The organism is Streptomyces sp. NPDC104096, assembly GCF_055584385.1.
The window spans coordinates 54143-108298 of sequence record NZ_JBVJMD010000021.1; the positions used below are offsets into that span (position 1 = coordinate 54143).

57 protein-coding genes and 1 tRNA gene (2 of these 58 only partly in view) are annotated in these 54156 nt (G+C 71.5%); 30 read left to right on the forward strand and 28 right to left on the reverse strand.

What is annotated here, in order from left to right:
- Positions 1-836, reverse strand: the 5' portion of a protein-coding gene (locus ACZ60B_RS22055; protein WP_469389439.1) for a C40 family peptidase. The gene continues 265 nt to the left of window position 1, outside the view; 836 of the gene's 1101 nt are visible here — the first part of the coding sequence; its start codon is at positions 834-836; its stop codon lies beyond the left edge, outside the window.
- 201 nt (positions 837-1037) lie between these two features.
- Positions 1038-1850 (reverse strand): class I SAM-dependent methyltransferase, encoded by an 813-nt coding sequence (locus tag ACZ60B_RS22060; protein ID WP_469389441.1) that lies wholly within the window; start codon positions 1848-1850, stop codon positions 1038-1040.
- A 192-nt stretch (positions 1851-2042) separates the two neighbouring features.
- Between ACZ60B_RS22060 and mshA the strand changes: the two genes are divergently transcribed.
- Both mshA and ACZ60B_RS22070 read left to right on the forward strand, forming a co-directional pair.
- A complete protein-coding gene (gene mshA, locus ACZ60B_RS22065) occupies positions 2043-3383 on the forward strand; it encodes a D-inositol-3-phosphate glycosyltransferase (protein ID WP_469389443.1) in 1341 nt (446 codons plus the stop codon).
- Positions 3376-3903, forward strand: a complete 528-nt coding sequence (locus ACZ60B_RS22070; RefSeq protein WP_469389445.1) for a type III secretion system chaperone family protein — start codon at positions 3376-3378, stop codon at positions 3901-3903. The genes mshA and ACZ60B_RS22070 overlap by 8 nt, the downstream gene beginning before the upstream one ends.
- Positions 3904-3948: 45 nt before the next feature.
- Here ACZ60B_RS22070 and ACZ60B_RS22075 read toward each other — a convergent pair whose 3' ends face one another.
- Positions 3949-4779, reverse strand: coding sequence for a helix-turn-helix transcriptional regulator (locus ACZ60B_RS22075; protein WP_469389447.1), 831 nt, complete (start codon positions 4777-4779; stop codon positions 3949-3951).
- A gap of 49 nt (positions 4780-4828) precedes the next feature.
- On the opposite strand from ACZ60B_RS22075, the gene ACZ60B_RS22080 reads away from it, so the two are divergent.
- Positions 4829-5251 (forward strand): DUF2000 family protein, encoded by a 423-nt coding sequence (locus ACZ60B_RS22080; RefSeq protein WP_469389449.1) that lies wholly within the window; start codon positions 4829-4831, stop codon positions 5249-5251.
- 82 nt (positions 5252-5333) lie between these two features.
- Here ACZ60B_RS22080 and ACZ60B_RS22085 read toward each other — a convergent pair whose 3' ends face one another.
- Positions 5334-6629 carry an MDR family MFS transporter gene (locus ACZ60B_RS22085; protein ID WP_469389451.1) on the reverse strand — a complete coding sequence of 432 codons (1296 nt, stop codon included), beginning with the start codon at positions 6627-6629 and terminating at the stop codon, positions 5334-5336.
- A gap of 219 nt (positions 6630-6848) precedes the next feature.
- Here ACZ60B_RS22085 and ACZ60B_RS22090 point away from each other — a divergent pair, with 219 nt between their 5' ends.
- The 3 genes from ACZ60B_RS22090 to ACZ60B_RS22100 all read left to right on the forward strand — a co-directional run bounded on the left by ACZ60B_RS22090 (position 6849) and on the right by ACZ60B_RS22100 (position 9403).
- On the forward strand, positions 6849-7610 hold the full coding sequence (locus ACZ60B_RS22090; RefSeq protein WP_469389453.1) for a phosphoglyceromutase: 762 nt from the start codon (positions 6849-6851) through the stop codon (positions 7608-7610).
- A gap of 1059 nt (positions 7611-8669) precedes the next feature.
- Complete coding sequence (locus ACZ60B_RS22095; protein WP_469389455.1) at positions 8670-8891, forward strand: hypothetical protein; 222 nt, start codon at positions 8670-8672, stop codon at positions 8889-8891.
- 170 nt (positions 8892-9061) lie between these two features.
- Positions 9062-9403: a hypothetical protein gene (locus tag ACZ60B_RS22100; RefSeq protein WP_469389457.1), complete on the forward strand. Its 342-nt coding sequence runs from the start codon at positions 9062-9064 to the stop codon at positions 9401-9403.
- A gap of 47 nt (positions 9404-9450) precedes the next feature.
- On the opposite strand, the gene ACZ60B_RS22105 is transcribed toward ACZ60B_RS22100, so the two are convergent.
- The 3 genes from ACZ60B_RS22105 to ACZ60B_RS22115 form a co-directional block, all read right to left on the reverse strand.
- Positions 9451-10056 (reverse strand): hypothetical protein, encoded by a 606-nt coding sequence (locus tag ACZ60B_RS22105; RefSeq protein WP_469389459.1) that lies wholly within the window; start codon positions 10054-10056, stop codon positions 9451-9453.
- Positions 10053-10979 carry an IS5 family transposase gene (locus tag ACZ60B_RS22110; protein WP_469389461.1) on the reverse strand — a complete coding sequence of 309 codons (927 nt, stop codon included), beginning with the start codon at positions 10977-10979 and terminating at the stop codon, positions 10053-10055. The genes ACZ60B_RS22105 and ACZ60B_RS22110 overlap by 4 nt, the downstream gene beginning before the upstream one ends.
- Before the next feature lie 367 nt (positions 10980-11346).
- On the reverse strand, positions 11347-12327 hold the full coding sequence (locus tag ACZ60B_RS22115; protein WP_469389463.1) for a GlxA family transcriptional regulator: 981 nt from the start codon (positions 12325-12327) through the stop codon (positions 11347-11349).
- Positions 12328-12455: 128 nt separating this feature from the next.
- On the opposite strand from ACZ60B_RS22115, the gene ACZ60B_RS22120 reads away from it, so the two are divergent.
- Positions 12456-13421 (forward strand): NADP-dependent oxidoreductase, encoded by a 966-nt coding sequence (locus tag ACZ60B_RS22120; protein WP_469389465.1) that lies wholly within the window; start codon positions 12456-12458, stop codon positions 13419-13421.
- A gap of 44 nt (positions 13422-13465) precedes the next feature.
- Here the strand turns inward: ACZ60B_RS22120 and ACZ60B_RS22125 are convergent, their stop codons facing one another.
- A complete protein-coding gene (locus ACZ60B_RS22125) occupies positions 13466-14233 on the reverse strand; it encodes an SDR family oxidoreductase (protein ID WP_469389467.1) in 768 nt (255 codons plus the stop codon).
- 189 nt (positions 14234-14422) lie between these two features.
- Here ACZ60B_RS22125 and ACZ60B_RS22130 point away from each other — a divergent pair, with 189 nt between their 5' ends.
- Positions 14423-15295 carry a helix-turn-helix transcriptional regulator gene (locus tag ACZ60B_RS22130; RefSeq protein ID WP_469389469.1) on the forward strand — a complete coding sequence of 291 codons (873 nt, stop codon included), beginning with the start codon at positions 14423-14425 and terminating at the stop codon, positions 15293-15295.
- Positions 15296-15316: 21 nt separating this feature from the next.
- On the opposite strand, the gene ACZ60B_RS22135 is transcribed toward ACZ60B_RS22130, so the two are convergent.
- Positions 15317-15721, reverse strand: a complete 405-nt coding sequence (locus ACZ60B_RS22135; protein ID WP_454400721.1) for a winged helix-turn-helix transcriptional regulator — start codon at positions 15719-15721, stop codon at positions 15317-15319.
- A 144-nt stretch (positions 15722-15865) separates the two neighbouring features.
- Between ACZ60B_RS22135 and ACZ60B_RS22140 the strand changes: the two genes are divergently transcribed.
- Positions 15866-16735: an SDR family oxidoreductase gene (locus ACZ60B_RS22140; RefSeq protein WP_469389472.1), complete on the forward strand. Its 870-nt coding sequence runs from the start codon at positions 15866-15868 to the stop codon at positions 16733-16735.
- Positions 16736-17336: 601 nt separating this feature from the next.
- Here the strand turns inward: ACZ60B_RS22140 and ACZ60B_RS22145 are convergent.
- Both ACZ60B_RS22145 and ACZ60B_RS22150 read right to left on the reverse strand, forming a co-directional pair.
- Positions 17337-17975 carry a ParB/Srx family N-terminal domain-containing protein gene (locus ACZ60B_RS22145; protein ID WP_469389474.1) on the reverse strand — a complete coding sequence of 213 codons (639 nt, stop codon included), beginning with the start codon at positions 17973-17975 and terminating at the stop codon, positions 17337-17339.
- The gene (locus ACZ60B_RS22150) at positions 17972-18409 is read right to left on the reverse strand and encodes a hypothetical protein (protein ID WP_469389476.1); all 438 of its coding nucleotides are present in this window, start codon (positions 18407-18409) and stop codon (positions 17972-17974) included. Before ACZ60B_RS22150 ends, ACZ60B_RS22145 begins: the two co-directional genes overlap by 4 nt.
- A gap of 274 nt (positions 18410-18683) precedes the next feature.
- Between ACZ60B_RS22150 and ACZ60B_RS22155 the strand changes: the two genes are divergently transcribed.
- The 3 genes from ACZ60B_RS22155 to ACZ60B_RS22165 all read left to right on the forward strand — a co-directional run bounded on the left by ACZ60B_RS22155 (position 18684) and on the right by ACZ60B_RS22165 (position 20544).
- Positions 18684-19778 carry a PP2C family protein-serine/threonine phosphatase gene (locus ACZ60B_RS22155; protein WP_469389478.1) on the forward strand — a complete coding sequence of 365 codons (1095 nt, stop codon included), beginning with the start codon at positions 18684-18686 and terminating at the stop codon, positions 19776-19778.
- A 181-nt stretch (positions 19779-19959) separates the two neighbouring features.
- Positions 19960-20337 (forward strand): hypothetical protein, encoded by a 378-nt coding sequence (locus tag ACZ60B_RS22160; protein WP_469389480.1) that lies wholly within the window; start codon positions 19960-19962, stop codon positions 20335-20337.
- Positions 20338-20349: 12 nt separating this feature from the next.
- Entirely contained in the window at positions 20350-20544 is a 195-nt protein-coding gene (locus ACZ60B_RS22165) for a hypothetical protein (protein ID WP_469389482.1), read from the forward strand.
- A gap of 33 nt (positions 20545-20577) precedes the next feature.
- Here the strand turns inward: ACZ60B_RS22165 and ACZ60B_RS22170 are convergent, their stop codons facing one another.
- The 3 genes from ACZ60B_RS22170 to phoU all read right to left on the reverse strand — a co-directional run bounded on the left by ACZ60B_RS22170 (position 20578) and on the right by phoU (position 21961).
- Positions 20578-20826, reverse strand: coding sequence for an SCO4226 family nickel-binding protein (locus ACZ60B_RS22170; protein WP_469389484.1), 249 nt, complete (start codon positions 20824-20826; stop codon positions 20578-20580).
- A 148-nt stretch (positions 20827-20974) separates the two neighbouring features.
- Positions 20975-21130, reverse strand: a complete 156-nt coding sequence (locus tag ACZ60B_RS22175; protein WP_469389486.1) for a hypothetical protein — start codon at positions 21128-21130, stop codon at positions 20975-20977.
- Positions 21131-21262: 132 nt separating this feature from the next.
- Entirely contained in the window at positions 21263-21961 is a 699-nt protein-coding gene (phoU, locus tag ACZ60B_RS22180) for a phosphate signaling complex protein PhoU (protein ID WP_469389488.1), read from the reverse strand.
- Positions 21962-22219: 258 nt separating this feature from the next.
- On the opposite strand from phoU, the gene phoR reads away from it, so the two are divergent.
- Positions 22220-23614 carry a two-component system sensor histidine kinase PhoR gene (gene phoR, locus ACZ60B_RS22185; RefSeq protein ID WP_469389490.1) on the forward strand — a complete coding sequence of 465 codons (1395 nt, stop codon included), beginning with the start codon at positions 22220-22222 and terminating at the stop codon, positions 23612-23614.
- Positions 23615-23619: 5 nt separating this feature from the next.
- Positions 23620-24291 (forward strand): two-component system response regulator PhoP, encoded by a 672-nt coding sequence (gene phoP / locus ACZ60B_RS22190; protein WP_004000192.1) that lies wholly within the window; start codon positions 23620-23622, stop codon positions 24289-24291.
- A 171-nt stretch (positions 24292-24462) separates the two neighbouring features.
- Here phoP and ACZ60B_RS22195 read toward each other — a convergent pair whose 3' ends face one another.
- Positions 24463-25104: a copper chaperone PCu(A)C domain-containing protein gene (locus tag ACZ60B_RS22195; protein ID WP_469389492.1), complete on the reverse strand. Its 642-nt coding sequence runs from the start codon at positions 25102-25104 to the stop codon at positions 24463-24465.
- A 662-nt stretch (positions 25105-25766) separates the two neighbouring features.
- Between ACZ60B_RS22195 and ACZ60B_RS22200 the strand changes: the two genes are divergently transcribed.
- The 6 genes from ACZ60B_RS22200 to ACZ60B_RS22225 all read left to right on the forward strand — a co-directional run bounded on the left by ACZ60B_RS22200 (position 25767) and on the right by ACZ60B_RS22225 (position 32561).
- The gene (locus ACZ60B_RS22200; protein WP_003953493.1) at positions 25767-26249 is read left to right on the forward strand and encodes a CarD family transcriptional regulator; all 483 of its coding nucleotides are present in this window, start codon (positions 25767-25769) and stop codon (positions 26247-26249) included.
- A gap of 279 nt (positions 26250-26528) precedes the next feature.
- Complete coding sequence (gene ispD, locus ACZ60B_RS22205; RefSeq protein WP_469389495.1) at positions 26529-27308, forward strand: 2-C-methyl-D-erythritol 4-phosphate cytidylyltransferase; 780 nt, start codon at positions 26529-26531, stop codon at positions 27306-27308.
- Positions 27298-27834, forward strand: coding sequence for a 2-C-methyl-D-erythritol 2,4-cyclodiphosphate synthase (gene ispF, locus ACZ60B_RS22210; RefSeq protein ID WP_469389497.1), 537 nt, complete (start codon positions 27298-27300; stop codon positions 27832-27834). Before ispD ends, ispF begins: the two co-directional genes overlap by 11 nt.
- 192 nt (positions 27835-28026) lie before the next feature.
- The gene (cysS, locus tag ACZ60B_RS22215; protein ID WP_469389499.1) at positions 28027-29427 is read left to right on the forward strand and encodes a cysteine--tRNA ligase; all 1401 of its coding nucleotides are present in this window, start codon (positions 28027-28029) and stop codon (positions 29425-29427) included.
- A 121-nt stretch (positions 29428-29548) separates the two neighbouring features.
- On the forward strand, positions 29549-30490 hold the full coding sequence (rlmB, locus tag ACZ60B_RS22220; RefSeq protein WP_351620569.1) for a 23S rRNA (guanosine(2251)-2'-O)-methyltransferase RlmB: 942 nt from the start codon (positions 29549-29551) through the stop codon (positions 30488-30490).
- Between the two features lie 229 nt (positions 30491-30719).
- On the forward strand, positions 30720-32561 hold the full coding sequence (locus ACZ60B_RS22225; protein ID WP_469389501.1) for a DoxX family membrane protein: 1842 nt from the start codon (positions 30720-30722) through the stop codon (positions 32559-32561).
- A 183-nt stretch (positions 32562-32744) separates the two neighbouring features.
- Here the strand turns inward: ACZ60B_RS22225 and ACZ60B_RS22230 are convergent, their stop codons facing one another.
- The 3 genes from ACZ60B_RS22230 to ACZ60B_RS22240 form a co-directional block, all read right to left on the reverse strand.
- The gene (locus ACZ60B_RS22230; protein WP_152893137.1) at positions 32745-33476 is read right to left on the reverse strand and encodes a nucleotidyltransferase family protein; all 732 of its coding nucleotides are present in this window, start codon (positions 33474-33476) and stop codon (positions 32745-32747) included.
- Between the two features lie 107 nt (positions 33477-33583).
- A complete protein-coding gene (locus ACZ60B_RS22235) occupies positions 33584-34042 on the reverse strand; it encodes a hypothetical protein (protein ID WP_469389503.1) in 459 nt (152 codons plus the stop codon).
- A 223-nt stretch (positions 34043-34265) separates the two neighbouring features.
- The gene (locus tag ACZ60B_RS22240) at positions 34266-35402 is read right to left on the reverse strand and encodes an ABC transporter ATP-binding protein (RefSeq protein WP_469389505.1); all 1137 of its coding nucleotides are present in this window, start codon (positions 35400-35402) and stop codon (positions 34266-34268) included.
- Between the two features lie 218 nt (positions 35403-35620).
- Here ACZ60B_RS22240 and ACZ60B_RS22245 point away from each other — a divergent pair.
- Positions 35621-35694 (forward strand) — tRNA-Thr (locus ACZ60B_RS22245).
- 59 nt (positions 35695-35753) lie between these two features.
- On the opposite strand, the gene ACZ60B_RS22250 is transcribed toward ACZ60B_RS22245, so the two are convergent.
- Positions 35754-36233 (reverse strand): GNAT family N-acetyltransferase, encoded by a 480-nt coding sequence (locus ACZ60B_RS22250; protein ID WP_469389507.1) that lies wholly within the window; start codon positions 36231-36233, stop codon positions 35754-35756.
- A gap of 297 nt (positions 36234-36530) precedes the next feature.
- Here ACZ60B_RS22250 and ACZ60B_RS22255 point away from each other — a divergent pair, with 297 nt between their 5' ends.
- Positions 36531-37205, forward strand: coding sequence for a rhomboid-like protein (locus tag ACZ60B_RS22255; protein ID WP_469389510.1), 675 nt, complete (start codon positions 36531-36533; stop codon positions 37203-37205).
- On the forward strand, positions 37202-38608 hold the full coding sequence (locus ACZ60B_RS22260) for an NAD(P)/FAD-dependent oxidoreductase (protein WP_469389512.1): 1407 nt from the start codon (positions 37202-37204) through the stop codon (positions 38606-38608). The genes ACZ60B_RS22255 and ACZ60B_RS22260 overlap by 4 nt, the downstream gene beginning before the upstream one ends.
- 109 nt (positions 38609-38717) lie before the next feature.
- On the opposite strand, the gene ACZ60B_RS22265 is transcribed toward ACZ60B_RS22260, so the two are convergent.
- Together ACZ60B_RS22265 and ACZ60B_RS22270 are read right to left on the reverse strand one after the other, a co-directional pair.
- Positions 38718-40220 (reverse strand): MFS transporter, encoded by a 1503-nt coding sequence (locus ACZ60B_RS22265; RefSeq protein WP_469389514.1) that lies wholly within the window; start codon positions 40218-40220, stop codon positions 38718-38720.
- 56 nt (positions 40221-40276) lie between these two features.
- Positions 40277-41257 carry a zinc-binding dehydrogenase gene (locus tag ACZ60B_RS22270; protein ID WP_469389516.1) on the reverse strand — a complete coding sequence of 327 codons (981 nt, stop codon included), beginning with the start codon at positions 41255-41257 and terminating at the stop codon, positions 40277-40279.
- 223 nt (positions 41258-41480) lie between these two features.
- Here ACZ60B_RS22270 and ACZ60B_RS22275 point away from each other — a divergent pair, with 223 nt between their 5' ends.
- Positions 41481-42203 carry a pentapeptide repeat-containing protein gene (locus ACZ60B_RS22275; protein WP_469389518.1) on the forward strand — a complete coding sequence of 241 codons (723 nt, stop codon included), beginning with the start codon at positions 41481-41483 and terminating at the stop codon, positions 42201-42203.
- A 63-nt stretch (positions 42204-42266) separates the two neighbouring features.
- Here ACZ60B_RS22275 and ACZ60B_RS22280 read toward each other — a convergent pair whose 3' ends face one another.
- Complete coding sequence (locus ACZ60B_RS22280) at positions 42267-42767, reverse strand: hypothetical protein (RefSeq protein WP_469389520.1); 501 nt, start codon at positions 42765-42767, stop codon at positions 42267-42269.
- Positions 42768-42804: 37 nt separating this feature from the next.
- Here ACZ60B_RS22280 and ACZ60B_RS22285 point away from each other — a divergent pair, with 37 nt between their 5' ends.
- Entirely contained in the window at positions 42805-44208 is a 1404-nt protein-coding gene (locus ACZ60B_RS22285; protein WP_469389522.1) for a M1 family metallopeptidase, read from the forward strand.
- Positions 44209-44271: 63 nt separating this feature from the next.
- Here ACZ60B_RS22285 and ACZ60B_RS22290 read toward each other — a convergent pair whose 3' ends face one another.
- Together ACZ60B_RS22290 and ACZ60B_RS22295 are read right to left on the reverse strand one after the other, a co-directional pair.
- Positions 44272-44790: a GNAT family N-acetyltransferase gene (locus ACZ60B_RS22290; RefSeq protein WP_469389524.1), complete on the reverse strand. Its 519-nt coding sequence runs from the start codon at positions 44788-44790 to the stop codon at positions 44272-44274.
- Positions 44791-44885: 95 nt separating this feature from the next.
- Positions 44886-45461, reverse strand: a complete 576-nt coding sequence (locus ACZ60B_RS22295) for a TerD family protein (protein WP_469389526.1) — start codon at positions 45459-45461, stop codon at positions 44886-44888.
- Between the two features lie 170 nt (positions 45462-45631).
- Between ACZ60B_RS22295 and arfB the strand changes: the two genes are divergently transcribed.
- Positions 45632-46069: an alternative ribosome rescue aminoacyl-tRNA hydrolase ArfB gene (arfB, locus tag ACZ60B_RS22300; protein WP_152895549.1), complete on the forward strand. Its 438-nt coding sequence runs from the start codon at positions 45632-45634 to the stop codon at positions 46067-46069.
- A 20-nt stretch (positions 46070-46089) separates the two neighbouring features.
- Here the strand turns inward: arfB and ACZ60B_RS22305 are convergent, their stop codons facing one another.
- The gene (locus ACZ60B_RS22305; RefSeq protein ID WP_469389528.1) at positions 46090-46683 is read right to left on the reverse strand and encodes a flavin reductase family protein; all 594 of its coding nucleotides are present in this window, start codon (positions 46681-46683) and stop codon (positions 46090-46092) included.
- A gap of 459 nt (positions 46684-47142) precedes the next feature.
- On the opposite strand from ACZ60B_RS22305, the gene cdgB reads away from it, so the two are divergent.
- Positions 47143-48801, forward strand: a complete 1659-nt coding sequence (gene cdgB / locus ACZ60B_RS22310) for a diguanylate cyclase CdgB (protein ID WP_469389531.1) — start codon at positions 47143-47145, stop codon at positions 48799-48801.
- Positions 48802-48932: 131 nt separating this feature from the next.
- Positions 48933-49871: a carbohydrate-binding protein gene (locus ACZ60B_RS22315; protein ID WP_469389533.1), complete on the forward strand. Its 939-nt coding sequence runs from the start codon at positions 48933-48935 to the stop codon at positions 49869-49871.
- 90 nt (positions 49872-49961) lie between these two features.
- Here the strand turns inward: ACZ60B_RS22315 and ACZ60B_RS22320 are convergent, their stop codons facing one another.
- The 3 genes from ACZ60B_RS22320 to ACZ60B_RS22330 all read right to left on the reverse strand — a co-directional run bounded on the left by ACZ60B_RS22320 (position 49962) and on the right by ACZ60B_RS22330 (position 53143).
- Positions 49962-50891, reverse strand: coding sequence for a 1-phosphofructokinase family hexose kinase (locus ACZ60B_RS22320; RefSeq protein ID WP_469389535.1), 930 nt, complete (start codon positions 50889-50891; stop codon positions 49962-49964).
- A 132-nt stretch (positions 50892-51023) separates the two neighbouring features.
- On the reverse strand, positions 51024-52166 hold the full coding sequence (gene nagA, locus ACZ60B_RS22325) for an N-acetylglucosamine-6-phosphate deacetylase (RefSeq protein ID WP_469389538.1): 1143 nt from the start codon (positions 52164-52166) through the stop codon (positions 51024-51026).
- Positions 52166-53143, reverse strand: coding sequence for an ROK family protein (locus ACZ60B_RS22330; RefSeq protein WP_469389540.1), 978 nt, complete (start codon positions 53141-53143; stop codon positions 52166-52168). The genes nagA and ACZ60B_RS22330 overlap by 1 nt, the downstream gene beginning before the upstream one ends.
- Positions 53144-53372: 229 nt before the next feature.
- Between ACZ60B_RS22330 and ACZ60B_RS22335 the strand changes: the two genes are divergently transcribed.
- Together ACZ60B_RS22335 and otsB are read left to right on the forward strand one after the other, a co-directional pair.
- The gene (locus ACZ60B_RS22335; protein WP_450662496.1) at positions 53373-53621 is read left to right on the forward strand and encodes a DUF3263 domain-containing protein; all 249 of its coding nucleotides are present in this window, start codon (positions 53373-53375) and stop codon (positions 53619-53621) included.
- Positions 53622-53695: 74 nt separating this feature from the next.
- Positions 53696-54156: the 5' portion of a trehalose-phosphatase gene (gene otsB, locus ACZ60B_RS22340; protein ID WP_469389543.1), read on the forward strand. The gene runs 406 nt beyond the window's last position; only the first 461 of its 867 coding nucleotides appear in the window; its start codon is at positions 53696-53698; the stop codon falls past the right edge of the window.

The following is a 54156-nucleotide window of genomic DNA, read 5'->3' on the forward strand; positions in this document are numbered from 1 at the left end:
TCGTACGAATCGGGCCCCTCGGCGCCCCACACGTACGGCTTTCCGATCTGGGCCGTCGCGAACGCCACGGCCTTCTTGCCCTGGGCGGAGGCCTTGCCGTCGATCTCGTCGAGGATGCCGGAGTCCAGCCAGGCGGTCTGCGCCCGGTGCGCGGCCTCCTCCTCCAGCTTGGCGAGGCGCTCCTTCTGCCTCTTCTCCAGCCGGGACTCCAGGGTCTTGGCCGCGGTGATCTGCCGCTCGATGCTCTTCTGGGCGGCCGCCTTGGCCCGGCGGTTCGCCTCCAGCTTCCGCCACTGGGCGGAGGCGTCCTCGGCGTACTGCTCCAAGTCCTGCTGGGTGCGGGTCATTTCCCCGAGCAGGCCCTTGGTCGCCCGCTGACCCTGGATCACCCGGCCCGCCCCGTCGAGGAACTGCTGCGGGTTGTCGCTCAGCATCAGCCGGGCCCCGTCCGGCAGGCCGCCGCCGCGGTACTGGGCGCGGGCCGCGGCGCCGGCACGGTCCTTGAGGTCGGTGAGCCGCTGCTGCCCCTCGACGATCTTCCGGGCCAGCTGGACGATCTCCGCGGACTGCTGCTGCGACTTCTCCTCGGCGGCGTTGTACGCGTCGGTGGCCACGGAGGCCGCGTGGTAGAGCTCGTCGAGCTGCTCGCGGACGGCCTCGAGGTCCTTGTCGGGCGGGGGCGTCACGGTGCCGGTCGCGGCGGCGGACGGCGTGGTGGCCGTGGGAGTCGGCGTGGGGCCGGGTGCCGCGAACGCCGTGCACGGCACCGCCAGGACGGTGACCGCGCAGACCACGGTGACGGCCGCCGCGAACAGCGTGCGCTTGCCCGTACCCATACCTCGTCCCCCAAGTTGATTAACCGTCAGTAACTTACGGTGTCCGGGGGATCGTGCCACGGCGACGCGCAAAACGACAGAGCAACTGCTCCCCCCTCACTCCCCCTCGTCCCGGCCCGGTAAGACGATCTCCCCGCCTGTGTGACGAACGACTCACAGGGATCGTTCCGCGCGGTTCGAAGCGGATCGGGTGGTCCCGGATCAGCCTCGTGGGGCCAATGCCTCCCAGGTCACCGTGACTTCACCCTGTCGCCACCTCACGGGCCCGTCCGTCACCGGCCAGTCCGCCGTCAGGTCCCGGACCGCCCGGATCCAGCGCTGCCGGGCGCCGTAGGAGGCGTAGGGGGCGGCGGCGGCCCAGGCGCGGTCGAAGTCGCGCAGGAAGGCGTGCACGGGCTCGCCCGGGACATTGCGGTGGATCAGCGCCTTGGGCAGCCGCTCTGCCAGGTCCGACGGGCGTTCCAGGGAGCCCAGCCGGGTCGCGAAGGTGACCGTGCGCGGCCCCTCCGGGCCGAGCGCGACCCAGACGTGCCGGCGGCCGATCTCGTCGCAGGTCCCCTCGACGAGCAGTCCGCCGGGCGAGTCGGCCGTCGCGGGGGCGAGGCGGGAGCAGAGCCGCCGCCAGACCGCGGCGACCTCGCTCTCGTCGTACTGGCGCAGGACGTTGGCGGCCCGCACCAGGTGCGGACGCTGGGGGAGGGGTATCTCGAAACCGCCGTGCCGGAAGGCCAGCCCCTCGCGCTCGTACGGCCGGGCCGCGGCCACCCGGGCCGGGTCGATCTCGACGCCCACCACGCGTGCGCGGGGCACGGCCGAGCGCAGGCGCTCCAGCAGTTCGACGGCGGTCCAGGGAGCGGCCCCGTACCCGAGGTCGACCGCCACCGGGTCGGCGGCGCGGCGCAGCCGGTCGCCGTACGCGGCCACGATCCAGCGGTCCATGCGGCGCAGTCGGTTGGGGTTGGTGGTCCCGCGGGTGACCGTGCCCACGGGGCGGGCGGAGGCGCGGGATGTCATGCCTATGAGGGTATGCGCCCGCGTCCGCCTGTCGGTGCACGCATCCTGCTCTCGAACGGTTGAGCGACATTCGGTAATGGCTGGGCAAAAACCGTCCCGCATGGAATTGGAATGCCTTGCTCCGGTGTTTCACCCCCTTGGAGGGCGCGCTGCGTCCCCGCACGGCATGCCCGAAGCGAGGAGGAACGCCACGTGAGCCAGTACGTCGGCAGGCTCGGGCGGCGCTCGGGGGCGGCGCCGTCACGGCTCAGGCTGCCGCACCGCAGGCCGCGCAGGGTCGCCATGCTCTCCGTGCACACCTCGCCGCTGCACCAGCCCGGCACCGGCGACGCCGGCGGCATGAACGTCTACATCGTGGAGCTCGCGCAGCGCCTCGCCGCCATCAACATCGAGGTCGAGATCTTCACCCGCGCCACCACCGGCGCCCTCCCGCCGACCGTCGAACTGGCCCCCGGCGTCCTCGTCCGGCACGTCGACGCGGGCCCGTACGAGGGCCTCGCCAAGGAGGAGCTGCCCGCCCAGCTCTGCGCCTTCACCCACGGCGTGATGCAGGCCTGGGCCGGCCACCGCCCCGGCTACTACGACCTGGTCCACTCGCACTACTGGCTCTCCGGGCACGTCGGCTGGCTCGCCGCCCAGCGCTGGGGCGCCCCCCTGGTGCACGCCATGCACACCATGGCCAAGGTCAAGAACGCCAGCCTGGCCGAGGGCGACACGCCCGAGCCCGCCGCCCGGGTGATCGGCGAGACGCAGATCGTCAGCGCCGCCGACCGCCTCATCGCCAACACCACCGAAGAGGCCGCCGAGCTGGTACGGCACTACACCGCCGACCCCGGCAAGGTCGCCGTCGTCCACCCCGGGGTGAACCTCGACCGCTTCCGCCCCGCGGACGGCCGCGCCGTCGCCCGCGCCCGCCTGGGCCTCCCGCAGGACGCCCTGATCCCCCTGTTCGCGGGCCGCATACAGCCCCTGAAGGCCCCCGACGTCCTGCTGCGCGCCGTCGCCGTACTCCTCGACGAACGCCCCGACCTGCGCAGGAACCTCGTCGTGCCGATCGTGGGCGGCCCCAGCGGCAGCGGTCTGGCCAAGCCGGAGGGCCTGCAGAAACTGGCCGCGCGCCTGGGCGTCACCGACGTCGTACGGTTCCGCCCGCCGGTCGGCCAGGACCAGCTCGCCGACTGGTTCCGGGCCGCGTCCGTGCTCGTCGTCCCCTCCTACAGCGAGTCCTTCGGCCTGGTCGCGATCGAGGCGCAGGCCACCGGCACCCCGGTGCTCGCCGCCGCGGTCGGCGGCCTGCCGGTGGCCGTGCGCGACGGCGAGACCGGCGTGCTGGTCCGGGGCCACGACCCGGCCGCCTACGCGCGCGTGCTGGCCGACTTCGCCGACCGCCCCGAACTGCTGTCCCGGATGGGGCCCGCCGCCGCCCGGCACGCGCGGTCCTTCGGCTGGGACACCGCGGCCGCGGCCACCGCGGACGTCTACACGGCCGCGGTGCAGGCGCACCGGCGTCGCGTACGCTCCCACCATGGCTGACAAGGCTGACATCGCTCACCGGACCGAAGCGGAGCGGGCCGTCCGGGCCGTCGAGAGCTTCCTGACGGACGCTGCCCTGGAGTGGGAGAGCCCCGCACCCGGCACCTTCGTCGTGCAGCTCCCCGGCACCCGGAAACTGAAGACGACCGTCTCGCTCGTCGTCGGCCGCCACTCCCTCTCCCTCAACGCCTTCGTCATCCGCCACCCCGACGAGAACGAGGCGGGCGTCCACCGCTGGCTGCTGGAACGCAACCTCAAGCTGTACGGCGTGAGTTACGCCGTCGACCCGCTCGGCGACGTCTACGTCACGGCCCGCCTCCCGCTCGCCACGGTCACCGCCGACGAGACCGACCGCATCCTCGGCCAGGTCCTGGAGGCCGCCGACGGCGCCTTCAACACCCTGCTGGAACTGGGCTTCGCCTCGGCGATCCGCAAGGAGTACGCCTGGCGCGTCTCCCGCGGCGAGCCGACCGGCAACCTGGACGCGTTCGCCCACCTGACGCGCCGTCAGGCCGACTGACCGGCCGACCGGCCGGGCGGGTGGCGGCCGGGCGGGTGCGCGGGTTCAGGAAGCGCCGTGCCGGGACGGGGACGCCCCGGTCCGGTAGCGCCCCGGCGTCACCCCCACCAGCCGCTTGAAGTGCCTGGTCAGATGGGCCTGGTCGTAGAAGCCGGCCGCCGCCGCCACCTCGCCCGGCGGCTGCCCGTCCAGGAGCAGACGGCGGGCCAGGTCGACCCGGCGGGACATCAGGTACTGGTGCGGGGCGATGCCGTACGCGCCGCTGAACGCCCGCACCAGATGGGCGGGATGGGCGGCGAGGAGCCCGCCGGCCCGGTCCAGGGTGAGGCCCTCGGCCACCCGCTCGTCGAGCAGTTCGCGCAGCCGGCGGGCGACCACGGGGTCCCGGCGCGGGGCCCGCACGGCGTCCCGGGGCCGCAGCAGCGTCCGCAGCCGCTCGCCGAGGAGCGTCAGCCGGCTCTCGGCCTCCAACTCGTCGCCGGGGCGCGCCAGCGCGGTGTGCAACTGTCCGACCCGCAGCCGCAGCACCGGATCACGCAGGTCGGGCCCGTCGACCGCCGCCCCGATCAGATGCTCGCCCAGCCGTGAACTGTCCAGGTACAGGACCCGTTTGCGGAAGCCGTCCGGGGTGGCGGGGGAGCCGTTGTGCGGGACGTGCGGCGGCAGCAGCGAGACGGTGTCGTGCGGGGTGCCGTGCCGGTGCCGGTCGAGGTCGTACCGTACGGCCCCGTCGTCGACGATGAGCACCGTCCACGCCTGGTGCACGTGCATCGGATAGGCGTACCCGGTGAAGTGCGCGTGGAGGACCTCCACGACACCGGGCACGCGCGGGCGCCAGGCGGAGACGTGGTTGCCGCCGGCGCGCGAGGTGGCCATGCAAAGAACGTACAAGACCGCGTCGGACGGCGTTCGGCAGTCTCGAGGGATGAGCGAGCAACCCCGATTCGACACCAAGATCGCCGTCCTGCTGCGGGAGGACCTGGAGACCTGGCAGCGCCTGAACGTCACCGCGTTCCTCACCAGCGGCCTCGGCACGGTCGTCCCCGAGGTGATCGGCGACCCGTACGAGGACGCGGACGGCGTCCGGCACCTGCCGATGTTCCGTCAGCCGGTACTGGTCCTCGAAGGCACGAAGGAGACGCTGACGGCGGCCCACACCAGGGCGCTGTCCCGCGCCCTGCCCCGCGCGCTCTTCACCTCCGACCTCTTCGCCACCGGCAACGACCACGACAACCGGGCGGCCGTACGCGCGGTGCCGACGGCGGCGCTGGACCTGGTGGGACTCGCCGTGTACGGCCCGCGGAACGCGGTGGACAAGGTGCTCAAGGGCGCCCGTATGCACCCTTGAGCCCGGCACGTCCGGCGACGGCGGAACCGACGCCGGACATACCGGGCTCAGAAGACAGGGCTCAGAACTCGGGGTTCAAGGCTCACGGCTTGGCGGCGGCCTCGGGGGAGGCCTCGGGGAAGGCCTTGGACGAGGTGCTGGAGGAGACCTTGGCCTGCTCTCCCGCCGTCCGTTCGTCCGCGGCGAGCGACCGCATCAGCGCCCCGTACCCGACCGCGGCCCCCGTCCCGACGACCGCGCACAGTCCCCACAGCCACTCCGCGCCGAACCGGTCGATGACGAAACCGGACATCAGCGGGGCCACCAGGGCCGCCACCGACCACGACATGGTGTACATGCCCTGGTAGCGCCCGCGTCCGTGGACCGGGGAGAGCCGGACGACGAGGCCGGTCTGCGTCGGCGCGTTGACGATCTCGGCGAGCGTCCACACGCACACCGTGAGGGCGAAGACGCCGACGGATCCGGCGAAGGCGGTGAGCCCGAAGCCGTACCCCGCGAGCATCGAGGAGACGACGAGCAGCCGCCGCGGGTCCTGGTGCTCGATGAGCCGGGTGACGGGGATCTGGAGAGCGACGATGAGGAAGCCGTTGACGGCGACCGCCAGGCCGTAGTCGGCCGGGGTGAACCCGGCCTCGCCCATGGCGACCGGCAGTCCGACCGACCCCTGCTGGAAGATCACCGCGACCAGGAAGGACAGCCCGACCACGCTCATGAAACGCCGGTCGCGCAACACGGTCCCGAGCCCGACCTCGTCCGCGGCCTTCTTCTCCGCCGCCGTGTGCTGCGGCCGGGACTCCGGGACCTTCAGGAAGACGACGACCGCGCAGGCCAGGGTCATGCCCGCCTCGATCAGGAACCCGGCGAGGTAGCTGAACTCGGCGATGAAGCCGGCCGCCATGGAGGAGACGGCGAAACCGAGGTTGATGGCCCAGTAGTTGAGCGAGAAGGCCCGCACCCGGTCCTCGGGCCGCACGATGTCGGCCATCATCGCCTGCACGGCCGGCCGGGAGGCGTTGCTGGCCATCCCGACCAGGAAGGCGACGCCGGCGATGGCGACGGGATCGTGCACGAACCCGAGCAGTGCCACCGAAAGGGCGGTGGACACCTGGGCGATCAGCATCGTGGGCCGCCGCCCGAGCCGGTCGGTCATCACGCCTCCGCCCAGGGAGGAGATGACACCGCCGAGCCCGTGCAGCGAGGCGACGAGACCCGCGTACGAGGCGGAGTAGCCGCGGTCGAGCGTCAGGTACAGCGCCATGAAGGTGGCGACGAACGCCCCGAGCCGGTTGACGAGAGTGCTGGTCCACAGCCACCAGAACTCGCGGGGCAGCCCGGAGAGGGTCTCGCGGGTGGTGCGCCTCAGAGCGGTGACGGACATGGAGGGACTCCCACGGTGGTAAGCGGCTCAGGCGGTGCGCACAACTTACGATCGCGGGCCTCGGGCGGACCACTCAATTAACAGATCCAGTCAACTGTCGGCGCCCCCGTACCCGCCCCGGCCCACCCCTCCCCGTTCGCCGTACGTCCGTCCGCTGTCCGGAGTCCGTTCCGTGGGCAGGAACGCCCCGCCCCAAAGCCTTCGATTAGGCTCATACGCATGGCCGACGCACCGTACAAGCTGATCCTCCTCCGTCACGGCGAGAGCGAGTGGAACGCGAAGAACCTGTTCACCGGCTGGGTGGACGTCAACCTCAACGAGAAGGGCGAGAAGGAGGCGGTCCGCGGCGGTGAGCTGCTGAAGGACGCCGGCCTGCTGCCCGACGTGGTCCACACGTCCCTCCAGAAGCGCGCCATCCGCACCGCGCAGCTGGCCCTCGAGTCCGCCGACCGGCACTGGATCCCGGTCCACCGTTCGTGGCGCCTGAACGAGCGCCACTACGGCGCCCTCCAGGGCAAGGACAAGGCGCAGACCCTCGCGGAGTTCGGCGAGGAGCAGTTCATGCTCTGGCGCCGCTCGTACGACACCCCGCCCCCGGCGCTCGACCGCGACGCCGAGTACTCCCAGTTCGACGACGCGCGCTACGCGACGCTGCCGCCGGAGCTGCGCCCGCAGACGGAGTGCCTCAAGGACGTCGTCGTCCGCATGCTCCCGTACTGGTTCGACGGCATCGTGCCCGACCTCCTGACCGGCCGCACGGTCCTGGTCGCCGCCCACGGCAACAGCCTGCGCGCCCTGGTCAAGCACCTGGACGGCATCTCCGACGCCGACATCGCGGGCCTGAACATCCCCACGGGCATCCCGCTGTACTACGAGCTCGACGCCGACTTCAAGCCGGTCACCCCGGGCGGAAAGTACCTCGACCCGGAAGCGGCCGCGGCAGCCATCGAAGCGGTCAAGAACCAGGGCAAGAAGAAGTAAGCCGGACTGATCAAGCCCCCTACCTGCGGGTTCTCCGCCGGTAGGGGGCTCGTTGCTGTGCCTGGGCCGTCTCTGGGCCGTCAGGGGCGACGGCGCCAGCGGCGGATGCGGATGTCGAAGACGATCAGCAGCGCTACAGCCCCGAACGACTGAGTGAGTTACAACTTTCTTTACTGGTTCAAGGCACCCGGCGTCGCTCACGCTCCGCCGGGCGCGCGGCCGACGTCCGGCCGCGCCCACGCTCCTGCCTCCGTCCCGCTCGGCACGGCCGTCCGCCGCCGCGTGCCACAAGGTAGGCCCGGGGCATGAGGTCAGAACCGCGGTGGCTGGGGCGGGCGCCAGCACGATCTTTAGCCACCTCCCCGGTCCGGGACCCGACGTCGAGCAAGACCAGGGGGCCGATCGGGCTTGTCGCGGGCAGGCAGGAGCCAGCCCGATTCGCGGCCAGCGTATGGCCCCCTGCCCATGCTCGACCCCAGCCCGGGCAGGCCACCGGCCAAAGATCGCGCCAACGCCCCGCGGTGCCGCGCCCCAGGCCGCTCGGAAAGGGAGGGGGTGCATTCCGCGATCCGCGCGAGGTCGGAAAGTGCGCAGCGGGTGCATGTCGTGCCGATGGATGAGCCTTTGATGATTGCCGCAGGCACCAACTCTCGGATTTCCGCTGGTCATCGCCGTGTCCTCACGGCAGTTGAGGCATCAATCGCGCCACACTAGGCCATAAGTGGACACAGCACATATCACTCGCTACGGTCGAAGTGCAGGCGCCAAGTACGGGAGTAACCAAGTCCGTACGTAGGGAATTTGGCGTCGCAAGCCGGAATCCACCGGCCCTCACGGTGCCCAGCGCATCGCGGTGTAGATACCGCTCCCCAGACCGCCACCGCATACGGGATGCGTCCTGGCCAAGTCGAGGCACTTCCCAGGACATGACGTGGTGCGCCAGGCCGGGGTCAATTGAGACATGGGTTCACGCAGAGTGGGTGACCCACGGGGAACGCCTGCGCGGGACCGTTTGACGGATTTCTATCCCCGCAATTTCTCACCGAAGGGGAATTCCCTATGACTCGCACATCTCGTACACGGCGTCTGGTCATCCTCACCGCTTCCGCTGCACTGGCCGCGGGAGGCGCGCTGATCCCCGCCACCGCGTTCGCCGCTCCGGCGTCGGCACAGGCCGGCACTGTGGTCATCCAGGCATCCCAGCAGCAGGTCGGCACCGCTAGCGACTGGGACTGCTTCAAGATCGGCGAGAATTACTACTACGACTACTATTACTGCTAGTGACTACGGGAGTGAACTGACCGTCGTGGGATCTGGCCCATGAGCTTTGGCCGGGCGGCAAGAGCCATCCGGCCAAACGCCGTCCGCCGCCGCCGGGACGTCGGGTGAACGTCCGGAGTGCAGGGCAGGGAGTGAGTGGTTGAAGGCCGCGGTGGGTCGATCATGGCTACATGGTGTCAAGCATCGTCGTCCGGTCCACCGATCTCCTGCTGACCAGTACCTACGACCTCTGGATCCGGTTGCGGGAGCTCCTGAGGAGCCAGGGGCTCGATCCAGATCGAACGGTTGTCGTCGACCTCTTGCAGGAAGGTCCCGATCACGAGGATGGCCAGGTCATCTCTGATGACGGCAGGGTCTACAGATTCACCCTCTTCTACGACCAGGAAGCGGAGCACGGCGCGCGCAACGCCTCGCTCCACAACTGGACCGACGTCACCGACTCTCGGCGGATCGGCTCTCTGGCTACTCGGACAGCAGACGCCTTCGCCTGGAAGTCCCGTCCTGACAATTGAGTTGACCGTCTCAGGCCGTGTTTGAGATCTGCTGGCAGGAAGCCCGACTACCTCAAGAAGTCCTTCCAGAAGGGGACGGTCGCCTTCGGGTTCCAGTTCTCCCAGTCTGGTTCGTGATCTTCGTTGAACTCGTGGTCGATGTAATCGGCCAGGTCGCTGCCGTAGTAGATGATGTCGGTGCCGTCCCAGATCGACAGGACGGGGTGTCCGTAGGTTCGGCGGTCTGCCGGAAGGAATCGGTGCGCGTATACCGGGGCCAGTTGAGGGACTGCTGCCAGATGCCGTTCGGCGACGGCCCGGGCATCCTGCGGCTCTGCGGGCCGCCGACCCCATCCCCGGTACCAGTAACCATGCTCCACCTCGAGCAATATGCCCTCGGTCGGCCGTGCGAGATGGGATCGCAGCTCGGCGGGATCGCCGTTGCGCCAATCGGGCCAGGGCTTGTCCCAGGTCGCGCCTTCCTGGGGCGGTTCGCTGACCGGCAGGCCGGCAGCGAGAAAGGCACGGTGATCGTCTGAGAATTGGAAGCCGTATTCCGCCTGTATGCGCTCGAACTCGTCGTCAGTGAGCCCTGGCTCGATCTCGCAGCAGTCCGCCTGCTTCAAGCGACGGGCGGCTTCGGCCCCGAGTCGGGCCGCGTTGATGTCGATCACGATGGAACAGTAGTGCCCATACTGGCCCGAGGTTCAACGGGTTTACCTGGGCCCCGACGAGCAAGAGGGCGCGGACCGACGCGGGTCGCGGCTCGTCCTCGGGTAAGGCGACGGACCATAACGCCGATCATGGCCCAGCGAATCATGGTTTCGGCGTGGGCGGGACTGGTTTCGTAGTCGCGGGCCAGACGCCGGTTGGTGGTGAGCCAGGCGAAAGTGCGCTCGATCGCCCACCGCTTGGGTTGGACCTGGAAGCCCCGCTGCCCGGGGTCCTTGCGGACGATTTCCAGTTCCTGGCCGAGGATCTGGGCGGTCCAGTCGACCAGGCGGCCGGCGAAGCCCTGGTCCGCCCACACCTTTCGCACGCTCGGGTGGTCCAAACGGGCCCACAGCAGCGCCCGCTTGGCGCCGTCGCGGTCCTGGATGCTTGCGGCCATGACGTGGACGGTCAGCAGCAGGCCGAGAGTGTCGGTGACCAGGAACCGCTTACGGCCTTTGACCTTCTTGCCGGCGTCGAAGCCTCGCGTCGTGGTGGGGACGGTGTCGGCTGTCCGGATCGACTGCGAGTCGATCAGCCCGGCCGTGGGCTCTGCGTTGCGGCCGTCGGCTTCGCGAACCCGGTCGCGCAGCACATCGTGGATCTTCTCGACGGTGCCCTTGTCGTGCCACCGGGTGAAGTACCAATACACCGTCGGCCAGGGCGGGAAGTCGTGCGGCAACTGCCGCCAGGCACAGCCGGTCCGCACCACGTAGAGGATCGCATCCACGATGCAGCGTCGCGGATGCTTCTCCCGCCGACCGCCCTTCGGCCCCGTCCGTGGCGGCGGAAGCAGCGGGTTCACCACCGCCCACTGCTCGTCGGACAGGTCCGACGGATACCCCCCAGCACCAGTCACGGCACACTCGACGACCGCTTCCGCCACACGACACGGCAGATCTCAAACACGGTCTCAGACAAGTCACTTCGGGGCGAAAAGCCGTCGTGCCACATCCGTGCCAGAACGGACGGGGACTCACGGGGAGTCAAGGTATACAGAGGCGCGTGTCGCCGACCCCACTCACGCTAGGGGAACCGCAGGTCACGCCTACGATCGCCCCGCCTCGCTCCTAAAGCGGGTGTCGCAGGTTCGAATCCTGCCGGGGGCACCAGGCCAGAGGGGGCGCACCCACGGATGTTCGTCGGTGCGGCCCCTCTGACGTCCACGGCTGAGATCAACGAGTGCGGTCATCGGGGACGCGGGTGAAGGAGCGTCAGGCGTTGCGCGGAGCAGGCGGCGCCCGGCCGGGTGGTCACTGTGCCGTCATGGGCTCCGGTGCGTTGTGGGCGCGACGGTAGGCCAGTGGTGACAGGCCCAGGTGCGTGTGGAAGTGCTTGCGCAGGGCGACGGGGTCGCCGAAGCCGCAGACGGTGGCGATCCGCGCGACGGTCAGGTCGGTGGACTCCAGCAGCAGGCGCGCGTGGGCCAGCCGCCGCTGCGCCAGCCACTTCAGCGGGCTGCTGCCCACCTCGCCGCGGAACCGCCGGGTGAAGGTGCGCACGCTCATGTGCGCGTGCCGGGCCATGTCCTCCAGGGTGACCGGCTCGGCCAGCCGGTCCAGCGCCCACTGCCGGGTCGCCGAGGTGGAACGGTCGGTGTCCTGCGGAACCGGGTGCTCGATGAACTGCGCCTGGCCGCCCTCGCGCCACGGCGCCACCACGCAGCGGCGCGCGGCGGCCGAGGCCACCGCCGCCCCGTGGTCCAGACGGACCAGGTGCAGGCACAGGTCGATGCCGGCCGCTCCGCCGGCGGACGTCAGGATGCGTCCGTTGTCGACGAACAGCACGTCCGGATCGACCTCGACGTCGGGGAACAGCCGCGCCAGCGCGTCACACAGCGCCCAGTGCGTGGTGGCCCGCCGACCGTCCAGCAGACCGGCCGCCGCGAGCAGGAAGGCCGAGGTGCACAGGCTGACGATGCGGGTCCGGGGCCCGATCCGGTCCAGCGCCGCGGCGAGTTCCTCGGAGAGCGCGCCGGTCGCGAGCAGGCGCTCGCCGGGCTCCTGCGTGGCCAGAACGACGGTGTCCGCGCTCTCCAGCACCGACTCGTCGTGGTCGACGACGATCCGGTAGTCCTCGTGCGTGCGTACCGGCCGGCCGCCGAGGGAGCAGGTGACGACGGAGTACAGACGGGTCCCGTCCGGTTCGCAGGCCTCGTTGAACACCCGCGCCGGGATGCCCAGGTCCAGCGGCAGGACTTTGTCGAGGGCGAGAACGACAACACGATGCGGCATGGCCGGAATGGTACGACAGGTGACCCTCCGGCCACTCACTCACCTCCGCGGGCACACGCCACTGTTTCTTCTGCCGGGACCGCGCTCCCGGCGGAAGAAACAGCGATACGGACACGAGCGAGGACGACATGAGTGAGCACACCATGCGGGCTGTCACCGTCACGGAGTTCGGCGGACCGCAGGTACTGACCGCCGAGGAGGTCGCGCGCCCCGAGCCGCTGCCGACCGAGGTGCTGGTGCGCGTGCACGCGGCCGGCGTCAACCCGGTGGACTGGAAGACCCGCGAGGGCCAGGGCATGGCGGGACTGCAGACGTTCCCGCTGATCCTGGGCTGGGACGTCTCCGGTGTCGTGGAGGAGGTCGGCTTCGGCGTCACCACGCTCGCGCCCGGCGACGAGGTGTACGGCATGCCGTGGTTCCCGCGCGCGGCCGGCGGCTACGCCGAGTACGTGAGCGCCCCGGCCCGCCAGTGGGCCCGCAAGCCGGCCACCCTGGACCACGTGCACGCGGCCGCCGTGCCGCTGGCGGCGCTGACCGCCTGGCAGACCGTGGTCGACACCGCCCACGTGCGGGCCGGCCAGCGCGTCCTGATCACGGCCGCCGCCGGAGGGGTGGGCCACTTCGCGGTCCAGTTCGCCCGGCACCTGGGCGCCCACGTGATCGCCACCGCCAGCGCCGCACGCCACCCCTGGCTCAAGGAGCTCGGCGCCGACGAGAGCGTCGACTACACCACCACCCGCTTCGAGGACGCCACCGAGAACATCGACGTCGTCATCGACCTGGTGGGCGACGCCCACGACCGGACCAGCACCCGCTCGCTGAAGGTCCTGCGCCCGGGCGGCCTGCTGGTGGCCGTCCCGGCCGGTGTCTCCCCGGAACTGGCCGCGGCCGCCGAGGCGGCCGGGGTGCGGGTCACCCCGTACCTGGTCGAGCCCGACGGCGCGGCGCTGACCACGATCGCGGGCCTGATCGACGCCGGCGAGGTCGCCGTCGAGGTGGCGGAGACCTTCCCGCTGGAGCAGGCCGGCGCGGCCCACTCCCGCGTCGAGGCCGGCCGTACCCGCGGCAAGGTCGTCCTCACCGTCGCCGACTGACCACCCCGGCCTCACCCCTGCGGTGACCGGTGCGATCCCGCCGTTCAGCGCCGTCCCTGCCGGCTCGGGAGCATCGAGAGGGCCTGCGAGCGCTGGGCCACCAGTTCGTCGTAGGTGCCGTCGCGCTCGGCCCAGCGGTGTACCCGGACGCGGTCGACGAGGATCTCGCGCGGAGTGGGCTCGGTCCCCAGCAGGTCCATCACCTCGGTGGCGAAGTCGTCGAGCGGCAGCGCGTGCGGGTTCACCTTTTCCTGTCCTGCCGTGGCGACGGCCGGGGGGACGAGCTCGACGACGCCGACACCGGTGCCGTCGAGCTGCGCGCGCAGTGCCTCGGCGTAGGCGTGCACCGCGGCCTTCGAGGCGGCGTAGCTGGGCATGGGCGGGAAGGGCAGGAAGGCGATGCCGGAGGTGACGGTGATGAAGGTGCCGGCGCCCCGCCGGACGAGGTGCGGGGTGAAGGCGTCGATGACCCGGATGGTGCCGAGCAGGTTGGTGTCGATCGTCGTTGCTGCCGCCTCGAAGTGCGCGGGGTCGCGCAGGTCCTCCAGGAGCATGACGCCCGACATCGTCACCACGGTGTCCAGCTCGGGATACCGGGCGAGCACGGCGTCACGGGCAGACGCGACGGAGGCGCTGTCGGTGACGTCGATACCGAACGTGCCGAAACCTTCTTCGGCGAGTTCCGAGAGTGCCTTCGGGCTGCGGCCGGCAACGGCCACGGTGCTGCCCGCCGCGGCGAACCGGCGGGCCAGCTCTCGCCCGATGCCCGAGGTTCCGCCGACGACGAGAACGGTGCGGTTGGAGAGATCCACGGGATCTTCCCTTCGGTCCAGGGCGCCGACGGAGTTCAAGCCCGCGGCGCAGACAGTGATGTTCCCTGTCTCTTTCGAAACGGTGTCATCGCAGTCTTGGCGGCGTTCGCCGGATGTGGCAGTGCCCCCGTCTTCCCTGGTCCTGCCAGGGCCCCCTCTGAGACACGCGCACCGCATTACGGTGTCGGTATGAAGGATGAGGAATCCGGCAACCGGCTCGGCAGCTATCTGCGTGCCCGGCGTGAGCTGGTCTCCCCGGAGCAGGCGGGGCTCCCGCCCGGCGGCAACCGTCGCGTGCCGGGCCTGCGCCGTGAGGAAGTCGCCCTGCTCGCCGGGATCAGTCCCGACTACTACCTGCGCCTGGAACGCGGCCGTGACAAGAACCCCTCACCACAGGTCCTCGAATCACTCGCGCGCGTCCTGGGGCTCGACGACGTCGAACGGACGTATCTGCTCGGCCTCGCGGCGGCACGTCCCAGGGCGCCACGCCGCAAGCGGCCCGAGCACGTACCGGCGCGGGTGCACGAGCTGCTCGCCCACCTTCAGATCCCCGCGTTCGTCGAAGGGCGCGCGTTCGACGTCCTGGCCTCCAACCCCATGGCCGTCGCACTCTCCCCCCGCCTGCGGCCCGGCCAGAACCGGCTGCGCTCTCTCCTCCTCGACCCCGAGGAACAGGCGTTCCACCAGGACTGGACGAAGGCCACCGCGGATTTCGTCGCCGCCCTTCGCGCCACCATCGGGGACGACACCGACAACCCCCGGTTCGTCGAACTCGTCGGGGAACTCGCACTGTCCAGCCAGCGGTTCCGCACCCTGTGGGCCCGCCACGACGTCCGCAGTCTCGACGGAGGCACGACCACGGTCCACCACCCCGTCGTCGGTGAACTACGCCTCCACCGCGACAAACTCCCCATCGACGACGTCATCCTCGTCGTCTACTACCCCGACAAGGACAGCGACAGCGACGAGAAACTGCGGCTCCTCGCCGCACTCTCACTCACCGGGTCCGCCGGCACAGCACACGGCAGTCCGGCGGACGACCCGCTCCCGAAGACACCCTGACGAACGGCCACCGGCCGCCGCCTACCGGGTGCGCTCGGTGCGGTCGTCGTACTCCCCGCGGGCGGTGATGACTTCCTCGATGTGCCGCACCGACCACTCCGTGAGCGCTTTCAGTGGTTCCCGCAGCGTCTGGCCGAGGGCGGTCAGTTCATACTCCACGTGCGGCGGCACCTCCGGGTAGACGGTCCGGCTGACCAGCCCGTCGCGTTCGAGGGTGCGCAGCGTCTGGGTGAGCATCTTCTCGCTCACGCCCGCCAGTGCCTGCCGGAGCCGGCTGAACCGGGAGACCCCGTTCCGGCCGAGTTCGCCCAGCACGAGGACCGCCCACTTGCTGCCGATCTGGTCGAGCAGGTCCCTCGACGGGCAGCCGCGCTCGTACGGATCAAATGACGGCATGGGTCCGGTCACGTTCTCGACAGCCGCCATACGTCTCACCTCAACACTTTCGCCTAGGTAAGTACCCTACCAAGAAGTTGCTACTTCCCAATGGAGAGTGTGCAGGCCACCCTGAATTCCATCCCGCCGTGGACGAACCGCGACAGTCGCGCCAGGCACGCGCGGAAGGAAGGAATGACCATCATGTCGATCGTCGTCACCGGAGCCACCGGCCAGCTGGGCAGGCTCACCGTCGAGGCGCTGCTGCGGCGGGGGATCCCGGCCGCGGACATCATCGCGACCGGCCGGGACATCGCCGGGATCAAGGACCTGGCCGACAGGGGCGTCACGGTGCGCCGCGCCGACTTCGCGGACACCGACAGCCTGGCCGAGGCCTTCGCGGGGGCGGACAGACTGCTGCTGGTCTCGGCCTCGGTCCCCGTGCACGAACGGGTCGCCAACCACCGCCGCGTGATAGACGCCGCGGTGGCCGCGGGCGTATCGCTGGTGGCGTACACCAGCACGACGCACGCGGACACGGCCACCACCGTCATCGGCGCCACGCACGGCGAGACCGAGGAGTACCTGCGGGACCGCGAGATCCCCAGCGTGCTGCTGCGCAACGGCTGGTACCTGGAGAACTACACCAGCCAACTGCCGCAGATCCTGCAGAACGGCGCCGTCGTCGGCGCCGCGGGCGAGGGGCGGATCAGCGCCGCGTCCCGCGCCGACTACGCCGAGGCCGCGGCGGTCGTCCTCACCACCGAAGGCCACACCGGCGCCGTGTACGAGCTCGGCGGCGACGAATCCTTCACGCTGACCGAGCTCGCCGCCGCGATCTCCGCCGCGACCGGGGAACAGGTCGGCTGTGCCGACCTCCCGGTGACCGAGTTCGCCCGGGTACTGGCCGCCGCAGGCCTGCCCGCCGAGCTGGCGGAGGTCCTCGCCGACGCCGACCTCGGCATGAGCCGCGGCGAGATGTACACCGACTCCGGCGACTTGCGCCGCCTGATCGGCCGCCGGCCCGTGACCCTGGACGAGGCACTCGCGGTCGCGTCGCATTAATCCGGGGCCAGGGACTTTGCGAGGTGGCGGAAGTGCTGCCGCAGCGTGGCGCCCTCATCGAGCTCCCGGTAGTACGCCACCGTCTCTGCCCTGATGTGCTCCAGGTCAACCACGGGACCATCGCGTCGGCGAACGCACACGGTTGCCCCGTTCTGACATCCACGAGTGACATCAACGGCGCCGGACGCCAGCACCCCGAGACGGTCTGGCACGGCCACCGTGGCCCGGGGACCTCCCGGCAGTGTCGAGTGGCGATCGAACTCCTGAAGCGGTGGTCAGCACGGTTGCTGCACCAGCGAGGCATCGCAACCATCGCGACCGGACTCGACCGCCGGCAGTCCCGCATGCCGGGACCTGTCTGGGACCTCCGAGGTCAACCAGCGACGACAGATGACGACCGCTGACGACCGTCCCACCGCAGGTCAGTTGAGGCGGCCACCTTGCTGATCAGCACCGGAAAACGGGCGGTCGAAACCAGGGCAAGAAGAAGTAACCCGACACCAGCAAGCCCCCGACCTGCGAGTTTCTCGCGGGGCGGGGGCTTTTTGGCGGGGCTGGGCGGTCAGGCGCCGGCCGGTCCCACGGGGCATCACCGGTTCGGTCAGCTCAAGCCGTGCAGACGCTTGTATTCGAGCGCGTAAGCCAGCTTGCCGGGCTTGGCGTCGGAGTACGGCTTGGTCAGCTCGGCGAACTCGCCCTTGTCGGCGGCCTTGCCCGCCTTCCACTGCGCCAGGGCGCCGAGGTCGGCGGCGGTGAAGCCGTTGTCGACGGTCGTGTCCTCGGGCAGTGCGGTCATCGCCTCGGTCATGCCCTTGACGGTGGCCAGGTAGCTGCCGAGGTCGTCGCGGTCCCAGCCGGCCAGGTCGACGGGCTCGGCGTCGCGGACCCGGCTGCCCCAGTAGAACTCCTGGAAGGGCAGACCGTTCTGCTCGTAGCCGATGTCGCGCCCGAAGTAGAGCACGCTGCGGTACTGGTCGTTGCCGAAGCCGGCCAGTCCCACGCTGGTCGGCAGCTTGTTCACCTTGACCGGGTTGCCCTCGGGGTCGCTCAGGTACACCCACTTGTGCGCCTTCATCCGGGCCCAGAAGTCCTGGCGGGTGAGGTTGCTGTAGTTGGCCAGCACCCGCAGCCGGAGGTGCAGGTCGGCGCCGCCGTCGGGGGTCTCGTAGAAGGCCGTGAGCGTGTGGTGCCCATCGGTGAGGAACGGTTCGCCGCCCGGACCGATGACGACCGTCTTCATCGGCTCGACGCTGTCCGCCGTCTCTCCGCCGACCGGCAGTTCGCAGGTGAACGAGGACGGACGGTCCAGGCGCGCGCCGGACGACACCGTCGCCGCGGCTGTGCGGCTGTGCGGCCGTCGGCCTCGCACCAGTCGTCGAACTTCTTGTTGACCGCGTCCTTGCCGGGCGTGTAGCGACCGAGCTCGCAATACACCTCGCCATAACCCAGCGAGGGCTGGGTCGGGTGCACGTCGCCGATGCGGACATCGAGCAGGTCATCGGCCCTGGCGCACAGGTACGACGCGAAGGGCGTGCTGCGGTTGTCGTGGCCGCAGAACACCGGCCGGGTACCCGGCGCGCCGGGGGCGGCGACCGCGGCGGGGGCCGAGGCGGCGGCGATGGCCAGCGCCGCTCCGGCCGCCGAGACCCGGGCGGACGGAAGTCCGAGTCGCATGAACACTCCTCGCGGGCAGTGCAGATGTGATCGGCGAGGGTGTCAGCGATCGGCCAACACCCGACATCACGCCCATGACATGCAGGGGAACCTGCGTGAACGATGCCGACTCTGCGCCCGGCCGCGTGCCGGTGGGCGGGTTTCTGCGGGGCATATGCCATTCGGGTTGCAGTCGACGGGCTGCGGGCGAGCCGGGGGAAGTGCGGCGGCGGGGCGTGCGGGGCGGGCCTTAGCCTGGGCCGGCAGGGAGAGCCGTCGGCATCGGGAGCTGCGCGTGGCGAGGCCGGGAGTGTGGCAGTGGCTGGAGAAGCGCAGGCGCCTGATGCCGGCCGCCCTGCTCACCGGAGCAGGTCTGATCGACTTTCTCACGCCGTCCACGGTCAGTGCCGCGGCCTTCTACGCGGCCGCGATCCTGATGGCCGCGCCTCTGCTGACCCTGCGCGGCACCGTCCTCACCGGGGCGTGCGCGTTTTTTCTCGACCTGGCCTCGTACATGTACTTCGGCTACCACCGAAGTGGGCCCGAGGTCAGCGAGCTGGCCATGGTGGCGACGGTGACCGTGATCGCGATCTTCCTCAACCGCCTCCTGGATCACCTCCAGACCCAGCTGCGTTCCGTGCGCGACATCGCCGCCGCCGTCCAGTACGCCGTGCTGCCGGGGCCGCCGAAGGCGAGCGGTCCGCTGCGTTTCGCCGCGCGCTACGAGGCGGCACAGGCGGACGCACAGATCGGCGGGGACCTCTACGCCGTGGTCGACACCCCGTACGGCGTGCGCTGCGTGGTCGGTGACGTGCGCGGCAAGGGACTGGACGCGGTCAGGGCGGTCGCGGCCAGCGTCTTCACCTTTCGCGAGGCGGCCCTCCAGGAGCCCAGCCTGACCAAGCTCGTGGAGCGGCTGGAGCGGGCCGCCGTCCTGGAGACCCAGCAGTCGGGCAGCGAGACCGAGCTCGAGGGGTTCATCACGGGCGTGGTGGCGGAGTTTCCCCGGCACGAGAGGGCGGTCCGCCTCGTCAACCGCGGCCACCCCGCACCCGTGCTGCTCCTGCCCGGCGACGTGAAGTACGTCGAGCCCAGCCGACCGGCCGTGCCCCTGGGCATGGCCGCCCTGGCCGACGACCCGGCCCCCGTCGACCTGGTGGCCTTCCCGGAGGGGGCGACTCTGCTGCTCTACACGGACGGGCTGACGGAGGCCCGCGACGAGAAGGGCGTCTTCTACGACCCCGTGGGGGGAGCCGCCGTATTCCCGGATGCCCGACCGGACGCCCTCCTCGACGCCCTGCTGGCCGATGTGCACCGGCACACCGGTGGCCGGAGAACCGACGACATGGCATTGCTGGCCATCGCCTGCGCACCGGAGCGGACGCAGTGAAAAGCGGTTCGAATTCCGCGTGCGCGTAAGGAAGTTGACCGGCAGTCGCTGATTTCGCCAACCCGGGGAGACGCCGGGGTCAAGTCATGGGCCGGGCGGCAATGGCACAACTCCCCGGTGATTCCCTCTGTCTGACGCGGGTGAAGTCATCACCCCGTCGATGAAAGCGGGAGACCGCATCATGCGTCCACGCGCCACTGTCACCGCCACCGCCGCCCTCGCCGCCGCCCTGGTCGTCACCGCTCCGGCCGGCCCGGCCGCCGGGGCCGCGCAGGCCGACTCGCCCACGAGATTCAGCGACATCGTGGTCAACCAGAGGTTCGACTGCACGGTCGTCGTCGGGGCCAGGGCGAAGGTCGTCTTCCAGGTCTTCGCGACGGTCGACGACCCGTCCGGCGTCCGGAGCGTGACGTACGGGCTGTGGCACGGGGACATCCGGGCGCAGGCCGACGGCCGGCCGGCCCAGGTCGGGTCCGGCCGCTGCGTGAAGCAGAGCGGGACCACGTCCAAGGGCAAGGCCGTCACGGTCAGGGCCCGGACGACCGTCGCGAGCTGGTAACAGCACGAGGACGTGCCGCTCATCGGGCACCAGGTGCTGCTCCGGTTCCGCAAGGGCAGGAGCGGCGCCTTCGGCACGCCGCAGAAGGTCAGGACCGACCGGAACGGCTGGGCCAAGGCCTCCGTGAAGGCGACGGTGGACGGCGAGTACCGCTACTGCTTCGCGGGCACCGGCCTCACCCCGGCCTCGCCGACTTCGTCGACGTGAAGTGAGCCGGGACCGCCGGGGCGGGCGGCGTCATCAGACGGACAGGGGGACCGCGTGGATCTCGTCCGCCTTGTGGCCGGCGCGTTCGTGCACGCGCTGGACCGCCTCGGCGGAGGGAGCCTCGGAGAGGCAGTAGACGGTTCCGGTGGCCGGGTCCGCCCAGGCCCGTTCGAAGTGCACCTGCTCGTCGCCCTCGATCGCGAGGTCCGCCTTGTGGGCCGCGGCCAGCTGGTCGGCCGTGATGCCCTGCATACCGTGGTGGATGTCCATGAACTGGGGCATGGTCCCGCACCTCCTGTCCCTGCGGATCACCTTCCATGCTGCGCCCGTACGGCCGAGGCGGCGACCGGCGGGGTGCAAGGAGAGGCGGGACGCGCGACGGCGTACGACGATCTTCGTCGTCGTACGCCGTCGCGTGTCGTGGGCTTCGTCAGCCGCACTGGCAGGGGTTGCCCGACTGGCACCCGCACCCGCAGCCCGAGCCGCAGCCGCACGCGCCGATCAGCGTCAGGTTCCTGATGTCGGCGGGCTGCTCGGTGGGGCGTTCCTGCGCGGGGTCGGGTGTCGTGCTGGGGGATTCGGCCATGTCTCTGGGTCCCTCCACTCGAGGCGGTGCCTGTGCCCATTCCATGCCCGCTCCACCGGGCGCATCAACGGCGCACAGTGGCTTCGGGCACGCCCCGGCCGATCCCCTTCGCGCCTGTTCGGATACGGAGGGTCAGACGCCCTTGGGGCCGGAGGCCTGGATCTCCGGCTGGATGTCGGGCTGGAGCTCGTCCGCGTGCTCACCCGTCACCAGGAACACCACGCGCTTGGCGACCGCCACCGCGTGGTCGGCGAACCGCTCGTAGTAACGGCCCAGCAGCGTCACGTCGACCGCGGTCTCGATGCCGTGCTTCCAGCGGTCGTCCATCAGGTGCTGGAACAGGGTGCGGTGCAGCAGGTCCATGGCGTCGTCGTCGGTCTCCAGCTGCATCGCCAGATCGACGTCCTTGGTGATGATCACCTCGGCCGCCTTCGCCATCAGACGCTGCGCGAGCTGACCCATCTCCAGGATCGTGGCGTGCAGGTCGTGCGGTATGGCGTGCTCCGGGAAGCGCAGGCGCGCGAGCTTCGCCACGTGCTGGGCGAGGTCGCCGGAGCGCTCCAGGTCGGCCGACATCCGCAGTGACGTGACGACGATCCGCAGGTCGGTGGCGACCGGCTGCTGCCGGGCCAGCAGGGCTATCGCGCGGGCTTCCAGGTCGTGCTGGAGCTCGTCGACCTTCTTGTCCGCCTCGATGACGCTCTCGGCCAGCTTCAGGTCGGAGTCGAGGATGGCGGTCGTGGCGCGCCCGATCGCCGACCCGACCAGCCGGGCCATCTCCACCAGTCCGTCGCCGATCGAGTCCAGTTCCTCGTGGTACGCGTCCCGCATCAGGTTCCCTCTCGTACGTGTTCCATAGGGGTTTGGGGGGCCGGTCCTCCGGACATGTGAGTCCTCGAACGTCTGAGTCCTCGAACGTTTCGAACCGGCGGTACGAACCCCACGCTCCCACGTTCAGGCCTGTACGCGTCGGTTTCCGTCACCCAAAATGAACCACTGCTAGCTCCAAGGTGAACTCTGGGCGACGAGTGTTCGAGGTCGCACTTCGATGGCTGTAGCCATCCGGGACGGCATGCCTAACCTGGGGGCATGGACGTGAACGCGGCGGTCGCCGCAGCGGCAGCGATCGCCGGGGTGCTCACCGGCGCCATCGCCATGCTGGCGTTCCGCTGGAGCGAACGCGACCAGCAGCGACCCACCAGAACCTCTCTGCACACCGACCTCGTGCTCCCGCCGGGGGTGGACACGGTCCTGTCCGTGCTCCGCTCCTCCGCCGTCGTGCTCGACGAGGCGGACGCCGTGGTCAAGGCGAGCTCCGCCGCGTACGCCCTCGGGCTGGTGCGCGGGGGGAAGCTCGCCGTCGAACCCATGCTCCAGATGGCCCGGGACACCCGGCGGGACGGCGAGATACGCCAGGTCGAACTGGATCTGCCCAGGCGGGGGACCGGGCGGGGCGAGGCCCTCGCCGTGTCCGCGCGGGTCGCCCCCCTCGGCTCCCGGCTCGTCCTGCTCCTCGTCGAGGACCTCACCGAGGCCCGGCGCATCGAGGCGGTACGGCGCGACTTCGTCGCGAACGTCAGCCATGAGCTCAAGACCCCGGTCGGCGCGCTCTCCCTGCTCTCCGAGGCCGTCATGGACGCCTCGGACGATCCGGAGGCGGTGGAGCGCTTCGCCGGGCGGATGCAGATCGAGGCCACCCGGCTGACGAACCTGGTCCAGGAGCTCATCGACCTCTCCCGGGTCCAGAACGACGACCCCCTGGAGGACGCCGAGCCCGTCCGGGTCGGCGAACTGGTCGCCGAGGCCATCGACCGGTGCCGTCACCAGGCCGGCACCAAGCAGATCACCATGGCCGCGGGTGGCACCGCCGACCTGCGGATCTGGGGGAACAGGGGGCAGCTCGCCGCCGCACTGGGCAATCTCGTCGAGAACGCCGTCAATTATTCGCCGGCCCGCACCCGCGTCGGCATAGCCGCCCGCCGGGTCAGCGTGCCCAGCGGGGATCTCATCGAGATCGCCGTGACCGACCAGGGCATCGGCATCTCGGACAAGGACAAGGAGCGCATCTTCGAGCGCTTCTACCGGGTCGACCCCGCCCGCTCCCGTGCCACGGGTGGTACGGGCCTCGGGCTGGCGATCGTCAAGCACGTGGCCGCCTCGCACGGCGGGGAGGTCACGGTGTGGAGCTCCGAGGGACAGGGCTCCACGTTCACTCTGCGGCTGCCGGAGGCGGGTGCGGCCCGCGACCGCGCCCAGCAGCATCCCGATCTCGACCACGTGGACGACACCTACGACGATCACGTGAACGACGAATACGACGACTACGACGAGGACATCCCCGAGAACGTCATCGACAACGCCGTCGAGGACGCCGTCGGGAACGTCGAGACCGGCCGGGCCGCACCTTCGGCCCACCCCTCGCGCACCACATCCCCCGACTCAACCGCGTACGAAACGCTTTCCGCCCCGGAGGTCCTTCCGTGACCCGTGTGCTTGTCGTCGAGGACGAGGAGTCCTTCTCCGACGCCCTGTCGTACATGCTCCGCAAGGAGGGCTTCGAGGTCGCAGTCGCGACCACGGGCCCTGACGGGCTCGACGAGTTCGAGCGCAACGGCGCCGATCTCGTCCTGCTCGATCTGATGCTGCCGGGGCTGCCCGGCACCGAGGTGTGCCGTCAGCTGCGCGGCCGCTCGAACGTCCCGGTGATCATGGTCACCGCCAAGGACAGCGAGATCGACAAGGTGGTCGGTCTGGAAATAGGAGCCGACGACTACGTCACCAAGCCGTTCTCCTCGCGCGAACTGGTCGCCCGTATCCGGGCGGTCCTGCGCCGCCGGGGCGAACCCGAGGAGGTCACTCCGGCCGCGCTGGAGGCCGGCCCGGTCCGGATGGACGTCGACCGCCACGTGGTCACCGTCTCCGGCTCGAAGGTCGACCTCCCGCTCAAGGAGTTCGACCTGCTGGAGATGCTGCTGCGCAACGCGGGCCGCGTCCTCACCCGTATGCAGCTGATCGACCGGGTCTGGGGCGCCGACTACGTCGGTGACACCAAGACCCTCGACGTCCACGTCAAGCGCCTGCGCGCGAAGATCGAGCCGGACCCCGGTGCGCCGAGGTACCTGGTGACGGTGCGCGGCCTCGGCTACAAGTTCGAGCCGTAGACAGCCGTCGGGAGTCGGGGCGGGCCGGAGGAATCCGGTACGCACGGAGAAGGGCGGCACCCCGGAGAGGGTGCCGCCCTTCTCGCACGTGCACGGGCCGGACCCGCGGCGCACCGCTCACGGGTCGCGCCCGGAGACGGACCCGCGGGCCGGCCCGCGGGCCGGGCCTGCCTACTGGCCGGCCGCCGACTCGGTGGCGGTCGCGTTCGGGGACGCCGACTCGTTCGGGGAGGCGGACTCGTTCGGGGACGCCGACTCGCCCGGCGACGCCTCCTCGGTGGCGGACGGCGTGACGCTCGGGATGTCGCTCGGGCCCCAGGAGGAGAAGTAGCTCTCGGCCGGGACGACGAAGGCGCTGATGTTCACGGCGCCGGTCGAGCTGAAGGTGAAGGTGATCTTCTGGACGTTGCCGTTCTGGACGGCCTCGGCGGCGTCGGAGAGCACCGCGGAGGCGTTGTCCTTGCCGCCGAGGACCAGGGAGCCGCCCGCCGGGATGCTCAGCTTGTCGCTGCCCTTGGCGGGGGAGAGCTTGGCGCTGCCGCCGCCCTCGACGCTGATGGAGTCCAGGGTCTGGGCGCTGGTGCCGCTGTTGAAGACGGTCGCGGAGATCACCGAGGGACCCGAGGTGTCCGTGCCGGGCTGGGTGATGACGAGAGCGTTCTGGATCTTGATGTCGCCGACGCTCGTCGCCGCGTTGTCGGGCTGGACCTCCAGCGTCTGGGAACTGTTGCCCGCGCCGCACGCGGCGAGCGAGGCGATCGAGAACGCGATGGCGGAGGCGGCGAGGGCGCCGCGTCGAAGGCTGCTGCTCACGGCGGCGGCTTCTCCTTGAACGCAGGGGCAGCTGTACCTAAAGCCGCCCTAAGTGTCTGTCAGCGGCCTTAGGTTACCGAGCCGTTCCGGAGCCGCCGCACCCGACCCTCCCCCGGGGCGCCCGGCTTCGCTCAGCAGGCGGTACCCGGACGGCTTTCCGGAGCCGGAAGCGACCGGGAACGTATTGGTCCCACCGTCGTACGAGATTCACTTAGACGGGCTTGCGGATTTTCCGTGGCGGAATACCTGGTGGTGGCAGGCCCCTAAGCGGCGGAATTGATCACCGATGTGGTCGGTCGGCCGTTCCTCCGGACTTGTGATCTCCCCTTGCGATCTTCCCTCGTGATCACCCCGTGATCAATTCCGGAATCGTGTCGCGGTCGACACCGGCAACCGAACGGAGTAGCGGAAGTCGATCGTATGGAACCAGACATTTAGGGACGTTCGGCCGCTTGGGGCGGCCTCCGGATGTGTGTAACGTGTGCGTTTCCCTTCCCCTGGACAGCCGCTCCGACCTGCGAATACCCGCTTCCGATCGGCCCGCGATGCACGTTCCTGTTGCTGTTGTCAAGCCCCGAGATATGCCCTGACCTGCGAAAACGCCATTCAGAACCCGTCGTTTCCGTGTTACTCTGGATAGCCACGGAAGGGGTACCTGTCACATGACGTTCAAGGTTGGCGACACCGTGGTCTATCCCCATCACGGGGCCGCGCTGATCGAGGCTATCGAAACTCGTCAGATCAAAGGCGTGGACAAGACCTACTTGGTGCTGAAGGTCGCCCAGGGCGACCTGACGGTACGTGTGCCAGCGGACAATGCGGAGTTCGTCGGCGTGCGTGATGTGGTCGGTCAGGACGGGCTGGACCGGGTCTTCGAGGTGCTGCGCGCTCCGTACGCCGAGGAGCCCACGAACTGGTCACGCCGCTACAAGGCAAATCTGGAGAAGCTCGCCTCCGGCGATGTCATCAAGGTCGCGGAAGTCGTGCGTGACCTGTGGCGTCGTGAGCGCGAGCGCGGACTCTCCGCCGGTGAGAAGCGCATGCTCGCCAAGGCCCGCCAGATCCTGGTGAGCGAGCTGGCTCTCGCGGAGAACACGAACGAGGACAAGGCGGAGGCCCTGCTCGACGAGGTCCTCGCGTCCTGACGCGCGGCGGCACCGTCCGCCCTGCTCAGCACGCCGCTCACTCTGCACAGTGAAATGCCGCGGTGCCCGATGACGTATCTTCTGTCGCCGGGCGCTGCGGCATTTCTTCGTACGCCGTACTCGGATGCCGTACGCCACGAGGAATTCCCCCGATACTGGTGTGCCGGGCCCGGGCAGCTGGCTCGACCGGTGTCACGGAAGGGTTCCGGTCGAGGCGTCGCGCCCGGCACGCTGTGGCCATACCCACGTAGGCCGAGCACACAAACCTGACAGGAACCGATGTCTGACGTTTCGCGCCCTTCGACCGCGGATGCCGTTCCGGAAGTCCCGGCTGTGACCACCCGTACCGCCGTCGTGATCCCGGCCGCCGGCCGGGGTGTGCGCCTCGGTCCGGGCGCACCCAAGGCGCTCCGCGCGCTGAACGGCACCCCCATGCTCATCCACGCCGCGCGCGCCATGGCCGCGTCCCGCGCCGTCTCCCTGGTCGTCGTCGTGGCGCCGCCCGACGGCGCGGGCGAGGTCAAGTCGCTGCTCGACGCGCACGCGCTGCCGGAGCGGACCGACTTCCTCGTCGTCCCCGGCGGCGAGACCCGCCAGGAGTCGGTGAAGCTCGGCCTCGACGCGCTGCCGCCGGACTGCGGCATCGTGCTCGTGCACGACGCCGCCCGGCCCCTGGTGCCGGTCGACACGGTCGACGCCGTGATCGAGGCCGTACGGGAGGGCGCGGCCGCGGTCGTGCCCGCGCTGCCGCTCGCGGACACGGTCAAGGAGGTCGAGCCGGCGACCGTGGCGGGCGAGCCGGAGCCGGTGCTCGGCACGCCCGAACGGAAGCGGCTGCGGGCCGTCCAGACTCCTCAGGGCTTCGACCGGGCCACGCTGCTGCGCGCCCACGAGACCGTGACCGACGACGTCACCGACGACGCGAGCATGGTGGAGCGGCTCGGCCTGCCGGTCGTGGTGGTCCCCGGGCACGAGGAGGCCTTCAAGGTCACCCGGCCGCTGGACCTGGTGCTGGCGGAGGCGGTCCTGGCGCGCCGGAGGCTGAACGATGGCTTCTGAGCTCTCCGGGACGTCCGGTGCCGACCGGGGCGCCGGGGCGTACGTGCCCGTGCTGCCGCAGGTGGGGATCGGTACGGACATCCACGCCTTCGAGGAAGGGCGCGAGCTGTGGTGCGCCGGTCTGAAGTGGGAGGGCGAGGGTCCGGGCCTGGCCGGGCACTCCGACGCGGACGTCGTCGCCCACGCCGCGTGCAACGCGCTGTTCTCCGCGGCCGGGCTCGGTGATCTGGGGCAGCACTTCGGCACCGGGCGGCCCGAGTGGGCCGGGGCGTCCGGGGTGACGCTGCTGACCGAGGCCGCGCGGCTGGTGCGCGAGGCCGGGTTCGTCATCGGCAACGTCGCCGTCCAGGTCGTCGGGCCCCGCCCGAAGATCGGCAAGCGGCGCGACGAGGCGCAGAAGGTCCTGTCCGAGGCGGTCGGCGCGACGGTCTCGGTGTCCGGGGCCACGACGGACGGGCTCGGCTTCCCCGGGCGCGGCGAAGGCCTGATGGCGGTGGCGACGGCGCTGGTGGTCCGCGCGGGCTGAGCCCGCCCGGACGGCGCCGGTGGTCCGTACGGGCCGAGACCGCCCTCCCCTCCACGCACCCGGCCCGGCCGGGACGCAGGGCCGGGAGGGGGCTCCGCCCCGCGCGTCCGCGGGTTCGCGTGCTCCCGTCGTCCGGGAGAATTAAGGCGGAAGGGTCGCGGGGCACTGCCTCACGACCACTACCCTGGAGTGGTGACTATTCGCCTGTACGACACCAGCGCCCGGCAGATCCGTGACTTCGCCCCGCTCAAGCCGGGTTGTGTCTCGATCTACCTGTGTGGTGCCACCGTTCAGGCGGCCCCCCACATCGGACACATCCGGTCGGGGCTGAACTTCGACATCATGCGCCGCTGGTTCGCCTACCGCGGTTACGACGTCACGTTCATCCGCAACGTCACCGACATCGACGACAAGATCATCAAGAAGTCGCACGAGCAGGACCGCCCCTGGTGGTCCATCGGCTACGACAACGAGCGCGCGTTCAACGACGGCTACCAGGCCCTCGGTTGCCTGCCGCCCACGTACGAGCCGCGGGCGACCGGGCACGTGCCCGAGATGATCGAGATGATGCGCGGGCTCATCGAGCGCGGACACGCCTACGAGGCAGACGGCAACGTCTACTTCGACGTGCGCTCCTTCCCGGGGTATCTCCAGCTCTCCAACCAGGAGTTGGACAACCTCCGCCAGCCCTCGGGCGAGGGCGAGACGGGCAAGCGGGACCACCGCGACTTCGCCATGTGGAAGTCGGTCAGGCCCGGCGAGCCGAGCTGGGAGACGCCGTGGGGGCGCGGGCGCCCGGGCTGGCACCTGGAGTGCTCCGCCATGGCGCACAAGTACCTCGGTTCCGCCTTCGACATCCACGGCGGCGGGCTCGACCTGATCTTCCCGCACCATGAGAACGAGATCGCCCAGGCCAAGGCGTTCGGCGACGAGTTCGCCCGGTACTGGGTGCACAACGCCTGGGTCACCAAGGCCGGCGAGAAGATGTCCAAGTCGCTCGGGAACTCGGTCCTCGTCTCCAAGATGGTCAAGGACTGGCGCCCGATCGTGCTGCGCTACTACCTCGGCACCCCGCACTACCGCTCCATGATCGAGTACAGCGAGGAGGCCCTGCGCGACGCCGAGTCGGCGTTCGCGCGCATCGAGGGCTTCGTGCAGCGGGTCGTGGAGAAGGCGGGCGGGGTCGTCGAACCCGCCGCCGAGGTGCCGCCCGCCTTCGCCGAGGCGATGGACGACGACCTGGGCGTGCCGCAGGCGCTCGCCGTCGTGCACACCGCCGTCCGGCAGGGCAACTCCGCGCTCGCCGCCGACGACAAGGAAGCGGCGGTCGCCCGTCTCGCCGAGGTGCGCGCCATGCTGGGCGTCCTCGGGCTCGACCCGCTCGACCCGCACTGGGCCGAGGAGACGGACCGGGGCGACGATCTGCACGGCGTCGTCGACAGCCTCGTACGACTGGTCCTCGACCAGCGCGAGGCGGCCCGGACCCGCAAGGACTGGGCCACCGCGGACGCCATCCGCGACCAGCTCAACCAGTCCGGACTCGTCATCGAGGACGGTCCGCAGGGGCCGCGCTGGAGCCTCGGCCCGCGCTGACCCCACCCGATCGCCCACGTGATCGATTGTGCCGTCCGGGCCTCCGGGCGGCACACTTCATAGACGTACACGCTTCGACGCGGGCGCACGCGCCGCGTCGCCCCGCACAGACAGGTAGGTCATGGCCGCTAACAACCGCCGCATGTCCGGCAAGAAGGGCGCGCAGGTCGGCAGTGGCGGCCAGCGACGCAAGGGCCTGGAGGGCAAGGGCCCGACCCCGCCCGCCGAGATGCGCAAGAAGCACAAGAAGAACCGCATCGCCACCGCGAAGGCGAAGCAGGTCGCCCGCCGTCCCGTGGTGCGCGGCCGCGGCGGCAAGGGCACGTCCGAGATGGTCGTCGGGCGCAACCCCGTGGTCGAGGCGCTGCGTGAGGGCGTGCCCGCCTCCACGCTCTACGTCCAGCAGTTCATCGACAACGACGAGCGGGTGCGCGAGGCGCTCCAGCTCGCGGCCGAGCGCGGCGGGATCAACCTCATGGAGGCCCCCCGTCCCGAGCTCGACCGGATGACGAACGGGCTCAACCACCAGGGCCTGGTCCTCCAGGTCCCGCCGTACGAGTACGCCCACCCCGAGGACCTGGTGGCCGCCGCCTACGACGAGGGCGCCGATCCGCTCATCGTCGCCCTCGACGGCGTCACCGACCCGCGCAACCTCGGTGCCGTCGTACGGTCCGTCTCCGCCTTCGGCGGCCACGGCGTCGTGGTGCCCGAGCGGCGCGCCGCCGGTATGACCGCCGGTGCGTGGAAGACGTCGGCCGGTACGGCCGCGCGTACCCCGGTGGCCCGCGCCACCAACCTCACGCGCGCCCTGGAGGCGTACAAGAAGTCCGGTCTCACCGTGGTCGGCCTGGCCGCCGACGGCGAGGCCGAGGTGGGCGACCTGGAGGCGCTGGGCGGCCCGGTCGTCATCGTCGTCGGCAGCGAGGGCAAGGGACTGTCCCGGCTGGTCGGCGAGACCTGCGACTTCCGGGTGCGGATCCCGATGCCCGGTGGCGCGGAGTCGCTGAACGCGGGTGTCGCGGCGGGTGTCGTGCTGTACGAGGCGGCCCGGCGCCGCGCCTGAGATCGACCGGACGCAGGTCCGGGGCAGGACCGGCGCGGGCCCGGTGCGGGGCGGAGACAGGTCCGGGGCGCGTCCGACGCGTGCCTCGGGCCGGGCCGGAACGCCGTCCGAACGGACGTCCGCCCCTGTCACTCACTCGGGGCAATCCGGGCGACGAGGACAACCTTGACGGGGTCCGGACAGATCCGCCCGGTCAAAGCAGTGTCCTAACTCCACGTCACTCGGTTAGATGAGTGTGGACACCAGAACACCCCGCACACCCACGGGGGACCGCTCGTCGGGATACGACGACGCTCCCGCGCTGAGCATGGTGAAGGTGCCGAGCGATCCGGCGCAGGTCATCGTCAATCACGCGAGCTTCCGCGTCCAGCTGGGCACGTCGGCGAGACGCGCCCAATCACCGCGGATCGCACGGCACTTGAGCGTCGGCGTGGGCACCGCCCAGGCGCCCGCGGCGGGCGGCGCCGGAACCCGTCGCCGCGCGGTCGTCTGGAGCGGCAGGTCCGCCCCCGACGACACCGGCGCCCACCGCCTCCTCCAGGCCGTGCGGGCCGGCAGCGTCCGGCACGGCGAGCAGCCCTCCGCCGACGCCGGGGCCACCCAGGTCATCCCGCGCGTCGACCCGACGACGGCGGCCCCGGGCCGACCCGGTGGCGGCTACGGCGGCTACGGCGGTTACGGCGGCGGGTACGACGAGCTGGACCAGACCCTGGAGACCCCCGTCGTCGGCGCCCAGCGCACCTCGGGCGACGGTATGCCCGCCGGGGCCCGCCTCCTGCCTCACATGCGCACGGTCGGCAGCGCCTACGACGAACCCGCCTACGGACGGCCCGCGCACGCCGGCCCCGGTCACGGCGCACCCGCCTACGGCGGTCCCGGGCACCGCGAACCCGCCTACGACGACGGGCGGTTCGAGGACGCGTACGACGACATCGAGGCGGCGGGCGGGGCGCGGCACGGTTCGCGCTCCGGGCGGCGCGCCGACGACCCGTCACGGCACGCCTACTTCCCCGGCCGCCGGATGAACCTCGGCGTGGTCCTGCTCCCGCTGCGCATCTTCCTCGGCTTCATCTCGGTGTACGCCGGCATGGGCAAGCTCTGCGACCCGCTCTACTTCGACGGCGGCAAGCGCGGCTCCATGGTCAAGTGGCTCGACACCCTGCACCCCTGGGAAGTCGCCGAGCCGCTGCGCCAGTTCGCGCTCCAGCACCCGGTCGGTTCCGGCCTGGTCATCGCCTTCCTCCAGGTCGTCGTGGGCGTCCTGACGTTCCTCGGCTGCTGGCAGCGGGTCACCGCGGTGGTCGGCGCCGCGCTGTCCGCCGCGCTCCTCGTGACCGTCAGCTGGAAGACGGTCCCGGTCTACGACGCGCCCGACATCATCTGTCTCGCCGCCTGGTCCCCGCTGATCATCGCGGGCGCGCCCGTCTACTCGATCGACGGACGCCTCGCGGCCGGTGCCTGGCGCCGCCTCGGACCCCGCTCGGACATCTGGGAACTGCGCCGGTACGTCCTGCGCCGCGGCGCCCTCGTCACGGCCGTCGCCGTGGGCCTCACCCTGCTCGTCGGCTCCCTGCTCGGCGGTGCGGTCCGCGACGCCGACCGGGTCGTGGTCCCCGGCCCCGGCGAGGCCCCGCGCAACGAACTGCCGGGTTCGCCGCTCCCGCAGGACCCGGCCAAGCGCAAGCACCGGCAGAAGCCGTCGCCCTCCTCCAGCGCGCCGACCCACGACGCCCCCTCCGGTGCGGCCAGCCCCTCCAGCGACACCGCCACCACCCCGGACGCCACCCGCGACACCGGCAGCGACGCCACCACCGGCGCGCCCAGCCGGCGGCAGAGCCAGAGCACGACCGGCCAGGCGCCGTCCCAGCAGTCCACCTCGTCCGGCGGCGCCCCGAGCACCAGCTCCGGTCCCTCGTCCGGCGGCAGCGGCTCGCCCAGTGGATCCAGCGGTTCCAGCAGCTCGGGCGGCTCCGGCGGATCCGGCGGCTCGGGTGGCTCCGGCGGCTCGGGCGGCGGTTCGGGCTCCTCCTCCGCCGGCCAGTCCGGCCTGGTCGGCGGCCTGCTCGGCTAGGGCTACGACCGTCACGACGACGGGGCCCCGCACGGATGACGTGCGGGGCCCCGTCGTCGTACGGGCGCTGTACGGGCGCTGTACGGGCGTCGCACGGGCTTGTGCGGCGTCGTACGAGCTGTGTGCGTCCCTGACCCGGGAAAGGGGCGTCCGGGGGGGCGGGGAGAGCTTCCGGGAGGCCTCTCAGCGGCCCAGAGCGGCCAGTTCACGCGCGGCCTCGGTCAGGTCCTTCGCCGTGTCGATCGCCCGCCAGTAGGCGCCCTGCGGGATCGGGAAGCCCGCCAGGCGGCGTTCGCGCGCCAGATGCGGGAACGTGGTGCGCTCGTGGTCGCCCCGCGCGGGGAGCAGATCGGCGAACTCCGGGGAGAAGACGTAGACGCCCGCGTTGATCTCGTTCGTCGTCGGCGGGGCCTCGATGAAGTCGGTGATGTGGCCGAAGCCGTCGGTCTTCACCGCGCCCCAGGGGATGCGCGGGCGGGCCAGGGCGAGGGTCGCGACGGCGTCGCGCTCGGTGTGGAAGTCCGCCATGTCGCGCAGCGAGAAACGGGTCCAGATGTCGCCGTTCGTCGCGTACCAGGACCGGTCAGGGTGCGGGAGACGGGCGGCCGCGTACTTCAGACCGCCACCGCGGCCGAGCGGCTCGGTCTCGACGACCGTCGTGACGTTCACCGGCAGGTCGGCCGAGTCCAGCCACTTCTGGAGGACGTCGGCGAGGTGGCCGCAGCTGACCACCACGTCCGTCACGCCCTCCTCGGCGAGCCAGACGAGCTGATGGCCGATGATCGGCGTCCCCGTGCCGGGGATCTCCACCATCGGCTTGGGCCGGTCGTCGGTGTAGGGGCGCAGCCGGGAACCCTGGCCCCCGGCCAGGATGACGGCTTGCGTGGGGCGGGACGCGGCGTGCGGATCGGTCATGCCCGAACTGTACGCGGCGCCCCGCCCGGGGCCCGGACCGGCGATCGGTCCTCGGCCGGCCGTCACCGGCCGCCCGCCGCGCGGGGCGGCCGGCCGCGGGGTCGGGTTCAGCTGTGGCCGGCCGCCACCCCCGACGCGAAGGAGGTGTCGCAGACGGGGCGCGCGTACGACTGGGCCCGCGGGGCGCCGTAGATGCGCACCGCGGCACGGCCCAGGGCGCGGGCGATGGAGACGCAGTGCTCGGCGAGCGACGGGTGGCCGTTGACGGCCTCCTGGAGGTGCGTGAGGACGACGCCCGGGTCCTTGTCCTGCAACTGGGTCAGCAGCCGGTCGCGCAGCAGGTCCTGCGGTGCGCGGACCACGGAGCGCGAGGCGCCGCCCGCGGTGGAGACGTCGGACGCGGTGAGCACCGAGTTCGAGGGGTTCCCCGACCAGTTGACTCGGGTGACCGCGAGGGTCCCGGAGAGCACCAGGACGACGGGCAGGACGAGGGCGAGGGTGCGGCCGATCCGGCGGGCGGGGCCCCGGTGGTCGCGTCGCGGCTGTTGGGAGGTGGAGTGCTTCACGCGTGTGAGGGTAGCGCCCGGTAATGATTTGGCGACATTTAGTCACCGGTTCGGGGGATGAGAAAGCTCCTCTTTTGGGGTAGGGGGTTGACGTACATCACTCGAAAAGGGTGTTTTGCCGGGGTATTCGGCGGCAACGAAAAGGGCCCCGCGGTGGTGCGCGGGGCCCGGTTCGTCAGCCTGGGTGAATCATCCGGGAGTTGCCGTCCCGGGCGGTGTGCGGTCAGTCGGTGAGGCGCTCGCCCGTGGAGGTGGAGAACACGTGGATCTCGCCCGGCCGCGGCACGACGTGCAGCTGCGCGCCCTTGTCCGGCACCTGACGGCCGCCGACGCGGACCACCAGGTCCTTGACCTCGCCGCTGACCTCGGCCGCGCCGTAGACGTAGCCGTCGGCGCCGAGCTCCTCGACGACGTTCACGGAGACCGCGAGACCGGCCGGGGCGTCCTCGGTGTCCTTCGACAGCGAGGAGGCGGCGGCGCCGTTGTGCTCGACCACGTCGAAGTGCTCGGGGCGCACGCCGACGGTGACCGTGCGGTCGCCGCGGTCGGCGGCGGCCTTCAGCGCCTCGCGGTTGACCGGCACCACGCTGTTGCCGAACTTCACGCCGCCGTCGGTGATCGGGACCTCGACCAGGTTCATCGCCGGGGAGCCGATGAAGCCGGCCACGAAGAGGTTGGCGGGCTTGTCGTACATGTTGCGCGGGGAGTCGACCTGCTGGAGCAGACCGTCCTTGAGGACCGCCACGCGGTCGCCCATCGTCATGGCCTCGACCTGGTCGTGGGTGACGTAGACGGTCGTGATGCCCAGACGGCGCTGGAGCGAGGCGATCTGCGTACGGGTCGACACACGGAGCTTGGCATCCAGGTTGGACAGCGGCTCGTCCATGAGGAAGACCTGCGGCTCGCGCACGATGGCGCGGCCCATGGCGACACGCTGGCGCTGACCGCCGGAGAGCGCCTTCGGCTTGCGGTCCAGGTACTCGGTCAGGTCGAGGATCTTCGCGGCCTCCTCGACCTTCTGCCGGATCTCCGCCTTGTTGACGCCGGCGATCTTGAGCGCGAAGCCCATGTTGTCGGCGACCGTCATGTGCGGGTACAGCGCGTAGTTCTGGAACACCATCGCGATGTCCCGGTCCTTGGGCGGCAGGTGGGTGACGTCACGGTCACCGATGCGGATGGCGCCGGCGTTCACGTCCTCGAGCCCCGCGAGCATCCGGAGCGAGGTGGACTTGCCGCAGCCGGACGGACCGACCAGAACGAGGAACTCGCCGTCCTCGATCTCGATCTCGAGTGCGTCTACGGCGGGCTTCTCGGAACCCGGGTAGATCCGGGTCGCCTTGTCGAACGAGACAGTGGCCATGGTGAATGGGCCCCCTTCTACCGGCAGGAACGTGCCGGACGATCCGTTGTAGGAAGGTGGTTGGTGTAGTCCACACGAGTGAACCGGTTCTGGACGCTACCTCCCGGCCACCCGATCTGTCAGTACCCGGACGACTGTGAACTTCGCGGAAATTTTCGACGGAGAGCCCCCGCGACGTGGGTACACTGCACGGGCACGTGCGTCCGGCGCACGCGCACGCCTCCTTAGCTCAGCTGGCCAGAGCACCGCTCTTGTAAAGCGAAGGTCGTCGGTTCGAATCCGACAGGGGGCTCCGGAAGAGCCCAGGTCAGACGATTCTGACCTGGGCTTTCGGCGTCTGGGGGCGCGGGGCTACTCCTGGGTCCCCAGCTTGGTCAGCGCCTCGTCCGTCAGGCGGTACGTCGTCCACTCGTCCTGGGGAAGGGCGCCGAGCGAGTCGTAGAAGTCGATCGCGGGGCGGTTCCAGTTCAGGACCGACCACTCGAGGCGCTGGTAGCCGCGCTCCACGCAGATGCGGGCGAGTTCCGTCAGCAGGGCCTTGCCGTGGCCCGCGCCGCGGGCCATGGGGCGGACGTACAGGTCCTCCAGGTAGATGCCGTGGACGCCGCGCCAGGTGGAGAAGTTCAGGAACCACAGGGCGAAGCCGACCGTCCCGCCGCCGGCGTCGTCCTCGGCGACGAGGGCGAAGGCGGCGGGGCGCTCGCCGAACAGCGCCTCGTGGAGCTGCTCCGGTGTGGCCCGGGCCTCCTGCGGGGCCTTCTCGTACTCGGCGAGTTCACGGATCAGGCTGTGGAGGACGGGGACGTCGGCGGGCACGGCGGTACGGATCATGTCCGCGAGCCTAGGGCCTGTCCGGCGGATCAAGTCGCAGCAAAGCAACGGTGCCGTATCGGCCCAGGCGAGCGGGGTCTGGCGCGTTCAGCTGCAAGGCGGAGGAGGGAGTCGACGCGGTGGGGGCACCTCCCGGCCGAAGGCTGGGGGACGTCGGCGAGTGACGACAACGCCGCAGATGGGCGTGTCAGACCCCGCGTCTGCGGCATGATCCGCCGGACAGGCCCTGATGCCGCCGACGTTTTGTTCGGAATGTCGATCACGCTCCGGACGGTACCGACGTGTGTGAATCGGCTCATGCGAATCAGCGGAGGCGAGGCCCTGCGCCGGGTGCGGGCGTACGTGCGCAGCGCGCCCGGTACGTACGTGTGGCTGGCGATCCTGTTCGTCACCACGGTCGCCCTGCACCACATGTCGCCGGAGTTCGAGGAACAGTTCCTGCGGCAGCGGTCGACGAACCTCCACGAACTGTCGGACAACCCGGTGCGGGTGCTGATCGCCAGCGCCATGTGGATCGCCGGCGGGTTCTGGTGGCCGTACGTCGTGCTGTACTCCGTCTTCCACGCGCAGGCCGAGCGCTGGCTGGGCACGCTGCGCTGGCTGGCGGTGTGCGTGGCCGCGCACGTACTGGCGACGCTGATCAGCGAGGGCGTGCTGCTGCGGGCGATCCGGGACGGGATGGCGCCGCCCTCGGCGGTCGACACCCTCGACGTGGGCGTGAGCTACGCGCTGGCGGGGGTGGTCGCGGTGCTCACCTACCGGATCGCCGCGCCCTGGCGGTACGCGTATCTCGCCGTCGTGCTCGTCTGGTACGGGGTCCCGCTCGTGGTCGGCCGCACCTTCACCGACGTCGGACATTTCGTCTCGGCGCTGATCGGGCTGGCCTGCTTCCCGCTGACCGGAGGGCGCGGGAAAAGCACGGAATCCGAAGGAGACAGTGGCCGAGTACAGGGGTTAACGTCCCGGACATGAACAACTCGGGCGGCAGCGTCGTGAACGGCGGCATCTCGTTCTGGTACGCGGACGACGGTCTTCCGGCGCGGCGGGAGCCGCTGGCCGGGGACGCCTCCGCGGACGTCGTGATCGTCGGGGGCGGGTACACGGGCCTGTGGACCGCGTACTACCTGAAGAAGGCCGCTCCGTTCCTGCGGATCACCGTCCTCGAACAGAAGTTCTGCGGGTACGGCGCCTCGGGCCGCAACGGGGGCTGGCTGTACAACGGCATCGCGGGCCGCGACCGGTACGCGAAGCTGCACGGGCACGAGGCGGCCGCGCGGTTGCAGCGGGCCATGAACGACACCGTCGACGAGGTCGTCCGGGTCGTCGCGGACGAGGGCATCGAGGCGGACGTCCACCGGGGCGGGGTGCTGGAGGTCGCGCGCACGCCGGCCCAGCTCGCGCGGCTGAAGGCGTTCCACGCGGGGGAACTGGCGTTCGGCGAGAAGGACCGGGAGCTGTACGGCGCCCGGGAGACGGCCGAGCGGATACGGGTCGCGGACGCGGTCGGTTCGACCTGGACGCCGCACGGGGCGCGGGTGCACCCGGTGAAGCTGGTCAAGGGGCTGGCGGCCGCCGTGGAGGCGCTGGGCGTGACCCTGCACGAGTCGACGCCGGTGACGGAGATCCGGCCGAAGCACGCGGTCACCCCGTACGGGACCGTCCGCGCACCCTATGTGCTGCGCTGCACGGAGGGGTTCACCGCCTCGCTGAAGGGGCAGCGCCGGACCTGGCTGCCGATGAACTCCTCGATGATCGCGACCGAGCCGCTGACGGCCGCGCAGTGGGAGTCGGTGGGCTGGGACGGGCGGGAGACGCTGGGCGACATGGCGCACGCGTACATGTACGCGCAGCGCACCGCCGACGGCCGGATCGCGCTGGGCGGGCGGGGCGTCCCGTACCGCTTCGGGTCGAGGACCGACAACGACGGACGGACCCAGGCGGCGACCGTCGAGGCGCTGCGCGGGATCCTCGTGGACTTCTTCCCGACGCTGGCCGGGGTACGGGTCGAACATGCCTGGTCGGGTGTGCTGGGCGTGCCCCGTGACTGGTGCGCGACGGTCACCCTGGACCGGTCCTCGGGGCTCGGCTGGGCGGGCGGTTACGTCGGTTCGGGCGTCGCCACCGCCAACCTCGCGGCCCGCACGCTGAGCGATCTCGTGCAGCAGGACTCCGGCCAGGGCGGGCGCACGGAGCTGACGGAGCTGCCGTGGGTGGGCCACAAGGTCCGCCGGTGGGAGCCGGAGCCCTTGCGGTGGCTGGGCGTGCAGGGGATGTACGCCACCTACCGGGCGGCGGACCGGCGCGAGCGGGAGACGCACGGCGCGCGGTCCTCCCGGCTGGCCCGGATGGCGGACCGGGTGGCGGGGCGCCACTGAGGCCTCGGGACGGCGCTGAGGCCTCGGGACGGCACCGGGGCGGCGCGGGACGGCGCTGAGGCGGCCGTCGGTCGTCCTGGCGGGGCGCGGGGCCGGCCGCGCGGGCCGGTCAGGCCGCCGACTCGGGGACCGGCGCCCGCGCCGGGAGCTCGCGGGCGGGCGGCTTCGCCGTCACCATCAGGCCCGCGACCAGGCCGGCCAGCAGCATGATGCCGGCGGCCCACCAGATGGCGACGGTGTAGCCGTGGACGATGCCCTCGCGCACGATCAGGTCCTTCTGGGCGGGGTTGCGCAGATGCGCCGTGATGTACGCGGCGCCGCTGGTGGTGGCGACGGTGTTGAGCAGGGCCGTGCCGATGGAGCCGCCCACCTGCTGCGAGGTGTTGACGGTGGCCGAGGTGACGCCGGCGTCGCGGGGGGCGACCCCCGCGGTGGCGGTGGAGAACACCGGCATGAAGGTCAGCCCCATGCCGAGGCCCATGAGGACCAGCGCGGGCAGGATCTCGGTGGGGTAGGAGGAGTCGACCGTCATCCGGGTGAGCACGAGCATGCCGCTCGCGGCCAGGACCATGCCGGGGACCATCAGCATCCGCGGGGCCACGCGCGGCAGCAGCCGGGCGGATATCTGGGTGGAGCCGATGATGATCGCGACGGTCAGCGGCAGGAAGGCCAGGCCCGTCTCCACGGGCGAGTAGCCGAGGATGACCTGGAGGTAGTAGGTCATGAACAGGAACAGGCCGAACATGCCGATGACCGCGAGGGCCATGGTCAGGAAGCAGCCGGCCCGGTTGCGGTCCCGGACGATGTGCAGGGGCAGCAGCGGTACGGGGGCCCGGCCCTGCCACCACACGAAGGCCGCGAGGAGCGCGACGCCCACCGCGAACAGCGTCAGGACCAGCGGGTCGGTCCAGCCGCGCGGGTTCGCCTCGCTGAACCCGTAGACGACCGAGACGAGGCCGCCGCAGCCGAGCAGCACACCGGGGACGTCCAGGCGGGCACCGGCGTGGCCGGGGCTGTCGCGCAGCAGGACGACGGCGCCGAGGACGGCGACGATCGCGATGGGCACGTTGACGTAGAGGCACCAGCGCCAGTTCAGGTACTCGGTGAGCAGTCCGCCGACGATGAAGCCGATCGCGGACCCGCTGCCGGCCAGGGCGCCGTAGATGCCGAAGGCCTTGCCGCGTTCCTTGGGGTCGGTGAAGGTCGTGGTGAGGAGGCTGAGCGCGGAGGGGGCCAGGAGGGCGGCGAAGGCGCCCTGGAGGGCGCGGGCGCCGAAGAGCATCCCGGAGCCGGTGGCCGCGCCGCCGAACGCGGAGGCGGCGGCGAAGCCGACGAGACCGATGACGAACGTGCGCTTGCGGCCCACGATGTCGGCGACGCGGCCGCCGAGCAGGAGCAGACCGCCGAAGGCGAGGGTGTACGCCGTGATGACCCACTGGCGGTTGCCGTCGGACATGCCCAGCGCGCGCTGCGCGGAGGGGAGCGCGATGTTCACGATCGTCGCGTCCAGGACGACCATGAGCTGGGCGAGCGCGATCACCACCAGACCCCACCAGCGGCGCGGGTCCGCGTCCAGGGAGGTGGTGGTCTCACCCGTCCGGGGGCCACTCATCTGGCCAGAAGACCATGGTTCGGCAGGGGTCGCATCTCGGTGTGCGCCGTGCCCGGTCATGGCTCCAGGACCACCTTTCCGATCGTGTTCCGGGTTTCCAGGGCGCGGTGTGCGGCGGCGGCCTCGGCAAGCGGAAAACGCTGTACGACGGGGGTGAGGCGGCCGGCGGCGGCCTCGGCGAGGGCACGCAGTTCGAGGGTGCGCAGCGGATGGGGTCCGCCGGTGCGGCGGGTCATGGCCGGGCCGAGGACCTGTTCGGAGACGCCCTCGACGAGGAGGGCGCCGCCGCCTCGCAGGAGCTGCGACGACCAGCCGAAGACGAGGTGCCGGCCGCCGGGGCCGAGCAGCGCGACGGCCTCGCGGGCGACCTCGCCGCCGACACCGTCGAAGACGACGGTCACCGGGCGCCCGCCGAGGTGGGCGCGGACCTTGCCGGGCCAGGCGGGGTCCGTGTAGTCGACGGCGAGGTCGGCGCCGGACGCCCGCACCCGGGCCACCTTGCGCGGGCCGCCCGCGAGGCCGACGACGGTGGCGCCGGCGTTCCGGGCGTACTGCACGAGCAGGCTGCCGATGCCGCCCGCGGCCGCCGGGACCAGGACGACCGAGTCGGGGCCGAGGTCGGTGGACTGGACGATCCCCATCGCCGTACGCCCGCTGCCGATCATGGCGACGGCCTGGGCGAAGTCCAGGTTCGCGGGGATCTCGTGGACGCGGTCGACGTCGGTGACGGCCAGTTCGGCGTAGCCGCCGGGGGCGAAGCCGAGGTGCGCGACCACGCGTCGGCCGAGCCAGTGGTCCGCGACGCCCTCGCCGAGGGACTCGACCGTGCCGGCCACCTCGCGGCCGGGGACGGTGGGCAGGGCGGGCAGCTCGGGCAGCGGGCCGCGGAATCCCTCGCGCAGGGTGGTGTCGAGCAGGTGGACGCCTGCCGCGGCGACGGCGACGCGCAGTTGACCGGGGGCGGGCAGCGGGTCCTCGACCTGCTCGTGGACGAGGTTCTCGGCGGGACCGAAGGCGTGGAGCCGGATGGCGTGCATGGGGACTTCCCGTCGGGGTCTGGGCCGGAGGCGGGTTCGAGTCCGAGGTCGGGTTCGAGTCCGAGGTCGGATTCGGGGCCGAAGGCGGGCTCGGGGCCGAAGCGGGTTCGGGGGCGGGGCAGTGGCCCGGGGCCCACTCTTCGACCTCGATCGCACTTGAGGTCAAGGGGCGGCGGTGGTGAGGGTCGTCCGGGATGTCAGTGGCGCGGTGCAGGATGGGGGCATGGCGAGGACAGGTGCGGGCGGGGCGGGCAGGGCAGCCGGGCGGAGCGGGTCCGGTACGGCGGGCGGCTCCCGGCGCGCGGGCGCGCGGCGGCCGGAGGTGCGGCTGCCGCCGCTGGAGCCGTACGGCGGGGGCGCTCTGGAGCCCGACGGGGACTACGACGGGCTGGAGTTCGGGCCGGAGGACTTCACCGGCCAGGACGGCGCGGGCGCGCGTTTCATGGACTGCGCGCTGAACGGCTGCGCGCTGGACGAGACGCGACTGCACCACGCCCGGATCCTGGACTCGGTCCTGACCGGCATCCGGGGTGTCGGCACCGACCTCGCCGAGTCGACGCTGCGGGACGTGGAGCTGGTGGACGCGCGGCTGGGCGGGGTGCAGCTGCACGGTTCGGTGCTGGAGCGGGTGGTGGTCAGGGGCGGGAAGATCGACTACCTCAACCTGCGCAAGGCCCGGCTGAAGGACGTCGTCTTCGAGGGCTGCGTCCTGGTCGAGCCGGACTTCGGGGGTGCCCGGCTGGAGCGCGTGGAGTTCGTGGACTGCGCGCTGAAGGGTGTGGACTTCGGCGCGGCGACCCTGACGGACGTGGACCTGCGCGGGGTCGCCTCGCTGGAGATCGCGCGCGGGGTGGACCGGCTGCGCGGAGCGGTGATCAGCACGGGGCAGCTGCTGGATCTGGCACCGGTGCTGGCGGCGGAGTTGGGGATCCGCGTGGAGGGCTGAGGGCTGAGGGCCCGGGGGCCGGAGGGCCAGGGGCCGGGGCGGCGCCGGGCGGCCGGTGCGGGCTCAGCCCAGCCGGGGGAAGCGGGCCTGGAGGGTCCAGATCGCCGGGTTCTCGCCCAGGTCGTCGTGCAGGTCGACCAGGTCGGCGATCAGGTCGTGCAGGAAGTCCCGTGCCTCGCGGCGCAGTTCGGTGTGGGAGAAGGTCAGCGGGGGTTCCTCGGCCGGCATCCAGTCGGACTCGATGTCCACCCAGCCGAAGCGGCGCTCGAAGAGCATGCGGTCGGTGGACTCGGTGAAGTCCAGTTCCGCGTGCTGCGGGCGGGAGGCACGGGAGCCCGCCGGGTCCTGGTCGACGCGCTCCACGATGTCGCACAGCGCCCACGCGAAGTCGAGCACCGGCACCCATCCCCAGGCTGTGGACAGCTCCCGGTCCTTCTCGGTGTCCGCCAGATAGACGTCACCGCAGAACAGGTCGTGCCGCAGCGCATGGACGTCCGCGCGGCGGTAGTCCGTCTGGGGCGGGTCCGGGAAGCGGTTGGAGAGGGCGTAGCCGATGTCGAGCACGTGAATGATGGTGCCACGCCCTCATAGGATCGCTGACATGTCCCGATCCGCGCCTGTCGTGCCCGCGTTGGTGCTCGCTCTCGTCCTCGCCGCGTGCGACGGCGGTGGGGTCCAGGGCACGCCGGGCGGCGCCGGAGCGCGCGATCCGTACTTCCCGAAGGCGGGCAACGGCGGCTACGACGTCACCCACTACGACCTGCGGCTCGCCTACGACCCCGGCAGCCGCCGGCTCACCGGCACCGCCGGCATCACGGCCCGCGCCACCCAGGACCTCTCCGCCTTCGATCTGGACCTCAAGGGTCTGGACGTCCGGGCGGTCACCGTCGAGGGCGAGACGGCGCGCTGGAACCGGGCCGGGCAGGAGCTGACCGTCCGCCCGCCCGACGTCCTCCGCGACGGCGAGACCTTCCAGGTCGCGGTCCGCTACGCGGGCACCCCGGTCACCCTCACCGACCAGGACGGCTCGAAGGAGGGCTGGCTGCCCACCACCGACGGGGCGCTCGCGCTCGGCGAGCCCGCGGGGTCCATGACCTGGTTCCCCGGCAACCACCACCCCTGCGACAAGGCGACGTACGACATCGCCGTCACCGTGCCGAAGGGCCTGACCGCGGTCTCCAACGGGGAGCAGGCCGGTGAGACCACCGCGGGCGGCCGGACCACCTTCAGGTGGCACACGGCCGAACCCATGGCGAGCCATGTCGCCACGGTCGCCATCGGCCGCTACGAGGTCGGCCGCTCCACCGTCGCCGGCGCCCTGCCCGCGTACGTCGCCGTGACCCCGGACCGCGCGAAGGAGAGCCGCGCCGTGCTGGCGAAGCTCCCGGAGGTGATGGAGTGGGCCGAGACCAACTTCGGCCCGTACCCGTTCTCCTCCACCGGGGTGATCGTCGACCGTCAGGACGAGGTCGGCTACGCCCTGGAGACCCAGAACCGGCCGGTCTTCCCCGGTGTCCTCGACGTCGACACCCTCGTCCACGAACTCGTCCACCAGTGGTACGGCAACTCCGTCACCCCCAGGACCTGGCGGGACATGTGGCTGAGCGAGGGCTTCGCGACCTACGCGGAGTGGCTGTGGCAGGAGGACCAGGGCGGCGACAGCGCCCAGGACACGTTCGACGCGCTCTACGACGGCGACTACTTCGACACCGCGGAGGCGGACGCGGCGATCTGGGCGTTCCCGCCCGCGAAGCCGTCCGGCGCGGCGCACATCTCCGACCCGCCCGTGTACTGGCGTGGCGCGATGGTCCTTCAGAAGATCCGGCAGACCGTCGGCGACGACACGTTCTACGACATCGTCCAGGGCTGGGCGGCCGCCCACCGCCACGCCAACGCGGACACGGCGGAGTTCACTGCGTACGTGGAGAGCCGGGCGCCGGACAAGGACTTCGGCGCGATCTGGCGGGACTGGCTGTACGGGGACGGCAAGCCGGCCCACCGCTGACCGGACCCACCCCGGAACGGCACGGAACGGGCCGGACCGGACCCGGGCCGTCCCGGAACGGCCCTAACCCCGCAGCGGCTTGCGCAGCACGGTGCAGGGGCGGCCGAGTCCGCGGTCGCGGCGGCGGCCGAGGACCTCGTAGCCGAGGGCGGTCCAGAAGGCGAGGCCCTCGGGGTTGGCGTCGAGGACGGCGAGGCGCACGGCGCTCCGCCCGGCGGCCCGGAACCGTTCCTCGACGGCCGTCGCCAGCTCGCGCCCGTGTCCCTGGCGCCGCTCCCGCGCGTCCACCAGCAGCAGCCCGATCCACGGGTCCGGGTCGGCCGGGTCGGGATGGCGGTCCAGGGTCACGACGACCCCGACGAGCCGTCCCTCGCTGCGGGCCAGGGACACCTCCGCGCCCGGCTGGGCCAGTTCGTCCGCGAGCGCCGCCGCCACCTGCTCCGGACGGATGTCGTCCGGGTCGGGGAACTCGCCGCTGAGGGCGTGGAAGGCCCGGGCGGACGCGTAGAGCGCGGTCAGCTCGGTGAGCAGGGGACCCGGGATGTCGTGGTCGGGGGTGAGGGCGAGCGGATCGAGGCGCATGGCCGCAGGGTAGTCGGGCGGTCCCGGGGATCTCCGTACCGAGAACGCCGAAGCCCCCGGCCGGTCGGACGGGGGCTTCGCGCGGGCGGTGCGGATCAGACGTTCACACCGAAGTCCTGGGCGATGCCCACCAGGCCGGAGGCGTAGCCCTGGCCGACGGCGCGGAACTTCCACTCCGCGCCGTTGCGGTACAGCTCGCCGAAGACCATGGCGGTCTCGGTCGCCGCGTCCTCGGAGAGGTCGTAGCGCGCGATCTCGGTGCCGCCGGCCTGGTTCACGATGCGGATGTAGGCGTTGCGGACCTGGCCGAAGTTCTGCGAGCGGTTCTCCGCGTCGTAGATGGAGACCGGGAAGACGATCTTGTCGATGTCGGCGGGCAGACCCGCGAGGTTGACGTTGATCGCCTCGTCGTCGCCGGCGCCCTCACCCGTGCGGTTGTCACCGGTGTGGACGATCGTGCTGTCCGGGGTCTGCTTGTTGTTGAAGAAGACGAAGTGGGCGTCGGAGTAGACCTTGCCCTGGAGGTTGACCGCGATGGCCGAGGCGTCGAGGTCGAAGTCGGTGCCCGTGGTGGTGCGGACGTCCCAGCCGAGGCCCACGGTGACGGCGGTCAGGCCCGGAGCCTCCTTGGTGAGCGAGACGTTGCCACCCTTGGACAGGCTTACAGCCATTGTTGGGAGTCCCTTCCCTCGTTGCGTACACGGCTTCGTACGGCACGAAGCTACCGCTACCCCTATGAACGTCGTGAGACGTACCCGAGGTTCCAGGTGTCTTTACTTTCTTTACCGATGTCCTGGATGCCGGGATATTCGGGTGACGTGAGCCGGACATACGCGCGACCATGGACGGCATGTCCGGTCCTTATGTCGTCCGCGGCTCCGTCTCGCTCCCCGAGGCCGAGCTCATGTGGCGTTTCTCGCGGTCGTCGGGGCCAGGCGGCCAGCACGTCAACACCAGTGACTCGCAGGCGGAGCTGCGCTTCGACCTGGCCGCGACGAAGGCGCTGCCCGAGGTGTGGAAGCAGCGGGCGCTGGAGCGGCTGGCCGGCCGGCTCGTCGACGGCGTCGTGGTCGTACGCGCCTCCGAGCACCGCTCCCAGTGGCGCAACCGCGAGGCCGCCGCCGTACGTCTGGCGGCGCTGCTCGCGGAGGCCACCGCGCCGCCGCCCAAGTCGCGTCGGCCGACCCGGATCCCACGGGGCATCAACGAGCGGCGGCTGCGGCAGAAGAAGCAGCGCTCGGACACCAAGCGCGGCCGGTCCGGCCGGGACTGGACCTAGTACCGCACCTGGTACCGCGCCTAGTCCAACTGCCGGTAACGGCCGCGGAAGTACAGCAGGGGCCCGCCGTCCGCGCTCGGCACCCGGGCGGTCAGCACCCGCCCGATCACCAGTGTGTGGTCCCCCGCGGCCACCCGCTGCTCGGTACGGCATTCCAGGGTCGCCAGCGCGCCGTCCAGCAGGGGCGCGCCGGAGACCTCGCCCCGTACGTACGGGAGGTCCGCGAACAGCAGCCGGTCGCTGATCCGGCCCTTCATCGCGAACCGGCCGGCGATGTGCCGCTGGCCCTCGGTGAGCACGGAGACCGCCCAGCAGGGCTGCTCGTCCAGGAGGTCGTCCATCCGGCCGCCGGTGCGCAGGCTGACCAGCACCAGGGGCGGGTCCAGGGACACCGACAGGAAGGCCGTCGCGGTCATGCCGACGTCCTCACCGCCGGGGGCCGTGGGGTCGTCGGGGTCGAGCGGCGGCTCCTGCGCGGTCACCAGGACCACGCCCGCGGCCAGCCGGGCCATCGCGGCGCGGAACTCGTCGTTGCTCACCCCCTCAGCATGCCCGGCGGCGGGAGCGGGGGAGGCGGAGAGCGGGGAGGGCAGGGCGGGCGAAGTCTTCAGCACGCCGGAAACGCTAGTCTCCGCTCCGCGGGCGGCACATCGGCCCTCGGTCCGAGTGGGGACCTACGACCGCGGACCGAGTCGACGCCGGAACCGGCCGTACGGCAGGCTGCGGGGCGGGCTGCAAGTCCGGTGGAAGAAGGGCCGCAAGCGGGGCTGCAAGAGAGCTGCAAGACGGGCCGCACGTCTTGCGGACAGGGCCCGATCACGAGATCGACAGTGGGCACCTTGCGCATCCTGTTCACAGGCTTACATAGTTTGCGTTCAGAAAAAGCACGGGAGAAATGCAGAAACTCTACTGAATTGTTCAGCTTCTGCTGTGACTTGAGTCACAAGAGCCATTAATTGTTGACCCTGTGTACCGAGTGGGCAGCGCGCTGTGATTCAGTGACGGGGAAGCTGCAAGGACGTACGCCGAAGACAACCCTTGATTCGCTGCGAAGTCTCGGGGGGAGGGCGAGCATGGAGACCGAGTCGGAGCCCTATGTCCGTCTTGCGTCCCTGAGACAGCTGCACCAGGTCATGGCGGACATGAACACCGCCCGAAGCCTGGCCGACACGTTGCAGACTGTCGCGGAGGGCGTGGTGACCGCCCTCGGGTACGAGCTGGCGTGTGTGAACCTCGTCCGTCCCGACGGCGACCTCGTGGTCGCCGCCTTCGCCGGCAACCCGGCCGCCGAGGCCCTCATCACCGGCCGCGTCGGCTCGCGCGACTCCTGGGAGCGCCGCCTGAGCATGGGCGAGACCTGGGGCGAGCTGGTCTTCATATCCCACACCGAGGGCTGGGTCCTCGACGACGACGACGTCCCCCAGTGGTACACCGACGGGCCCGCCCCCCGCTTCGAGGACGAGTGGCACCCCTCAGACCGGCTGTTCGCGCCGATGTTCACGCCCGCCGTGCCGGGCGGCTCCAGCGGCGAACTGATCGGCGTGCTGTCCGTGGACCGGCCGCGCAACGGCCGCCGGCCCGGCGCGTGGGGGCGCGAGGCGCTCCAGATGTATGCGTTCCAGGCCGCCATCGCCATTAGCAACGCGCGTCTACGTGCAAATATGCAGCGCGCGCTGGTCCGTCTCGAGCGGGATCAGCAGGCCCTGCGGGCCAGCGAGGAGAGCTTCCGGCAGGCCTTCGAGTACGCCCCCTCCGGCATGGCCATCGCCGAGATGGGCGGCGAGCAGCACGGCCGGATCCTGCGCACCAACGACGCCCTGTGCCGGCTGCTGGGCCGCCCGGCCTCCGCGATGCGCCGCTACTCCTTCTCCGACCTCGTCCACCCCGAGGACATAGGCACCCTGCTGCGCACCTCGGCCGAGGGCGGGCGGGCCGAGCTGCGCCTGGGCCGCCGGGACGGCACCTACGTCTGGGTCTCGCTGCGCAACAGCGTCGTCGCCGACGCCGCCGACGGGCCGCGGTTCCTGCTCACCCACGTCGAGGACATCGAGGAGCGCAAGCGCCGCGAGCTCCATCTCGCCCACCGCGCCTCCCACGACTCACTCACCGGGCTGCCGAACTCCGCCGAACTGCGGGCCAGGCTGGGCTCCCGGCTCTGCCGGCGCCCGCAGTCGGGGCACCCCGCGGCGCTCGACGCCCACGACGCGGCCTTCGGGCACGCCGCGTTCGACGCCAACGGCCACGGCTTCGACTTCCGGCCGGGCGCGGAGGCGTACGACGGCTTCGACCACCATGTGCACACCGCCGCCCCCGAGGCGGGCGAGGACGACGGCACCAAGGGCCTCGCGGTCCTCTTCTGCGACCTCGACGGCTTCAAGTCCATCAACGACCGGTTCGGGCACAACGCGGGCGACGCGGTGCTCATCGAGGTCGCGCGGCGGCTCAGCCGTCAGGTCCGCGACGGTGACACGGTGGCCCGGCTCGGCGGCGACGAGTTCGTGATCCTCGCCGACGGGCTCGGCCGGGCCGACGCCGAGGACCTGGCCGTACGGCTGCGCAACGAGATCATCCAGCCGATCCGGGCCGAGGGGCGGGCCGTTCGGGTGGGCGCCAGCTTCGGTATCGGCTGGGCGCACTGCGGAATGACCGCGGACGAGGTCCTGAAGTCAGCTGACGAACGGATGTACGTCGAGAAACGATCTCGTCCCAAACAGCACAGACGCGCAGGATGATGTGCAGGTCATCGGGTTGATGCGGCCCGAGTCACCTGTTCGGGCCATCAGAAGCGGGTAGGCTCGCCATTCTCCACTCGTATAAGAACGTGTACCGCATCCGCCCCGCACCTGTTGAGGAGTACGAAGGGATGACGCCCGGCAACAACGGCGCGAGCACGCCTGAGGACGAAGACCCGTTCGGCTACCTCTACGCCGACGGGCAGGCCAACGGAGCTCAGCCGCCCTCCGGCGGTGGCTACGGCTACCCGAACTCGGTCAGCCGGGTGCGCGCGGTCGGCGAGCGCCAGTACGGCCAGCAGGCGCCGACCGCCGCGTACGGCCAGACCGGCGTGCCCCAGCAGGGCGCGTACGGGCAGCCGAACTCGCACCACGGGGCGCCCGAGTCGTACCCCGGTGGCCCGCCCACCGCTCCCCAGCAGCCGACGCGCCGCGCCGGCAACGGCCGCGGCCCCAACACCAAGGGCCTGCTGATCGGCGCGATCGCGGTGGTCGCGGCGGTGGTCATCGGCATCGCGGTGGCGATGACGGGCGGCGGCGACGACGACAAGGCGGGCGGCGACACCTCCACCGCGCCCACCGCCTCCGCGAGCGCCTCGCCCAGCGAGTCCGGCGACGACGAGCCCGCCAAGGAGGCCGAGCTCCCGACGGTCGACGCGAAGGCGCTGCGGCTGGACGGCGGCGCCGCACTGTCCTCGGACGTCCCGGGCGCCGAGGCGGACGGCGGCATCTACGTCGGCAACCTCAACCAGGTCGGCAGCTCCGTCACCTGGACCGTCGACGGCATTCCCGAGGACGGTGCCTACACGCTCTTCGCGCACTACAGCGTGGCGGGCGAGGACCAGTCGATGACCCTCACGTTCAACGGCAAGCAGTTCGGCACCAAGCTCAACCTGGGCAACTTCGCGCATGCCGAGGACGGTGACTTCGAGAAGGGCTGGACGAAGACCTTCGCCTACCCGACCCTCACCAAGGGCACCAACACGATCACGCTCTCCTGCCAGGACGGCGACAAGTGCAACGTCCTGCTCGACCAGCTCTGGGTCAAGAAGGGCCAGGTCAGGAACTAGGGCGTGTCCCCAGCCGCACGGTCCGTGCGTCGGTGACCGCGGAGACGGTCACCGACGGTCCGTGGTGCGGGGCAGCGTCCCGGGCCGCGTTCAGGCCGCGCTGCTCTCCTCCGTCACCGAGACCTGGTCCGTCAGCTCCTCGTACACCGCCCGGTCGAACTCGCCCGCCACGGGTGTGAGTACCGTCGCCGCCGACAGGACCGCCGCCCGGGCCAGTCGCGCGGGCCACGGAAGGCGCTCCACGAGGCCCGAGAGCAGCCCCGCGACCGCCGAGTCGCCCGCACCGGTCGGATTGCCGTGCACGCGGCGCGGCGGCGCGACCCGCCAGCGGCCCTCCGGGGTGGCCGCGATCAGGCCCTGGGGGCCGAGAGAGGCCACCACCGACTGGGCGCCGCGCCGGCGGGCGTCCTGGGTCGCCTTCAGGGGCTCGTGGGAGCCGGTGAGCTCGGCGAGTTCCGCGGCGTTCGGCTTGACGATGTCCGGGCGGGCCGCGACGCCCCGGCGCAGGGGTTCGCCGCTGGTGTCGAGCAGGACGGGCACCCCGGCCGCCCGGGCGGTCCGCACCAGCAGCGCGTACGCCCCTACCGGCACCCCCGGCGGCAGACTGCCGCACAGGGCCACCGCGTCGGCGCCGCGGAGCAGTTCCGCGTACGTCTCCTGGAAGGCGGACCACTCGGCCGGCGCGATGAGCGGACCGGGCTCGTTGAGCTGGGTGGTGTCACCGGAGAGCGGGTCGACTATGGCCACCGTGCGGCGGGTCGGACCCGCGACCGGGACCAGGGCGTCCCGGACGCCGGGCGTGTCCGCGAGCCGCTCCCGCACGACCTGGCCCGTCGCGCCGCCCACGAAGCCCGTGGCCGTCACCGGGTGGCCGAGCGCGGCCAGGACGCGGGCCACGTTCAGACCCTTGCCGCCGGGGCGCTCCAGTACCTCGGAGACCCGGTGGGAGGTGTGCGGCCGCAGCGACCGTACGCGATAGGTGATGTCGAGAGCGGTGTTCAGCGTGACCGTGAGAATCACCCGGAGCGACCTCCCCCGAAGAAATCAGGCACACGCCTGCCGTGTCGCCTTGCCCAGAGGCCTGATCATGCCAAAGAGACGGCGGTCGGCCCAGTCCTCGGGTCGGCCACCGTCCCTGTGGGTGCGGACGTTTCAGGCCAGTTGGGGATCGATCACCCATTCGCCCCGGCGCATCACGCCCTTGAGGGCGAAGTCCTCGTCGAGAAGCACCAGGTCGGCGTCCTTGCCGGGTTCGAGGGAGCCCACCCGGTCGTACATGCCCAGCAGCCGGGCCGGATTGGCGGAGAGGGCGGCGACCGCGTGCTCCACGGCGAGCCGGTCGACCGTCACCGCCCGCTGGAACGCGCGGTCCTGGGTCAGGGTGGAGCCCGCGATGGAGCCGCCCTCCACCAGCCGGGCCACGCCCTCGCTGACCTCGACCTCCAGCGGGCCGAGCATGTAGCGGCCGTCGCCGATGCCGGCCGCGTCCATCGCGTCGGTGATGAACGCGACCCGGTCCGGACCCGCGTGATGGAACGCCAGTTCCAGGGCGGCCGGGTGCAGGTGCGTGCCGTCGTTGATCAGCTCGACCGTGACGCGCTCGTCCTCGAGGAGGGCGGCGATCGGGCCCGGGGCGCGGTGGCCGAGCGCGGGCATCGCGTTGAACAGGTGGGTGGCGACGGTCACACCCGCGTCGATCGCCTGCACCGTCTGCTCGTACGTCGCGTCCGTGTGTCCGATCGCCGCGATCACCCCGTGGTCGGCCAGCAGGCGTACGGAGTCGATGCCGCCCGGCAGTTCGGCGGCCAGGGTGACCATCTTCGCGTGGCCGCGGGCCGCGTCGACCAGCTTGCGGACCTCCGCCGGTTCGGGGTCGCGCAGCAGCGCCTCGGAGTGCGCGCCCTTGCGGCAGGGCGAGATGAACGGGCCCTCGAAGTGGATGCCGGCGACGTCGCCCTGCTCGGCCAGTTCGGACAGCAGTCCGGCCTGCCGGATGAGGACGTCCATGTCGTCGGTGACGGTGGAGGCGACGAGGGTCGTGGTGCCGTGCAGGCGGTGGGTGCGGACGGCCGTCAGGACGTCTTCGGCCGGGCCGGAGAAGGACGCGCCGCCGCCTCCGTGGTTGTGGATGTCGACGAAGCCGGGGACCAGCCAGTGGCCGCTGACGTCCACGGTCTCCGCGTCGGCCGGGGACGGGCCGGCGATCCGGGTGCCCTCGACGAAGACGCGGCCGCCGTCCACGGTCCCGGTGGGCAGTACCACCCGGGCGCCGGCGAGAACCTTCCTAGTGGCCATCAGGCGGTTACCTCCGAGGGGTCAGTGGTGGTCAGGAGATCCCGGGCGAGGAGCCCCGCGCCCAGGCAGCCGGCGGTGTCCCCGAGTGCGGCGGGGACGATCGACGGAAGCTTCTGGAAGGTGACGCGCTGCCGGACGGCGTCCCGCAACGGTGTGAACAAGGTTTCCCCCGCCTCGGCGAGTCCGCCACCGATGATGAGGGTGCGGGGGTCCAGCAGGGTGAGCGCGGTGACCAGCCCGTCGGCGAGCGCGTCCACGGCCGTCCGCCAGACCCGGACGGCGTTCGGGTCGCCGGACGCGACGGCCTTCGCGCAGTCCGCCGCGTCGGCCTCCGGGCGCCCGCAGGCGGCGGCCCACGCCTCGCTGACCGCCGACGCGGACGCGTAGCGCTCCAGGCAGCCGACCTGGCCGCAGGGGCAGGGGATCCCGCCGGGCCGTACGACGACATGGCCGATCTCGCCCGCGAAGCCGTGGGCGCCCGCCTCCACCCGGCCGTCGAGGCCGATGGCGCCCGCGATGCCGGTGCCGAGCGCGACGAACAGGAAGCGGTCGGCGCCCCGGCCCGCGCCGGTCCGGCCCTCGGCCAGGCCGCCGGTGCGCACATCGTGCCCGAGGGCGACGGGGATGCCGCCGAGCCGCTCGGCGAGCAGGTCGCGCAGGGGCACGTCGCGCCAGCCGAGGTTGGCCGCGTAGGCGGCGATGCCCTGCCGCTCGTCGACGATGCCGGGGACGGCGACGCCGGCGGCGGCCGCGGGCTCGCCGAAGAGCCGCTCGCCGTGGGCGCGCAGCTCCGCGGCGAAATCGAGGATGCCGTCGACGACCGCGTCGGGGCCGTGCTCGCGGCCGGTCGCCCGGCGCGCCTGGTGCAGCAGCACGGGGGGTCCGGACGACGCTTCTTCGGACGGTGTGGTGTCCGCCCCGACCAGAGCGGCCTTCATCCCGGTGCCGCCCACGTCGAGGGCGATGACATGTCTCACGGAGACAGTGTGGCCCGTGGACCCGGGAGAGGTCTAGTCCACTTGCGCGGTATAGACCTTTATTCGACAAACGGGCGAGCGGCCGACGCGGTCGGGGCGAAGAGCGGCGCAGTCGGGACAAAGCGCGGCGCGGCGCGCCCGACGGGCCGGCCCGGGACGATCGCGGTGCGCCCCGGGCCAGGTCTCGCCGCACTCCCGCTCCGCCGCCGGGAACGGTTACGGTGCCGTCATGGACGACGACCAGGACCGCGGTGCCGCCCTCGGCCGCCGCGAACGGGACATCCTCGCCCTGGAGCGCCGGGGCTTCGCCGGCCCCGGCGCGAAGGAGCGCGCCATCCGAGAGGAGCTCGGCCTGGCGCCCGTCCGCTACTACCAGCTCCTCAACGCCCTCCTCGACGACGCGCGGGCCCTCGCCGAGGACCCGGTCACGGTGAACCGGCTGAGACGGGTGCGGGAGTCCCGTCGGGCCGAACGGTGAGCGGGGACCGGCCCGTCGTCCCCGCGTCCGACGAGTCAGGAGTACGGCCGCCGCCCCGCGGATAGGGTCGCCGTATGGGCAGCCATGACACGCACCCCCCGCACCCCGCACGGCCCCTGCCGACCCCCACGACCCCGGCGGGCCGCGACGCGCTGGACGCCATCCTCGCCCGCCCGGAGCGCTCGGTGATCGGGCTCGACTTCGACGGCACGCTCGCGCCGATCGTGGCGGACCCCGAGCAGGCCCGTGCCCACCCGGACGCGGTGCCCGCGCTCGCCGCCCTCGCGCCGAAGGTGGCGGCGGTCGCCGTCGTCACCGGCCGGCCCCCCGCGGTGGCCGTACGGCACGGCGGCTTCGAGTCGGTGCCGGGCCTGGACCACCTTGTCGTGCTCGGTCACTACGGCGCCGAACGCTGGGAGGCCGGCACCGGCGCCGTCATCGCCCCGCCGCCGCACCCCGGCGTCGCGGCCGTACGGGCCGAACTGCCGGGCTTCCTCGACTCGATCGGGGCCTGGCAGGGCACCTGGATCGAGGA

Excerpts from the sequence above, each read along its gene's own strand:
- ACZ60B_RS22060 (WP_469389441.1), bottom strand. The coding sequence starts at position 1,850 with ATGACATCCCGCGCCTCCGCCCGCCCCGTGGGCACGGTCACCCGCGGG.
- ACZ60B_RS22070 (WP_469389445.1), top strand. The coding sequence starts at position 3,376 with ATGGCTGACAAGGCTGACATCGCTCACCGGACCGAAGCGGAGCGGGCC.
- ACZ60B_RS22075 (WP_469389447.1), bottom strand. The coding sequence starts at position 4,779 with ATGGCCACCTCGCGCGCCGGCGGCAACCACGTCTCCGCCTGGCGCCCG.
- ACZ60B_RS22080 (WP_469389449.1), top strand. The coding sequence starts at position 4,829 with ATGAGCGAGCAACCCCGATTCGACACCAAGATCGCCGTCCTGCTGCGG.
- ACZ60B_RS22085 (WP_469389451.1), bottom strand. The coding sequence starts at position 6,629 with ATGTCCGTCACCGCTCTGAGGCGCACCACCCGCGAGACCCTCTCCGGG.
- ACZ60B_RS22090 (WP_469389453.1), top strand. The coding sequence starts at position 6,849 with ATGGCCGACGCACCGTACAAGCTGATCCTCCTCCGTCACGGCGAGAGC.
- ACZ60B_RS22095 (WP_469389455.1), top strand. The coding sequence starts at position 8,670 with ATGACTCGCACATCTCGTACACGGCGTCTGGTCATCCTCACCGCTTCC.
- ACZ60B_RS22100 (WP_469389457.1), top strand. The coding sequence starts at position 9,062 with ATGGTGTCAAGCATCGTCGTCCGGTCCACCGATCTCCTGCTGACCAGT.
- ACZ60B_RS22115 (WP_469389463.1), bottom strand. The coding sequence starts at position 12,327 with ATGCCGCATCGTGTTGTCGTTCTCGCCCTCGACAAAGTCCTGCCGCTG.
- ACZ60B_RS22120 (WP_469389465.1), top strand. The coding sequence starts at position 12,456 with ATGAGTGAGCACACCATGCGGGCTGTCACCGTCACGGAGTTCGGCGGA.
- ACZ60B_RS22130 (WP_469389469.1), top strand. The coding sequence starts at position 14,423 with ATGAAGGATGAGGAATCCGGCAACCGGCTCGGCAGCTATCTGCGTGCC.
- ACZ60B_RS22135 (WP_454400721.1), bottom strand. The coding sequence starts at position 15,721 with ATGGCGGCTGTCGAGAACGTGACCGGACCCATGCCGTCATTTGATCCG.
- ACZ60B_RS22140 (WP_469389472.1), top strand. The coding sequence starts at position 15,866 with ATGACCATCATGTCGATCGTCGTCACCGGAGCCACCGGCCAGCTGGGC.
- ACZ60B_RS22145 (WP_469389474.1), bottom strand. The coding sequence starts at position 17,975 with ATGAAGACGGTCGTCATCGGTCCGGGCGGCGAACCGTTCCTCACCGAT.
- ACZ60B_RS22150 (WP_469389476.1), bottom strand. The coding sequence starts at position 18,409 with ATGCGACTCGGACTTCCGTCCGCCCGGGTCTCGGCGGCCGGAGCGGCG.
- ACZ60B_RS22160 (WP_469389480.1), top strand. The coding sequence starts at position 19,960 with ATGCGTCCACGCGCCACTGTCACCGCCACCGCCGCCCTCGCCGCCGCC.
- ACZ60B_RS22170 (WP_469389484.1), bottom strand. The coding sequence starts at position 20,826 with ATGCCCCAGTTCATGGACATCCACCACGGTATGCAGGGCATCACGGCC.
- ACZ60B_RS22175 (WP_469389486.1), bottom strand. The coding sequence starts at position 21,130 with ATGGCCGAATCCCCCAGCACGACACCCGACCCCGCGCAGGAACGCCCC.
- phoU (WP_469389488.1), bottom strand. The coding sequence starts at position 21,961 with ATGCGGGACGCGTACCACGAGGAACTGGACTCGATCGGCGACGGACTG.
- phoR (WP_469389490.1), top strand. The coding sequence starts at position 22,220 with ATGGACGTGAACGCGGCGGTCGCCGCAGCGGCAGCGATCGCCGGGGTG.
- ACZ60B_RS22200 (WP_003953493.1), top strand. The coding sequence starts at position 25,767 with ATGACGTTCAAGGTTGGCGACACCGTGGTCTATCCCCATCACGGGGCC.
- ispD (WP_469389495.1), top strand. The coding sequence starts at position 26,529 with ATGTCTGACGTTTCGCGCCCTTCGACCGCGGATGCCGTTCCGGAAGTC.
- ispF (WP_469389497.1), top strand. The coding sequence starts at position 27,298 with ATGGCTTCTGAGCTCTCCGGGACGTCCGGTGCCGACCGGGGCGCCGGG.
- rlmB (WP_351620569.1), top strand. The coding sequence starts at position 29,549 with ATGGCCGCTAACAACCGCCGCATGTCCGGCAAGAAGGGCGCGCAGGTC.
- ACZ60B_RS22225 (WP_469389501.1), top strand. The coding sequence starts at position 30,720 with ATGAGTGTGGACACCAGAACACCCCGCACACCCACGGGGGACCGCTCG.
- ACZ60B_RS22230 (WP_152893137.1), bottom strand. The coding sequence starts at position 33,476 with ATGACCGATCCGCACGCCGCGTCCCGCCCCACGCAAGCCGTCATCCTG.
- ACZ60B_RS22240 (WP_469389505.1), bottom strand. The coding sequence starts at position 35,402 with ATGGCCACTGTCTCGTTCGACAAGGCGACCCGGATCTACCCGGGTTCC.
- ACZ60B_RS22250 (WP_469389507.1), bottom strand. The coding sequence starts at position 36,233 with ATGATCCGTACCGCCGTGCCCGCCGACGTCCCCGTCCTCCACAGCCTG.
- ACZ60B_RS22255 (WP_469389510.1), top strand. The coding sequence starts at position 36,531 with ATGCGAATCAGCGGAGGCGAGGCCCTGCGCCGGGTGCGGGCGTACGTG.
- ACZ60B_RS22260 (WP_469389512.1), top strand. The coding sequence starts at position 37,202 with ATGAACAACTCGGGCGGCAGCGTCGTGAACGGCGGCATCTCGTTCTGG.
- ACZ60B_RS22265 (WP_469389514.1), bottom strand. The coding sequence starts at position 40,220 with ATGAGTGGCCCCCGGACGGGTGAGACCACCACCTCCCTGGACGCGGAC.
- ACZ60B_RS22270 (WP_469389516.1), bottom strand. The coding sequence starts at position 41,257 with ATGCACGCCATCCGGCTCCACGCCTTCGGTCCCGCCGAGAACCTCGTC.
- ACZ60B_RS22275 (WP_469389518.1), top strand. The coding sequence starts at position 41,481 with ATGGCGAGGACAGGTGCGGGCGGGGCGGGCAGGGCAGCCGGGCGGAGC.
- ACZ60B_RS22285 (WP_469389522.1), top strand. The coding sequence starts at position 42,805 with ATGTCCCGATCCGCGCCTGTCGTGCCCGCGTTGGTGCTCGCTCTCGTC.
- ACZ60B_RS22290 (WP_469389524.1), bottom strand. The coding sequence starts at position 44,790 with ATGCGCCTCGATCCGCTCGCCCTCACCCCCGACCACGACATCCCGGGT.
- ACZ60B_RS22295 (WP_469389526.1), bottom strand. The coding sequence starts at position 45,461 with ATGGCTGTAAGCCTGTCCAAGGGTGGCAACGTCTCGCTCACCAAGGAG.
- arfB (WP_152895549.1), top strand. The coding sequence starts at position 45,632 with ATGGACGGCATGTCCGGTCCTTATGTCGTCCGCGGCTCCGTCTCGCTC.
- cdgB (WP_469389531.1), top strand. The coding sequence starts at position 47,143 with ATGGAGACCGAGTCGGAGCCCTATGTCCGTCTTGCGTCCCTGAGACAG.
- ACZ60B_RS22315 (WP_469389533.1), top strand. The coding sequence starts at position 48,933 with ATGACGCCCGGCAACAACGGCGCGAGCACGCCTGAGGACGAAGACCCG.
- nagA (WP_469389538.1), bottom strand. The coding sequence starts at position 52,166 with ATGGCCACTAGGAAGGTTCTCGCCGGCGCCCGGGTGGTACTGCCCACC.
- ACZ60B_RS22335 (WP_450662496.1), top strand. The coding sequence starts at position 53,373 with ATGGACGACGACCAGGACCGCGGTGCCGCCCTCGGCCGCCGCGAACGG.